Source organism: Marinobacter lipolyticus SM19, from assembly GCF_000397065.2.
In the GTDB taxonomy this organism is placed as follows: domain Bacteria; phylum Pseudomonadota; class Gammaproteobacteria; order Pseudomonadales; family Oleiphilaceae; genus Marinobacter; species Marinobacter lipolyticus.
In genome coordinates this window covers 62,269-119,939 of record NZ_KE007317.1, presented here as the reverse complement: position 1 = coordinate 119,939, position 57,671 = coordinate 62,269, and the positions used below count along the sequence as shown (strand labels likewise).

48 protein-coding genes and 3 tRNA genes (2 of these 51 only partly in view) are annotated in these 57,671 nt (G+C 55.6%); 16 read left to right on the top strand and 35 right to left on the bottom strand.

The features are described from left to right. Positions 1-88, bottom strand: the start of a protein-coding gene (locus MARLIPOL_RS06965) for a hypothetical protein (RefSeq protein ID WP_012137342.1). 194 nt of this gene lie to the left of the window's left edge; the window shows 88 of its 282 coding nt (coding positions 1-88); its start codon is at positions 86-88; the stop codon falls past the left edge of the window. A 228-nt stretch (positions 89-316) separates the two neighbouring features. Then, positions 317-407 (bottom strand) — tRNA-Ser (locus MARLIPOL_RS06960). Positions 408-627: 220 nt separating this feature from the next. Here MARLIPOL_RS06960 and MARLIPOL_RS06955 point away from each other — a divergent pair. After that, positions 628-1,158 (top strand): isochorismatase family protein, encoded by a 531-nt coding sequence (locus MARLIPOL_RS06955; RefSeq protein ID WP_012137341.1) that lies wholly within the window; start codon positions 628-630, stop codon positions 1,156-1,158. 65 nt (positions 1,159-1,223) lie between these two features. Here the strand turns inward: MARLIPOL_RS06955 and MARLIPOL_RS06950 are convergent, their stop codons facing one another. From MARLIPOL_RS06950 to MARLIPOL_RS06940, 3 genes are read right to left on the bottom strand one after another with little or no spacing between them, the layout of a single operon-like run. Next, positions 1,224-2,420 (bottom strand): MFS transporter, encoded by a 1,197-nt coding sequence (locus MARLIPOL_RS06950; protein ID WP_012137340.1) that lies wholly within the window; start codon positions 2,418-2,420, stop codon positions 1,224-1,226. A 7-nt stretch (positions 2,421-2,427) separates the two neighbouring features. Further along, the gene (locus MARLIPOL_RS06945) at positions 2,428-3,255 is read right to left on the bottom strand and encodes a CheR family methyltransferase (RefSeq protein WP_012137339.1); all 828 of its coding nucleotides are present in this window, start codon (positions 3,253-3,255) and stop codon (positions 2,428-2,430) included. Positions 3,256-3,295: 40 nt separating this feature from the next. Next, positions 3,296-4,225 (bottom strand): chemotaxis protein CheV, encoded by a 930-nt coding sequence (locus MARLIPOL_RS06940; RefSeq protein ID WP_012137338.1) that lies wholly within the window; start codon positions 4,223-4,225, stop codon positions 3,296-3,298. Positions 4,226-4,419: 194 nt separating this feature from the next. Between MARLIPOL_RS06940 and flgA the strand changes: the two genes are divergently transcribed. From flgA to MARLIPOL_RS06925, 3 genes are all read left to right on the top strand, one after another. Then, the gene (gene flgA / locus MARLIPOL_RS06935; protein ID WP_012137337.1) at positions 4,420-5,121 is read left to right on the top strand and encodes a flagellar basal body P-ring formation chaperone FlgA; all 702 of its coding nucleotides are present in this window, start codon (positions 4,420-4,422) and stop codon (positions 5,119-5,121) included. Positions 5,122-5,315: 194 nt separating this feature from the next. Next, on the top strand, positions 5,316-5,642 hold the full coding sequence (gene flgM / locus MARLIPOL_RS06930) for a flagellar biosynthesis anti-sigma factor FlgM (RefSeq protein ID WP_012137336.1): 327 nt from the start codon (positions 5,316-5,318) through the stop codon (positions 5,640-5,642). 7 nt (positions 5,643-5,649) lie between these two features. Then, positions 5,650-6,120 carry a flagella synthesis protein FlgN gene (locus tag MARLIPOL_RS06925; protein WP_012137335.1) on the top strand — a complete coding sequence of 157 codons (471 nt, stop codon included), beginning with the start codon at positions 5,650-5,652 and terminating at the stop codon, positions 6,118-6,120. A 39-nt stretch (positions 6,121-6,159) separates the two neighbouring features. Here the strand turns inward: MARLIPOL_RS06925 and MARLIPOL_RS06920 are convergent, their stop codons facing one another. Continuing rightward, positions 6,160-6,897, bottom strand: a complete 738-nt coding sequence (locus MARLIPOL_RS06920) for a hypothetical protein (protein WP_012137334.1) — start codon at positions 6,895-6,897, stop codon at positions 6,160-6,162. A gap of 258 nt (positions 6,898-7,155) precedes the next feature. On the opposite strand from MARLIPOL_RS06920, the gene MARLIPOL_RS06915 reads away from it, so the two are divergent. The 3 genes from MARLIPOL_RS06915 (at position 7,156) to MARLIPOL_RS06905 (ending at position 10,359) form a co-directional block, all read left to right on the top strand. Next, positions 7,156-7,746: a peptidylprolyl isomerase gene (locus MARLIPOL_RS06915; RefSeq protein ID WP_456085430.1), complete on the top strand. Its 591-nt coding sequence runs from the start codon at positions 7,156-7,158 to the stop codon at positions 7,744-7,746. Beyond that, the gene (gene mnmC / locus MARLIPOL_RS06910; RefSeq protein ID WP_012137332.1) at positions 7,746-9,653 is read left to right on the top strand and encodes a bifunctional tRNA (5-methylaminomethyl-2-thiouridine)(34)-methyltransferase MnmD/FAD-dependent 5-carboxymethylaminomethyl-2-thiouridine(34) oxidoreductase MnmC; all 1,908 of its coding nucleotides are present in this window, start codon (positions 7,746-7,748) and stop codon (positions 9,651-9,653) included. Before MARLIPOL_RS06915 ends, mnmC begins: the two co-directional genes overlap by 1 nt. 70 nt (positions 9,654-9,723) lie before the next feature. Next, the gene (locus MARLIPOL_RS06905) at positions 9,724-10,359 is read left to right on the top strand and encodes a CBS domain-containing protein (protein WP_012137331.1); all 636 of its coding nucleotides are present in this window, start codon (positions 9,724-9,726) and stop codon (positions 10,357-10,359) included. On the opposite strand, the gene MARLIPOL_RS06900 is transcribed toward MARLIPOL_RS06905, so the two are convergent. The 5 genes from MARLIPOL_RS06900 to MARLIPOL_RS06880 all read right to left on the bottom strand — a co-directional run bounded on the left by MARLIPOL_RS06900 (position 10,356) and on the right by MARLIPOL_RS06880 (position 20,724). Next, a complete protein-coding gene (locus MARLIPOL_RS06900; protein WP_012137330.1) occupies positions 10,356-13,100 on the bottom strand; it encodes a hypothetical protein in 2,745 nt (914 codons plus the stop codon). The two genes, MARLIPOL_RS06905 and MARLIPOL_RS06900, sit on opposite strands and share 4 nt — an antisense overlap. A gap of 172 nt (positions 13,101-13,272) precedes the next feature. Next, a complete protein-coding gene (gene ligA, locus MARLIPOL_RS06895) occupies positions 13,273-15,300 on the bottom strand; it encodes an NAD-dependent DNA ligase LigA (protein ID WP_012137329.1) in 2,028 nt (675 codons plus the stop codon). Positions 15,301-15,376: 76 nt separating this feature from the next. Then, the gene (zipA, locus tag MARLIPOL_RS06890; RefSeq protein ID WP_012137328.1) at positions 15,377-16,408 is read right to left on the bottom strand and encodes a cell division protein ZipA; all 1,032 of its coding nucleotides are present in this window, start codon (positions 16,406-16,408) and stop codon (positions 15,377-15,379) included. 136 nt (positions 16,409-16,544) lie between these two features. Next, positions 16,545-20,039, bottom strand: a complete 3,495-nt coding sequence (gene smc / locus MARLIPOL_RS06885) for a chromosome segregation protein SMC (RefSeq protein WP_012137327.1) — start codon at positions 20,037-20,039, stop codon at positions 16,545-16,547. Between the two features lies 1 nt (position 20,040). Further along, positions 20,041-20,724 (bottom strand): GntR family transcriptional regulator, encoded by a 684-nt coding sequence (locus MARLIPOL_RS06880; protein ID WP_012137326.1) that lies wholly within the window; start codon positions 20,722-20,724, stop codon positions 20,041-20,043. A gap of 273 nt (positions 20,725-20,997) precedes the next feature. Between MARLIPOL_RS06880 and MARLIPOL_RS06875 the strand changes: the two genes are divergently transcribed. Beyond that, positions 20,998-21,924, top strand: a complete 927-nt coding sequence (locus MARLIPOL_RS06875; RefSeq protein WP_036190930.1) for a GGDEF domain-containing protein — start codon at positions 20,998-21,000, stop codon at positions 21,922-21,924. On the opposite strand, the gene rluB is transcribed toward MARLIPOL_RS06875, so the two are convergent. From rluB to sdhC, 13 genes are all read right to left on the bottom strand, one after another. Then, positions 21,921-22,913 (bottom strand): 23S rRNA pseudouridine(2605) synthase RluB, encoded by a 993-nt coding sequence (gene rluB / locus MARLIPOL_RS06870; protein ID WP_012137324.1) that lies wholly within the window; start codon positions 22,911-22,913, stop codon positions 21,921-21,923. The genes MARLIPOL_RS06875 and rluB overlap by 4 nt on opposite strands. Positions 22,914-22,948: 35 nt before the next feature. Beyond that, the gene (gene scpB, locus MARLIPOL_RS06865; protein ID WP_012137323.1) at positions 22,949-23,617 is read right to left on the bottom strand and encodes an SMC-Scp complex subunit ScpB; all 669 of its coding nucleotides are present in this window, start codon (positions 23,615-23,617) and stop codon (positions 22,949-22,951) included. Positions 23,618-23,634: 17 nt separating this feature from the next. Then, entirely contained in the window at positions 23,635-24,480 is an 846-nt protein-coding gene (locus tag MARLIPOL_RS06860) for a segregation and condensation protein A (protein WP_012137322.1), read from the bottom strand. 35 nt (positions 24,481-24,515) lie between these two features. Continuing rightward, positions 24,516-25,730, bottom strand: coding sequence for a tryptophan--tRNA ligase (locus MARLIPOL_RS06855; RefSeq protein WP_012137321.1), 1,215 nt, complete (start codon positions 25,728-25,730; stop codon positions 24,516-24,518). A gap of 187 nt (positions 25,731-25,917) precedes the next feature. After that, positions 25,918-26,790, bottom strand: coding sequence for a succinate--CoA ligase subunit alpha (gene sucD / locus MARLIPOL_RS06850; RefSeq protein WP_012137320.1), 873 nt, complete (start codon positions 26,788-26,790; stop codon positions 25,918-25,920). Further along, positions 26,790-27,956: an ADP-forming succinate--CoA ligase subunit beta gene (gene sucC, locus MARLIPOL_RS06845; RefSeq protein WP_012137319.1), complete on the bottom strand. Its 1,167-nt coding sequence runs from the start codon at positions 27,954-27,956 to the stop codon at positions 26,790-26,792. Before sucC ends, sucD begins: the two co-directional genes overlap by 1 nt. Positions 27,957-28,168: 212 nt before the next feature. After that, a complete protein-coding gene (gene lpdA, locus MARLIPOL_RS06840; protein WP_012137318.1) occupies positions 28,169-29,611 on the bottom strand; it encodes a dihydrolipoyl dehydrogenase in 1,443 nt (480 codons plus the stop codon). A gap of 35 nt (positions 29,612-29,646) precedes the next feature. After that, the gene (odhB, locus tag MARLIPOL_RS06835; RefSeq protein ID WP_012137317.1) at positions 29,647-30,864 is read right to left on the bottom strand and encodes a 2-oxoglutarate dehydrogenase complex dihydrolipoyllysine-residue succinyltransferase; all 1,218 of its coding nucleotides are present in this window, start codon (positions 30,862-30,864) and stop codon (positions 29,647-29,649) included. Between the two features lie 25 nt (positions 30,865-30,889). Next, complete coding sequence (locus MARLIPOL_RS06830) at positions 30,890-33,724, bottom strand: 2-oxoglutarate dehydrogenase E1 component (protein ID WP_012137316.1); 2,835 nt, start codon at positions 33,722-33,724, stop codon at positions 30,890-30,892. Between the two features lie 310 nt (positions 33,725-34,034). Continuing rightward, the gene (locus tag MARLIPOL_RS06825; RefSeq protein WP_012137315.1) at positions 34,035-34,739 is read right to left on the bottom strand and encodes a succinate dehydrogenase iron-sulfur subunit; all 705 of its coding nucleotides are present in this window, start codon (positions 34,737-34,739) and stop codon (positions 34,035-34,037) included. Positions 34,740-34,753: 14 nt separating this feature from the next. Continuing rightward, positions 34,754-36,526 (bottom strand): succinate dehydrogenase flavoprotein subunit, encoded by a 1,773-nt coding sequence (sdhA, locus tag MARLIPOL_RS06820; RefSeq protein ID WP_012137314.1) that lies wholly within the window; start codon positions 36,524-36,526, stop codon positions 34,754-34,756. A 3-nt stretch (positions 36,527-36,529) separates the two neighbouring features. Next, complete coding sequence (sdhD, locus tag MARLIPOL_RS06815; RefSeq protein ID WP_012137313.1) at positions 36,530-36,880, bottom strand: succinate dehydrogenase, hydrophobic membrane anchor protein; 351 nt, start codon at positions 36,878-36,880, stop codon at positions 36,530-36,532. Then, the gene (gene sdhC / locus MARLIPOL_RS06810; RefSeq protein ID WP_012137312.1) at positions 36,868-37,248 is read right to left on the bottom strand and encodes a succinate dehydrogenase, cytochrome b556 subunit; all 381 of its coding nucleotides are present in this window, start codon (positions 37,246-37,248) and stop codon (positions 36,868-36,870) included. The genes sdhD and sdhC overlap by 13 nt, the downstream gene beginning before the upstream one ends. A 484-nt stretch (positions 37,249-37,732) precedes the next feature. Here sdhC and gltA point away from each other — a divergent pair, with 484 nt between their 5' ends. Together gltA and MARLIPOL_RS06800 are read left to right on the top strand one after the other, a co-directional pair. After that, positions 37,733-39,007, top strand: a complete 1,275-nt coding sequence (gltA, locus tag MARLIPOL_RS06805; RefSeq protein WP_012137311.1) for a citrate synthase — start codon at positions 37,733-37,735, stop codon at positions 39,005-39,007. 117 nt (positions 39,008-39,124) lie between these two features. Further along, on the top strand, positions 39,125-40,000 hold the full coding sequence (locus MARLIPOL_RS06800; protein WP_012137310.1) for an NAD(P)-dependent oxidoreductase: 876 nt from the start codon (positions 39,125-39,127) through the stop codon (positions 39,998-40,000). A gap of 48 nt (positions 40,001-40,048) precedes the next feature. Here MARLIPOL_RS06800 and topA read toward each other — a convergent pair whose 3' ends face one another. The 3 genes from topA to fadB form a co-directional block, all read right to left on the bottom strand. After that, a complete protein-coding gene (topA, locus tag MARLIPOL_RS06795; protein WP_012137309.1) occupies positions 40,049-42,688 on the bottom strand; it encodes a type I DNA topoisomerase in 2,640 nt (879 codons plus the stop codon). 247 nt (positions 42,689-42,935) lie between these two features. Next, complete coding sequence (gene fadA, locus MARLIPOL_RS06790) at positions 42,936-44,111, bottom strand: acetyl-CoA C-acyltransferase FadA (RefSeq protein ID WP_012137308.1); 1,176 nt, start codon at positions 44,109-44,111, stop codon at positions 42,936-42,938. A 33-nt stretch (positions 44,112-44,144) separates the two neighbouring features. Continuing rightward, entirely contained in the window at positions 44,145-46,292 is a 2,148-nt protein-coding gene (gene fadB / locus MARLIPOL_RS06785) for a fatty acid oxidation complex subunit alpha FadB (protein ID WP_012137307.1), read from the bottom strand. Positions 46,293-46,729: 437 nt separating this feature from the next. Here fadB and MARLIPOL_RS06780 point away from each other — a divergent pair, with 437 nt between their 5' ends. Both MARLIPOL_RS06780 and MARLIPOL_RS06775 read left to right on the top strand, forming a co-directional pair. Further along, entirely contained in the window at positions 46,730-47,545 is an 816-nt protein-coding gene (locus MARLIPOL_RS06780) for a hypothetical protein (RefSeq protein WP_012137306.1), read from the top strand. A gap of 162 nt (positions 47,546-47,707) precedes the next feature. Then, positions 47,708-48,139, top strand: coding sequence for a universal stress protein (locus tag MARLIPOL_RS06775; protein ID WP_012137305.1), 432 nt, complete (start codon positions 47,708-47,710; stop codon positions 48,137-48,139). A gap of 62 nt (positions 48,140-48,201) precedes the next feature. On the opposite strand, the gene MARLIPOL_RS06770 is transcribed toward MARLIPOL_RS06775, so the two are convergent. From MARLIPOL_RS06770 to MARLIPOL_RS06740, 7 genes are all read right to left on the bottom strand, one after another. After that, positions 48,202-48,867 carry a DUF6901 family protein gene (locus tag MARLIPOL_RS06770; RefSeq protein WP_012137304.1) on the bottom strand — a complete coding sequence of 222 codons (666 nt, stop codon included), beginning with the start codon at positions 48,865-48,867 and terminating at the stop codon, positions 48,202-48,204. Then, positions 48,864-50,792 carry an ATP-binding cassette domain-containing protein gene (locus MARLIPOL_RS06765; RefSeq protein WP_012137303.1) on the bottom strand — a complete coding sequence of 643 codons (1,929 nt, stop codon included), beginning with the start codon at positions 50,790-50,792 and terminating at the stop codon, positions 48,864-48,866. Before MARLIPOL_RS06765 ends, MARLIPOL_RS06770 begins: the two co-directional genes overlap by 4 nt. A 29-nt stretch (positions 50,793-50,821) precedes the next feature. Next, positions 50,822-51,616 carry an MOSC domain-containing protein gene (locus tag MARLIPOL_RS06760; protein ID WP_012137302.1) on the bottom strand — a complete coding sequence of 265 codons (795 nt, stop codon included), beginning with the start codon at positions 51,614-51,616 and terminating at the stop codon, positions 50,822-50,824. A gap of 131 nt (positions 51,617-51,747) precedes the next feature. After that, a tRNA-Gly gene (locus MARLIPOL_RS06755) sits at positions 51,748-51,823 on the bottom strand. 105 nt (positions 51,824-51,928) lie between these two features. After that, complete coding sequence (locus MARLIPOL_RS06750) at positions 51,929-52,651, bottom strand: murein L,D-transpeptidase catalytic domain family protein (protein ID WP_012137301.1); 723 nt, start codon at positions 52,649-52,651, stop codon at positions 51,929-51,931. Positions 52,652-52,806: 155 nt separating this feature from the next. Next, positions 52,807-53,532: a TetR/AcrR family transcriptional regulator gene (locus MARLIPOL_RS06745; protein WP_012137300.1), complete on the bottom strand. Its 726-nt coding sequence runs from the start codon at positions 53,530-53,532 to the stop codon at positions 52,807-52,809. 173 nt (positions 53,533-53,705) lie between these two features. Beyond that, complete coding sequence (locus MARLIPOL_RS06740; protein ID WP_012137299.1) at positions 53,706-54,308, bottom strand: DUF924 family protein; 603 nt, start codon at positions 54,306-54,308, stop codon at positions 53,706-53,708. 85 nt (positions 54,309-54,393) lie between these two features. On the opposite strand from MARLIPOL_RS06740, the gene MARLIPOL_RS06735 reads away from it, so the two are divergent. The 3 genes from MARLIPOL_RS06735 (at position 54,394) to MARLIPOL_RS06725 (ending at position 55,897) form a co-directional block, all read left to right on the top strand. Then, positions 54,394-54,762, top strand: coding sequence for a sirohydrochlorin chelatase (locus tag MARLIPOL_RS06735; RefSeq protein WP_012137298.1), 369 nt, complete (start codon positions 54,394-54,396; stop codon positions 54,760-54,762). Positions 54,763-54,803: 41 nt separating this feature from the next. Beyond that, the gene (locus MARLIPOL_RS06730) at positions 54,804-55,706 is read left to right on the top strand and encodes a TIGR01777 family oxidoreductase (protein WP_012137297.1); all 903 of its coding nucleotides are present in this window, start codon (positions 54,804-54,806) and stop codon (positions 55,704-55,706) included. A 115-nt stretch (positions 55,707-55,821) separates the two neighbouring features. Beyond that, a tRNA-Glu gene (locus tag MARLIPOL_RS06725) sits at positions 55,822-55,897 on the top strand. A gap of 13 nt (positions 55,898-55,910) precedes the next feature. On the opposite strand, the gene ccoM is transcribed toward MARLIPOL_RS06725, so the two are convergent. Further along, a complete protein-coding gene (gene ccoM, locus MARLIPOL_RS18905; protein ID WP_407638056.1) occupies positions 55,911-56,060 on the bottom strand; it encodes a cytochrome c oxidase subunit CcoM in 150 nt (49 codons plus the stop codon). A 247-nt stretch (positions 56,061-56,307) separates the two neighbouring features. On the opposite strand from ccoM, the gene MARLIPOL_RS06720 reads away from it, so the two are divergent. Further along, on the top strand, positions 56,308-57,671 hold the 5' portion of the coding sequence (locus MARLIPOL_RS06720; RefSeq protein ID WP_012137295.1) for a bifunctional diguanylate cyclase/phosphodiesterase. 1,054 nt of this gene lie beyond the right edge of the window; the window shows 1,364 of its 2,418 coding nt (coding positions 1-1,364); it begins with the start codon at positions 56,308-56,310; its stop codon lies beyond the right edge, outside the window.

The window sequence follows — 57,671 nt, the reverse complement described above, 5'->3', positions numbered from 1 at the left end:
TGGCCAGCTGATTCTCAGTTCCAAAAGCAGCCCCACTAAACGCAAGCGAAAAACCAACTGCCAGAAATATGAAAGGTTTAGTATTCATTGCGAGTCTCCATACTGTTGAAGTGAACCTCCGATCACTTCCACAACGACCGAATACGCATCGCAAAGTGGATAATTCAGATCGCAGATCTGACAGCCAATTACCGGCTGTTGAGGGAATACGCACGAAAAGCGGGGTTGGTTGCATTAAATCCAGATTTTTTCGGGTAACCCGGGGCCGCCCTCACGCCCAATAAAAAACCCCAGCATTGCTGCTGGGGTTTTGTATTGGCGGAGAGGGAGGGATTCGAACCCTCGATACGCTATTAACGTATACACACTTTCCAGGCGTGCGCCTTCAGCCACTCGGCCACCTCTCCAATAAACTGTTCCAAATCAGTGAGGTCGTCACTCATTTGAGGGCGCAAACTCTAATGAATTTTCAGGCGTTTGGCAACTCTCTTTGGAAAAATCGCAGAAAAAATTACACTGAAGGGCGACATCGGTTAACGAATGAGCGCTTTCCGGGCTATCGTTAATGCATTAACCGTGGCGAGAGACAGCAGAGCCTTACTTCAGCCTCGAACAAGGAGAACAACAATGCTGATGAAAGCCGACCAGAGCATTCTGATACTTATCGATCTACAGGAAAAACTGATGCCGTCGATAACCTATGGTGGAGACGTCATAAGCCAGTGTTTGACACTCGCCACCATCGCCGGCTTACTGGAGGTTCCTGTTATGGGGACAGAGCAGCTACCGGAAAAGCTGGGGACTACCGTCCCGGACGTTCGCGAGCTGTGTGACCAGGTCATTGAGAAATACCATTTCGACGCCTGTCCTGACGGGCTCATTGATAAATTACCCGAAGGGCGCCAACAGATCGTTATAGGTGGCTGTGAAACCCATGTCTGCATGATGCAGACTGCGCTAAGCCTGGTGGACGCGGGGTACAAGGTCTGGGCTGTTGCAGACGCTACGGGTTCCCGAAATGATCTGGACCGGGACATCGCCCTCGATCGCCTGCACCAGAGTGGCGCCAGGGTTGTGACGGTCGAAATGGTGGCCTTCGAATGGCTGCGCCATTGCAAACACCCACGCTTCCGGGACATTCAGAAGTTAATCAAATAAGTCTGCCAAAGGGGTGATGCCGCCAGCCGCCGTATCCGGAGCGTATCAGTGGCCCACTGGTCAGATTAGTCGGTTGACGATTCAGACGTGCTCAGTGCCCTGGAATGGATAAGCCAGACGCCCATCAATACCGCGTGCAGTATCAACAATGGAATCGCAACCAGCAGCAACCCGGCCCAGCCAACAACCGTCAGGACCGCTCCAGCCGTGAGGGCGGCGGTCGCCTGGGCACTGAAAACCATCAGATCGTTCAGACCCTGAACGCGAAACCGCTCCTCATCCCGATACCCTCTGGGTAACAAGGTGGTACCGCCAACAAACAGGAAGTTCCAACCGATTCCCAATAAGATCAACGCGAACAGATAATGGTGGAAGGTAATGCCACTGAACGCCAGAAGTATGCACCCCAGGTAGGCAAGCAAGCCACCGGCCATCATCAGGGGGATTCCCACTCGGCTTGTCAGCCAGCCACTGATCAATGAAGGCAGGTACATGGCTACGATATGGATCTGTATTATACGCTTGGCATCATCCAGTTCATGGCCTGCCATCTCGGTCATACTGAGCGGAGTTGCCGTCATGATAAAGCTCATCACGGCGTAACCTATAGCCGCACCGCTGATTGCAGCCCATACCACCGGCGCGCGCAGGATCTCCCTCAACGGCCGCCCTCCGCCGATTGGTGATTCCCCAGTCAGCTCTGCATTCGCCCGGTAACCAAGGGCCAGTACAACCATAGCCAGAAGCTGAACAACTCCGAGGCTCAGCCAGCCCGCAAGAAAGGGATACGCCCCCTGCCCTGCACTCCCGACCAACGCAATTTCAGGGCCCAGCCAGGCTGCAATCAATCCGCCCAGCAACACCCTGGCTGCTGCCGACCCGGCTAACGCCGGCTTGACGGACTCCATTGCCGCAAATCGGTACTGATGAACGACGGCCAATCCCGAGCCACCGATCATGGCGGCGAGACACAAGAGTGAAAAGCTGGACAACCAGGAGGAGGCGCCACCAATCAAGCCAGCCAGCCCCCCCATCAGCGCGCCCAGAAGCATGACCGGCTTGCGACCAATGCGCTCCATCAGCCACGTGGCAGGTTTGATCGCGAGTACCGTGCCGACCACCACGAGCCCAACCGGCAAGGTAGCCAGCTCAGGAGATGGCGCCAGGATCCTGCCATGAATGCTGCCAATGAAAACAATAAAGGGCGCCGTGCACATGGCCAGCGCCTGGGCGGCAACCAGTATCCAGACATTGAGAGGCATGGGCGGGTTATTTCTTCCTGTAAATAATGCCCGGGTGGCACTGCACCATTTCGTACAGGTGGGGCAATCCATTGAGTGATTCCGACGCGCCCAGAATAAGATAGCCGCCCGGATTCAGGGTGGCGTGGATGCGTGTCAGAATGTCCTTTTTAAGCTCGGCGGAAAAATAGATCAACACGTTACGGCACATGACAATATCGAATTTGCCGAACATGTAACGTTCCAACAGGTTCAGCTCCTTGAACTCGACCATGCTTTTGATCTGCGGCCGTATCTGCCAACCACCGTTCAGGGACGGCGTGAAAAACTGTTTCTGGCGCTCAGGCGACAGGCCGCGCCCAATGGCGATCATCTCGTATTCACCCTTACGGGCCACTTCGAGTACGCTTTTCGAGATATCGGTCGCGGTCAACTTAACGTCCCGCAGCTTACCCGGACGTTGGCGACGGAATTCCTCAATAATCATCGAAACCGAATAGGGTTCCTGCCCGGTGGAGCAGGCGGCAGACCAGATCCGCAAAGGTTGCATCGAATTTCGATCAGCGAACTCCGGTAACAGCTTCTCCTGAAGAATACGAAACGGGTGATTGTCGCGAAACCACAGCGTCTCGTTGGTCGTCATCGCATCAATGACCACTTCCTTGAGATTGCTGTGACCGGCACGATTAAGCCGGCCCAGAAGCTCACCGAGAGTCGTAAGCTGGTGTTCCTCGAGAATGCGACGCAGACGGCTTTTCACCAGATACTGCTTGTTGTCACCGAGCAGAATGCCACACGCATCCTGCAGGAACGTCTTAAAAGCCTCGTATTCCTGTGGCGTAATATCCGCTTTCATTGAATCTCTGCGTCAGGTGAATCCGGACTGATCGCCGGCACTAGGCCCGATCAATTATCTCCATAACCTTTTCAGCCAGCTCGTCTGCGCTGAACTTGGCCATAAACTCGTCGGCGCCCACCTTTTTCACCATCGCAGTGTTAAACACGCCGCTCAGTGAGGTGTGGAGCATGATGAATACATCCCGCAACGCCGGGTCGTTCTTGCACCGGGTAACCAGAGTGTAGCCGTCCATTTCAGGCATTTCGACATCGGAAATAATCATAGACAGATGATCACTGGCATTTGAACCATCCTCCGTGATCTTCTTCAGGTAGTCCAAAGCCTGCTTGCCGTCGTCCTGAGTGATAACGTCCATGCCGATAGCTCTCAGGCATCGCTCCACTTGCCGCCTCGCGACGCTGGAATCGTCCACCACAAGCACTGGAAGGTGCGCCTGCACACGTGCGGCACCTCGGGTCACCAACTCTTCGTTAACATCTTCCCTGAGCGGAGAAACTTCTGCAAGAATCTTTTCTACATCTATGATTTCCACCAACTTGTCGTCAATTCTGGTTACAGCTGTCAGGTAAACATCGTCTCCGGCTCCCTTTGGTGGTGGCAGGATGTCCTCCCAGTTCATATTCACGATCTGGTCCACGCCAGTTACCATGAATCCCTGGGTCTTCCGATTGTACTCAGTAATGATGACAAAACTATTGGCCAACTCTTCCTTCGGTATACCGGGGAGCCCGATGGACATGGCCAGGTCGATTACCGGAATGGTTTCACCACGAATGTGGGCAACACCCCGGACGACATTGCGGCTGCGAGGAATGGACGACAACTTCGGGCATTGCAGGACTTCCTTGACCTTGAAAACATTAATGCCGTACATCTGCCTGCCCCGCAGGCGGAATAGCAGGAGCTCCAGGCGATTCTGCCCTACCAGCTGCGTTCGCTGATTCACACTGTCGAGTACCCCTGCCATGACTTTATCTCCCGGACCCTGCCCGCCACCATGTGCCGGCATGTATTTTGCTGTTTGACTATGGAGAGTCAATAAAACTGGGTATGTCGCCAGTATTTTGACTCATTGTTTGAGCTTAACGGCTGAGATCCCGATTCCTGAAGTATTCAGGGAGCTTTACCTGAGTACTGACAGCATAGGACAAACCGCTGCGTATGCGCACCACCATTTTTGTCATCACACTGTTAATGTCTGCAGCTGGCCTTGCCCAGGCGGCAAACACCACAGCGGAGCAGATCCAGCGCGCCGCGGCCTCGTTTCTGAAGACCTTCGCCGAACAACAGGCGGAGAACGGTTTTAACGTGACACATAAAACCGGTCGACTGGACAGTCGGCTGGCTCTGGCAACCTGTGAACGTCCCCTGGCAGTCAGTTTCAGTGGTGACCCCTGGCAAACCACCCAGCCAACACTTCAGGTCGCCTGCCAGGGCGATCGCCCGTGGCGGATGTTTCTGAATGCCTCTGTATCCATTCGTGGCGAAGGACTTGTGGCTGCGCGCCCCCTGGCTCGTGGCGAACGCGTCATGGCCAGTATGATTGCAGCGGAATCAGTCGTGGTGAACGCAACCCGCAAGGGTGTGATCACGGACGTCGATCAACTGGTGGGAATGGAGATGCGTCGCGGCGTCAATGCTGGCACGCTGATGACCCCTGACCTGCTTTCTGCTCCAGCTGCGGTCACCAGGGGGGACCATGTTATTATTACCGCCCGCAAAGGGAGCTTTTCTGTGAACTCCCGCGGCAAGGCCATGGCCGACGCAAGTGTGGGTGATCAGGTACTGGTTGAAAATCTGTCCTCGTCCCGTACGGTTAAAGCACTGGTCACCGCCCCCGGACAGGTAGAGATTCCCATGTAGGCTATCGAAACCGGGTGAACGGCATGCTTTTTCCGCCGGCGGCAATTTTTTGCCAACCCCTGACCAGTAAATGACAGATGTGTAATCTTTTGTAGCTAAAAACTCCTAAAGCTTTCGAATCAACCGCCGATAAGCAAGTATAAAATTCGCGAACACTGCCCCCGGGCAGTCTATACAGGTAAGCAGGTACCGATATGTCAGTTGACTTTAATGGAATTGGTCCCGGCCAGGTCAACACCCACAGAACCACGGCCGACAAGTCTGGCTCCACGCAGAGTACCCAGCAACAGGCGCCAGAGCAGGCAAAAAGCCAGGTTCAGGGTGCCCGTGGGGAGAATGTTAATCTCAGCAACCAGGCCAAGAACCTGAAACAGCTTGAACAGAAGCTGGGTGATTATCCGGAGATGGATGATGGTCGCATCGAAGAGATTCGCGCGGCCCTGGCCGATGGTTCCTACAAGATTGATGCTGAGAAACTGGCCCAGAAAATGCTTGAGATGGATGAAAGCATTTTCGGGTGAGTAAATCATGTCCGCAATCGATGAACTGAAAGACCTTCTTTCTCAGGATATCTGCCAGCTGGAGTCGCTCGCGGACATCCTCGAGCAAGAAAAAGCCTGCCTCTCCTCTTCGGACACGCAGGCACTGCAATCGATAACGACCGAGAAGAATACGGTTCTCGATCAGATTCGAGCACGCGCCAAACAAAAAATCCATGCCTTGGTTGCTCTGGGCTACCGACCCGAGGGTGGTGCTCCTTCCAGCTTTATTCGAAGCGCCGGGTTATCCGATCTGGCGGAGTTGTGGTCGCAAGCCAATGAACGATTGGCCTTTTGCCAGGAAATTAACCGCAACAACGGTCGCGTTATCAGTCATATGCAGAAACGATTATCACGCCTGACCGATATCTTCCGCGGTGCAAGCGGCCAGCAGAAACTTTATGGCGCCCACGGGGAGCAGACCGGCGATTCCCAGAGAACCATTCTCGCCAGCGCCTGATTTGCTACCAGGCGCCGTTCTGGCGCCTGCCCCCCCCCCTCACCTTGTGTAAATGGTCATCCGTGAATCCGGATCAAAGCGGATATTGTTGATACTGACATTACCGAAAGGCGGCGTGTGCCCCCCGCTGACCCGGATATTATCCATGCGGATCTCCTCTATTCGCTCGGGAAACGACAACGTAAGCCGGCCATTGCTATCAATCTGTTGGCGTGCCCCCTCATCACGGTAGTGAACCCCTGTGATCGTCAGATCGGAATCCAGAAAGTTCACTATCGGCACAAAGATATGAGCCGTCAGCTTGATTCCATCAAGCACATCCGGCTCCTGACTGGCACTACCGTCCGTAACCATCGCGCCGACAGCAGCTATTCGCTCCGCAAGTATCTGATCCCCCTGCCCTGAGATCTCGGCCATATCCTCATCACTCAGGGCTGACATTCTCTGACCCTGGCGCATTATTTCCCCACTCACCAAGGGGACAGTATGGGAAGCATTTGCCACGGGATTTGCCGCAAAACTCACCAGAGGCTGCAAGGGCAAGGTGACCATGGTAAACACCGCGGCAGCCTTGCGATAACGGGCCTGCTGCTTTAATACCCTTAACAGCTCGCGTTCGGTGATCCACCCGGCCTGAATCAGCACCTCCCCGAGACGCTGCCCGGTTTCCCTCTGTAATCTCAGCCCCTCGTCCAGTTGCAGGGAAGACAAATATCCCCGATTAACAAGCAGTCGACCAAGCCGTGACTTCTCTTCAAACCCCTGACGTATATCCACTGGCGCCCTCCTTCCATGAATACTGCAGCCGTACAACTCAGCTCGCCGCACACCTTCTTGTTAAACAATCTTATGACAGGTTAGACGATCACCGCTCAACCTGCATGGGAATACCCGTTAGCTGAGCAGTTTCTGTTAATATTCCGATTGACTTGTATCTTTCACCACACAATTGCCAATGCCGTCCACGGAGCAACCAAAGTGAACCCGAACCAGCCGACATTCACGGTAACCCCATCACTGACAGCCTCGCACCTCTTGCTGGTTTTATTGGCCACACTATTCATCAGCTTTCCGGTTATCGCGAAAAATAATGCCGCAGAGCAACCACTGCCCCAAGTGCGCATGGAAACCAGCGAAGGTGTGATTGAAATCATGTTGAGGCCGGACGTCGCCCCGGAAACCGTGGAGAACTTTCTCAACTATGTGGAAAGCGGCTTCTATCAGGGTACGGTTTTCCATCGGGTGATTCCCGGGTTTATGATTCAGGGCGGCGGCTTTGACCCTAACCTGAGCCGCAAGGACGTCAACAGCCCGATTCAGAACGAAGCCAGCCCCACACTCAAAAATCTGCGGGGCACCGTAGCCATGGCGCGGACCAGTCAGCCCCACTCGGCCACATCCCAATTCTTTATCAACGTGGTCGACAACCCTTATCTGAATGCATCCGATAATCCCAAAAAATGGGGCTACGCGGTCTTTGGCAAAGTGACTGAAGGTATGGGAGTGGTGGATGCCATTGCTCGCAAGCAGACCGGCTATTCCGGCGGCATGGCAGATGTTCCTAATGACCCCATAATCATCCGCAGCATCACTGTCATTAATAACGGCGACACATCCGGGAAGTAATGGCAGAAGTGACTGCGCCCGCCATAGAGCCGGCTGATATCCTCTGGCAGGATGGCGTGCCGGAATCGAGACTGTTCGGTGATGTTTACTTCAACCGTGATAACGGGCTGGAAGAAACCCGGCATGTCTTTATCCGGCCCAATCGGTTATCGGAACGCTTTGCCGGGCTACCGGACAATGCAGCCTTTGTGATCGCGGAATTTGGCTTTGGTACCGGTCTGAATTTTCTTGCAGCCTGGCAGGCGTGGCGCAACAGCCCCGTCAATCAGCGCACCACCCTGCACTTCGTCTCCGCCGAACGATACCCCCTGACCAGAGAGGATCTGACACGCGCACTGGCGCTTTGGCCAGAGTTGCAAGATCTCGGCAATGAGCTGATCCGGCACTATCCACCCCTGGTACGAGGCGTTCACCGTGTGCTCCTCGACGGCGGGCGGGTCCGCCTCACTTTGTATTTCGGTGACGTGCTCGACGCGATGCGGGAGCTGGAATTTACTGCCGACGCCTGGTTTCTGGACGGTTTCACCCCCTCCCTGAACCCGAGTATGTGGCTGGACGATGCCATTCTCCAGATCCGCCACCACAGCAAACCCGGGACCACCCTGGCGACTTTTACCGCCGTGGGGCGCATCCGTCGAGCCCTGACCGACGGGGGCTTTACCATGACCAAGGTGGAGGGGTTCGGGCGTAAGCGGGAGATGCTCACCGGCGTTATTCCAGAATCCGCCTTCGAGCCGCCAGAAGCAGATGCCAGAAAGCCTGCGTCCATCGCCATTATCGGTGCAGGCATCGCCGGCAGTTTGCTGGCTCGCAACCTTGCGGAGCGCGGTGTCAAGGTCTTACTGGTTGACGGCGCCAATAACGCGGGTAACGCAGCTTCCGGCAATTTGCAGGGCGCGCTTTATGTGAAGCTCGGGGTCGAGTTCAACGCCCAGACCCAACTGGCGCTGTCCGCCCTGCTGTTCAGCCACCGTTACTATGCGCCATACCGGAACAATGGCTGGTATCCAACCGGACTGCTGCAAATGGCCTGGGGCGAAAACGAGCAACAACGTCAGGAGCGCTTCCTCGACCGAAACCACTACCCACCAGAGGTTCTGGCCCCTGTGAATGCGGCAGAGGCCAGCAATCGGACAGGCATTCCTGTTGAATCCGGCGGCCTCTGGTACGCCCACAGTGGTTGGCTTGAGCCTGCCGCCCTGTGCAAGACCCTGGCAGACCACCCGAATATCCAGCACTGCTTTGGCATGGAGGTTCAGGGCCTTGCCAAATGCGATGATCAATGGGTGATCACAGGCTCCGGGCATGATATACGTACTGACAGGATTGCTCTCTGTTCCGGACACCAGACACCCGAGCTTGCCTCCCTCACGGGCATGGACGGCTATTTCCGTTTCAAGCCCATTCGGGGCCAGGTCAGCCACCTGCCTGAAGAGCGCATCCACAGCCCCAAAGCTGTAATTTGCGGGCCCAGGTACCTGAACCCCAGTAATAAGGGGGTTTGCGTTACTGGTGCCACCTTTGATCTCCATGAGCTATCGCCAAGGGAAAGCGTTGACAGTCATAGAGAGAATCTTACCGAGCTGACAACCATGCTCCCCGAGCTCTGGAAAAACGAGCCACCGAGCGAGACAGAAACGGAAGCACTGGAAGGCCGAGTCGGATTTCGTTGTACGACCCATGACTATCAACCCGTAGCGGGAAGTCTGGACAACCTGGAAGGTCATAAGCTCGACGGGCTCTATCTGTTTACCGGACTGGGCAGCAAGGGTCTGACGTACGCCCCGTTACTGGCTGAATTTCTGGCGGATAAGCTTACTGGCCAGCCAGCCTGCCTGCCTCGCTCTCTGGAAAAACGGGTGAACCCGCATCGATGCTATAAAATGGCAAAGACCGAAATTACATGAAAATTGCTCTGAAGATTTCTGGACGCCGGTCGATAACTGATTAAAGGGCGTTGTATACCCGGAGATATCCATGGCCATATTTGTCAGTGAACCCGGCAGACCTGTCGGAACCCGATTGCCGGAAATATTCCGGGGGCGGCGCGTGGGTGACGTCACCGAAATGACCGAATCCCATGCGATCAATACCGGTCATAGTGAAGTCACGGACGCTGAGTTCCAACAAGCCCAATACGCGTCCGGCCTTCACCGGGCGATGGAAGAGTACGGCTCTGCGGCATACGACGAACCCAGGCAACAGCGTAGCTATCTTCCGGTCGCAACCATCTGTACACCCGCGCTCTATTCACTGCCAGCCAGTGCAACCCTGTCTGAAGCACTGACAATGATGGATGACAACGGGATTCACCATCTGGTCATCACCGCCCAGGATAATGTAGCCGGACTCATTGACCTGCGCTGGCTGCTGGCCTGGCTGCATGAGCACAATGCCAATGCCATGAGCCACAGTATGGTTCACATTGAGCTACCGGCGTTTCTGACAGCCTCACCGGAAACCGACGCCCACCAACTGGCCCGGCTGATGCTGGCCCATCAGCTGAATGCTGCGCTGGTGGTCGATAAAAATGGCGCACCCGACGGCATCGTCACCAGCACAGACTATCTAAAACTGTATGCCAGTGCCGGTCGCCAAGAGGGCACGGTTTAGTTCAGTCTCAAGCCTTCTCCCGAGAACAGGACAACCTTCCATTCATTCCCGGCCCCCACCGTCTCCCTGACCAGGGTCACGATTTCATCATCACGGTAGTTGGCCAGTGCAGTGATGTTGGCGCCATTAATGGCCGGCTGAACCCGCCAGCTATCCCACGAGCCCGGGTTGTCATTATTGTTGGCATCGAAATCCGCCGGGGATATCCGGGCAATAATGGGTTGTTCAACGCCACTGTCCGCAGCCCCCTCGGCAAAGGCGCCGGTTGAGGACCCCGCTGCAATCAAGTCTTCATCAAATGCCAGCAATGCGGCAAAGTTTTCCTTACCTGTCCGGGAGCTATCAGCGTAGGAGAACGCAACATTCACATCACCGGCGGACGAATAACCAAATACAAACCCTGTGGAGCCAGCCACCGGCTCGCTGTTAAGACGTTTCGATTCATCGGTCTCTTCAATGGTGTACAAGCGATCACTGTTTCCCAGCAACCAGAGGTTGTTGAGGTTATTGATACCGTCTACTAGCGCCTCACTACCATCGGTTCCACGCTGATACACATTGATGGTGCCATCCGTGTTGGTGGCATTATAGAAAAACAGGTCCTGGGAACCGGCACTGATCTGAGTTGCTACCGCCCCCTCCGTTGAGCCAAACAGGTAGGGGCTGGCGTTCACGCTGCTGCCGGACACCACGGCCTCATCCTGGCTGGAACCGACCTGCCGGGTCCAGGCAAGTCTGGGGACCAGATTATCTCCGTCAGTTACGGTATCTATCCGTTGCAGGAAACTGTCTATACCGCCAGCACGGGGCTCACCCGCCCACCGGCCGCTGGTCTCCCCGGCAATTGCCACAAAGCCATTATCCTTGTTAATGCCAACCCATCGGGGCACGTCATCCGCCGACGTACCCGAGCGAAAGGTCCATACGTTCGAGTACTCACTGCCTGCGGCTGCCGCCGAGTCATACCAGTAAAGACTTGCAACAACATCCATTCCACCGCGGGAGGTGTGGCCTGGCATGTCGACGTCAGTGGCAAAAGCCACAGCAAACTCAAAGCGATCCACCCGAGTGCTGCCCTGGGTCACCTGACGCTGGGCAAAGTGAATGACAGGGTCAGGTTTGTCCAGAGCGGTTGCACCGTCGGATACCGCCACTTCCTGCAACAAGGCTCCCTTCTGATCGAAAATACGCACTAACACCTGGTCGTTGTTAAGATCGTCGTACCCGGCCACATACAACCGTCCCTGATGCCCGACAGCGATGTCGGTGGGGATGAATTCATCAACGCCGTTAAGAATGAGAGGCGTAACCAGTTCATTGATGTTGATCCGCAGCTCACCGGCATCGGCGGCCCCGGCAAACCCTTCGCGCCCGGCCTGATAATCCTGATCCACACCTAACAACAGGAATCGGTCATCCATACCCGCATTACTGTATTCCTCTTCTCCGGGAATCTTCACCCGGAAGCGGACCCTTCCCACACCCATTGGAAACCGGAGAATGTCGTTATCTACCCATTCGCCTTCATTGTTGCGGACCTGGATGACATAATCTCCGGCCTTGGCGAGGGAGTCCTCGGTCGCTCCGAGTTTGACACGAATCGTTCCGGAGCGATCGCCAGAAAGAACAGCCACGTACTGGCGCTGAGCTCCGACACTGAGAGCGTCTCGCTGCCGTCCGCCAACGGTCTCAAGGCGAACCAGTGGTTCATTGTCATCGATAATCAGCGAGGCTTTCACTCCGCTGTCAGACGGCCCCAGGGCTGCCAGGCCACTGCGCACTTCGGTCAGAATTAATTGGGACGATTCACTGGGTTCCGGCAGGGTGTCATCCACCACTTCCAGGCGGATGTAGCATTCAGTTATGCCTGGTTCCAGTGTAATGACACCTTTTGAGTAGATACCATTTTCATCCTGCTGGTAATTCAGATAATCGGGTGCTGGCAAGGCCCCTTCACTGCCGCTGCCAAGAGCCACGATATCCTTGCCAATAATCGCCTCGTCACGGTTGGCGTCACCTTCTTCACAGCGCTGATGCTCCGGTTCAACCCCCTGGTCACAGACGCCGGGATCAAACGCTGAGGAAAGCTCGAAGGCCACGTCAATACGGGTGACTGAAGGCTGATCCAGCAGGACGCTGACCAGCACCGGCCGGGTTTCTGTAGTGCGGGCCTCAGTATCGGTTACCACGCCTTCACTGTCGTAAAGATTAACGCTGTAGCTGTGCGAACCGGTTTCACCCAGCTCCGGAGCCTCACACCGGTTATCCCGGGCTTCCGGAGCATCGGTGGTTTGACCTTCCGTGAAGGTGTCTGCATCCAGAGATAACGGGTTCCGCTTCACTTCGATATCAAACGGCTGAACTCCGGCCCGTTCGCCGTCGGTGGTAATGAGGTTGATATTTGTGATCTTGCCGAGATCCTCGTCACCACGGTTACCTCCACTCAGGCCTGGCACTCCACGCATGATAATGCCCGGGCGAGCCTTGTTACTGGTCTCCTCCAGCGCTAGCCAGGACGGCGCATTGGTCAGGGAAAAGTCCAGTATCCGCTCACCACCATAAGCGCCGAAATTATAGTAGTACTCGACCCCAAGGTAGGCTTCCGTTGGTGGAACACCCAGGACGGTAGGGTCATCGGAACTCTTTTCGGTTTTGCATCCTGTAGTGATCATGGCCAGTAACAGCAATAGACCGTAGCATCTGGCCAGGGAAGTAATAGAGGGTAGCGAATCGGCGCGCATGAAAAAGTCCGTTTCAAAACGTTGTTATTATGGGTGCTAAGGCAGGACGACCGGTCCGCTTTACACACCGTTACAGAACAACGCCATGGTAATCAATTTGTACGCGGGGGGATCTGCGCGAGTTCTCAGATTCGCAGGCCGGGCCCCCTGCTGAGGATCCCGGCCTGATTGGCTATGCGCCGAGGGACTCCAGTAGGGTGCGAAATCCGTCCTCATCCAGTACCTTGACCCCAAGGGACTCGGCTTTGGTCAGCTTGGAACCAGCGGCCTCTCCGGCGACCACACACGATGTTTTTTTGGAAACGCTGCCCGCAACCTTGGCACCCAGTTTTTCCAGGCGCTCTTTCGCCTCATCCCGAGTCATTTCCGTCAGCGTTCCCGTTAATACCCAGGTTTCTCCAAGTAATGGCTTTGGCTCAGCCGTAATTTCCTCCGTTTGCCACTGAACGCCTGCGCTCTTCAGCGAAGCAATCGTCTCCTGGTTATGGGGCTGGTCGAAGAAACTTCGAATATGGCCGGCGACGATAGGTCCAACGTCCGGCACTTGCTGGAGCGCCTCTTCGTCGGCTTCAGCAATCGCCTCCAGAGTACCAAAGTAACTGGCGAGGGATTTTGCCGTTGCCTCCCCGACTTCGCGTATCCCCAGCGCGTAGACAAAGCGCCAAAGCACCGGATGCCGAGATTTATCAATAGCTGCCAGCAGGTTGGTAGCGGACTTGTCACCCATTCGCTCCAGCCCGGTGAGGTCTTCCTTGGTCAATCCGTAGAGGTCCGCCACGGTCTTCACCATGTCCCTGTCTACCAGGATATCGATCCATTTGTCTCCCAGACCTTCAATATCCAGGGCCTTGCGGGACGCGTAATGCCGGATTGCTTCCTTGCGCTGGGCGGGACAATACAAGCCACCGGAGCAACGAGCCACGGCCTCGCCTTCAATCTGGATAACGTCTGAATCGCAAACCGGGCAGGTTTTCGGAAGCTCTACCTCACGGGCGTTGTCTGGCCGCTTTTCCAGCACCACCTTGACGACCTGGGGAATCACATCACCTGCGCGCCTTATAAATACCGTATCTCCGATACGGGCGTCCAGGCGACGAATCTCATCCATGTTGTGCAGGGTGGCGTTGCTGACGGTTACACCACCCACAAACACCGGCTTGAGACGGGCAACTGGCGTTACCGCCCCGGTGCGACCAACCTGAAATTCCACGTCTTCAATAACGGTAAGCTCTTCCTGAGCGGGAAATTTATGGGCAATCGCCCAGCGCGGCGCCCGGGACACGAACCCCAACGCCTGCTGTAATGCCAGGCTGTTCACCTTGAAGACGATTCCATCGATCTCGTATGGCAGTTCACCTCGTTTGTCCATCATCGCCTGGTAGGCCGCCAGGCATTCGTCCGCGCCTGTAGCCTTGCTCATTTCCGGGTTTATGCGGAAGCCCCATTGCCCGACCTGTTGCAGGCAGTCCCAATGGGTGTCAGGCAGTATCGAGTCGTCGGTCACGGCAACGCTGTAGGCGCACATTTCCAGAGGCCGACGCGAGGTCACCGACGGTTTTTTCTGTCTGAGGCTGCCAGCCGCGGCGTTGCGTGGGTTAACAAAGGTTTTATCACCCTTGTTGGCCAACGTCTGATTCAACTTCTCGAACCCGGCTTTGGGCATATACACCTCACCCCTGACTTCCACCGTTTCCGGAACGTCACTTCCCCGGAGTTTCAGGGGCACGGACGGGATGGTGCGGATGTTGGCAGTGATATCCTCGCCGGCGTAACCATCGCCCCGAGTGGCGGCGCGAATGAGAACTCCGTGCTCGTAATGCAGACTGACGGCGAGGCCGTCGAGCTTGGGTTCACAGACGTATTCAATGTCATCACCGGTTTTCAAGCGATCCCTTACCCGACGGTCAAAGTCCCTCAGTTCATCCTCGTTAAAGGCGTTGTCCAGCGACAACATGGGCACCCGGTGTACTACTTCTTCAAAACTGGTCTCCGCATTGGCGCCGACCCGACGTGTGGGCGAGTCATCGGTAACCAGCTCGGGATGTTTGGCCTCCAGATCCTGAAGCTCCCGGAACAGGCGATCGTATTCGGCATCCGGCACCTGGGGATCGTCCAGCACGTAATAACGATAGTTGTGCTCGTCTATGATGTTCCGCAGTTCCTGTACCCGGCTTACCGTCTCCGGAGTCGCTGTACTCATACCTGTAATCCCTTGGATCTACAAAAAAATACCCGGATTCTACCGGGTATTTTACTCTCAACGATAGCGGCAGGCGTTAGTGCCGGGGCGACCGTTGCTTGCGTTCAAATTCGCGGATGCGCTGACGACAATGCTCAATGGTTTGTGGCGTCATCACACTGCGACGTTCGTCTTTAAGTTCTCCGCCCATATTGCGAACCACGCACTGAGCAGTTTCGAGCATGAAGTCAAAGGCCTGGAGAGCATTGGATGGTCCTGGCATGCTCATGAAGAAGCTGATTCCCGGAGTCGACAGGGTCGGCATGTCCTGCGGCCGGAAGGTTCCGGGCTCAACAGCGCTGGCCACGCTGAACTGTACCGGACTGGTGGTGTCTGACGCCTCATGGCGGTGGTAGATATCCATATCGCCGTATTCCAGACCACAGGCCTCAAACAGCTCCTTCAGCACACTGCCCTTGAAATCCTTTCCGTTACGAGCCAACACATTAATAACGACAACTTCTCTCGCCTCCGGGCGATTGGCGCCGGCCAGTGGTTGATCCGAACGCTTCGGGGAATGATCCCGCCGCGCGGTATCCTCCTGAACTTCGCTGGTCACCGTGGGAGGAGGATTTGAAACCGTCTGTTCCGGTTGCTCTTCGGGCGGCGGTTCACTGACAATTCCCTCACCAAGGTCCGGCTCATCGTCATTCGCTCCCCAACCAGTATCGGGAGCTTCAACCATTTCCCGACGATCAGCCTGGAAGCCAATTTCGTTTTCACCATCTGCCTGTTGCAGCAACTCTTCTTCAGCCGCAGCCTTTTTGGCTTCATCACTGATGATCGGGCGCGTCGGTTTTTGCACCGGATTGCCAAAGCGGCTGGGTCGCTCCCGCTTCAGGTAACCCCGTTCTTCGAGTGTGTCCCGGGAGATAGTCCGGGCGCCACCGTTCGGTAGCTCCGGGTTGTAATCCTGGTCCAGCGGTGATTCGTCCAGGTCATTGGCCCCCATACCTGACGAAATCGCGATGGATTCCTTACGTGCCCGGCGCATGCGACGAAAACCGTCGATGACAATGCCGATGATAACCAGGGTACCTATGGCAATTAACCATTCCCTTAGTGACATAGTGATGCTGTCCTGTTTGCAGATCGGATATCGTTGCTACTCTAAGAAAAGCCTGTAATGAATACAACGCACAGGCGGGCCATATGGCCTTTTTGTCATCTTTGGCGGACTTCCGGGCACCCTGACAAAAGATGCCTTACGCCTCCGCCAGGGCGGCTGCCTCTTCCACATCCACAGACACCAGCCGCGAACACCCGGGTTCGTGCATGGTGACCCCCATCAACTGATCCCCCATTTCCATCGCGATCTTGTTATGGGTAATGTAGATGAACTGCACCTGCTTTGACATCTCCTTGACCATATTGGCATAACGGCCAACGTTGGCGTCATCCAGCGGTGCATCCACCTCATCCAGCATACAGAACGGTGCCGGGTTGAGCTGGAAAATGGAGAACACCAGCGCGATGGCCGTCAGTGCCTTTTCACCACCGGAAAGCAGGTGAATGGTACTGTTCTTCTTGCCCGGCGGCCGTGCCATGATGGTAACTCCAGTTTCCAGCAAATCCTCGCCGGTGAGCTCAAGCGAAGCGCTCCCACCCCCGAAGACTTTGGGAAACAGCGCCTGCAAGCCACCATTCACCTGATCGAATGTCTCTTTGAAGCGCTGGCGCGTCTCCCGGTCAATCCGGCGAATCGCATTATCCAGAGTTTCCAGAGCCTCCATCAGGTCTTCATGCTGACTATCCAGATAGGTCTTGCGCTCACTCTGGACCTGGTATTCCTCTATAGCCGCCAGGTTGATGGCTCCCAGACGCTGGATCCGGTTACCAATTTTCTCCAGCTCGTCCGCCCACTCCTGCTCCGTGGCATCCTCAGGTAGCTGCTCCAGCACCTCCTGTAACTTCACATCCAGTTCCGTAAGCTGTTCAATGTGGTTACCGGAGCGGATTTCCAGAGCCTGAGACTCCATCTTCAGCTTTTCAAGCCGGGCACGGATATCCTGAACTTCATGCTCCGTGCGGCTTCGGCCCTGCTCCTTTTCCCGAACCTCACGATCGATTTCTTCCAGCGCGTCCCTGGCAATACCCAGTTTCTCTTCTTCCGCCAGGCGGCGATCCAGCAACCCTTCCAGCTGCATCTGCAGATCTTCCACCGGCTCCTCCACGCTTTCGCGGGATTCCCGAAGGATCTCCAGCCGCTCTTCCAGCCGCTCCTTCTGCATTTGCATGCGATCGATGGTCTGCCGCAAGCCGTCCCTCTGGCTGTTCAGGGACTGTAATTGTAATTGCAGCTGATGGGCCCGGTCCCGGTCATGGCGGGCCTCCTGGCGAAGATGATCGAGATTTTCCCGAAGCGAGTCGCGGCGTTCCAGCAGCTGCTCTTTCTCTTCATCATTGTCTTCGGTGGACGCCAGTGCTTCCTGCCATTCTTCCCGGACTTCCTGCAATTGTTCGAGCTGCTCTTCCAGGTTCAGAGCCACATCCTCGGCATCTTCACGAATCCTCTGGAGACGCGCGTCGATCTGTTCCGCCCTGGCTTTCAGACCGCTGATCTTCGAGGACAGTCCACCAAGCTCGCGCTCCGCATCGTTGAGTCGGCCCTGGGCCTCATCCCGGTTGGCTTCTGCCCTTTCAGATTTCTCCTGCAAGCCCTCCAGTTCTTCATTGGCCTCCTGCAACAACGCCTCAGCCTCATCCAGCTCTTCAGATAACTGGCTGACCTTCTTCTGGCGCTCTATCACCCCCACGTGGGCAGCGTCGGAGTCCGGCATCAGAATCCAGTCCCGCGATATCCAGACCCCTTCCCGGGTAATGACGCTTTCCCCGGCATTCAGACTGGCCTGCCTGGCGAGCGCGTCGTCCAGATCATCCGCAGTGTCTATTCCGGCTAACAGTCCAGTGACAGCGCCAGCCCCTGATACCCGGGAGGCAAGTCCCGAAGAGCGCTCCACACCCTGACTCTCGGCATTGACCAGCGCCAGTCCTTTGGGCGCGCCCGACATGGCATGATGGAGCGAATCCATGCCCGCGACACTCACCCCCTGACTGAAACGACTGATCACCTGCTCAACAGCAAACTCCCAACCGTTATCGATGCTGAGCTGCTGGGCTACCCTGGGCGCGGATTCCAATCCGAACTCATGAAGCCAGGACTGCAGTGCATCGTCCTGCCCTCCCATCTGCTCATCCAGCATCGCTTGCTGGGATTCCAGCGAAGCGCGAAGACTCTGTACCTTCTGGCGATAATCAGACGCCTTCTGCTCGGCATCCTTCTGCTGCTGACGGGCGTCAAACAGCTCGTCCTGAATCCCTGAGATCCGGTCAGCCGCGTCCTCGCGCTGCAGTTCGAGGGTTTCCTGCTGCTCCAACAACTCGTCCAGTTCAGCACGATCCAACTGTCCCTCAAGCAAGTCCTGCTCGTCCTTAAGGCGCTGTTGGCGGTTCTTGAGTTCAGTAATGGCGTTTTCGAGTGAGTGTATTCTTGACTGGGCCAGTTCAGCCTGGCGACGTGCATCCGAAGAACGGGAACTGAATTGTTCCCATGTGTGCTGCCAGTCGCTCATGGCATCCTCTGCAAGCTGAAGCTTCTCCCCGGATTCCTCTGCCCGGATCGCCAGGGCCTCCTGCTCCGGTTCGATCATGTCCAGCTCTTCCTGGATACCGGAGAGCTTCTCTTCATCCTGCTCCAGTTCCCGCGCCAGTTCCCGCTGGTTCGCCATGGCCTGGTCCAGCTCGGTGGCAATCTGACGGCCGCGCTCGCGCTGATGCTCAAGACTCTGCTCAATACGGGCGATATCGGCACCGGCCTCATAGAATCGTGCCTGTGCCCGGTTAAAATGCTCGGTCCGCTCCTGGTGGCTGTCCCGCAGGGTTTCCAGTGAGGTTTCTAGGTTGACGCGATCGGTCAGGTACTTTTCCAGCTCCAGCTCAGTGTCCCGAATTTTTGAACGCCAGGTCTGCAAATCGTTATCCAGCGACTTCCAGCGCAGAACTGTCAGTTCTGCCTTTTTCCGTCGCTCTTCCTGCTTGTAGGCTTTGTACTTCTCTGCTGCAGCAGCCTGGCGTTCAAGGTGCTGCAACTGGCGACCGAGCTCGTCCCGGAGGTCTGTGAGTCGCTCCAGGTTTTCCTGGGTACGGCGAATGCGGTTTTCGGTTTCCCGGCGTCGTTCCTTATACTTGGAAATACCGGCGGCTTCCTCAATGTATACCCGCAACTCCTCCGGTTTGGCCTCAATCAGCCGGGATATCATCCCCTGCTCAATGATCGCGTAGCTTCGTGGCCCCAGGCCGGTTCCCAGGAACAGATCGGTTATGTCGCGACGGCGACACTTCGATCCATTCAGGAAGTATTCAGACTGGCCTTCGCGAGAGACTCGACGGCGGACGGAAATCTCATTGAATTTTACAAACTCCCCGGGCGCGGAGCCGTCGCTGTTATCAAACACCAGTTCAATCGAAGCCTGTCCCACGGGTTTGCGAGCGCTGGACCCATTGAAAATAACGTCGGTCATGGATTCGCCACGCAGATACTTGGCGGAACTTTCCCCCATGACCCAGCGCACCGCATCGATGATGTTGGATTTGCCGCATCCGTTAGGACCAACCACGGCCGTCATATTGGTGGGAAAAGGCACCGTGGTCGGATCAACGAAGGATTTGAAACCGGACAGTTTGATGGACTTCAGGCGCATATCAGGCCTTTGCCTCCTCCGTAAGTATCCTTAGCACCTGGCTACGCTGGTGTTCACCGAACCTGATGATGGCGGCTTCGACCCTTTCAGCATCCCCGCAGGCCGCTGCATCCGCAACCTCAGAGAAGAAACGACCGGTTTCCACCTGTTCCTCGCGAAAATTCTCGAGCGCAACGAAGTAGGTGCGACTGATAGCCGGACGGAAGTTTTCCAGCGTTTCCTCAAGAAACGGATTCTCAACAAGGGTGTAGGCATAACGCAAGACACCGAAGCCGGCTTCAATCACTTCCTCAGCGGCCTCACTGCCAGAGGCATTCAAGGCATCGGTAACAGCCTTCAGCTCCCGGGCATGCCCCACGATCCCGGCCAATTCCTGTTGTGACCATCGCTGCATGATCTTGCGACCCAGCATGCACAGGAGATCGATGTAGATATCGTACAGGCTGTTCACCAGTTCAGGTGTCAGTCTGGATACTACGGCGCCCCGGCGTGGGAATATCTCGATCAGGTGGCGACGCTGGAGAATCAACAATGCCTCGCGGACGGAACCACGACTGACATTCAATTCGCCTGCCACTTTGAGTTCCTGCACTCGTTCCCCGGGCTTGAGATCACTGGTCATGATCCGCTGCCCCAGGTGCTGGGCTATTTGCTCGGAAAGACTTTCGGGAGCCTGAAACCTCATAAAGTTGGTCGCTCGCTTGCTGCAGACGGCACAATAATAAGCGCAAAAGTTTACCACAGGGATTGGCAGACCCCATCCCCTTGTCTGACATTTCGACCACCCCTTGCAGAAGAGGAAAAAAATCGCCGAAAAACTGACGCTCCGAGAAAATTGAAAGACAGCATTTATAATCAATCTCAGGACATCATTGCATATTCTTGTTTTCTCAATTGTTTATTCTAGAGGCACAATTCGTGCTTATCAAAAGGAAATATTTGAACAGGGTCATTCCCAGTGAAACATAAACCGTCAATCGCGAATTCCGGCCCTCAGCCACAGAAACTTGCGGCCCTGCGACAGGCTCATCGGGACTGGAATGAATCTACCGACCCTATGACGCGCCTGACCAGGCGGCTTTCTACCACGCTATCCCTGGAGGATCAGTTGGCGATTCTGGCTGGTGAGATCAGCGAGATAGTCCCGATCGACACACTGAACTACCGTCATCAGATTGGCGGAACAGATTTCGTGTTCTCTTCGGGTATGGGTGGCCCCCATCGCTGTGAATACCGCCTGAACCTGGAGGGAGAGTTTTACGGAACACTGTCACTGAAACGCCGGCAGAAGTTTACAGAGCAGGAACTGGAGGCGATTGAAATGATGCTGGGAGCCGCAATTTGCCCAATAAGAAATGCCTGCCGGTTTCATGCCATTGAACACGCCGCGCTAACAGATTCGCTGACGGGCACACCCAACAAGCGCGCCATGGATACTGCTCTCCAGCAAGCCTGCCGGCTATCCGATCGCCATGGTGATCAGTATTCACTGATTCTCTGTGATCTGGACCACTTCAAGGCGATCAATGACAACTACGGTCATATTGTGGGTGATCACTTGCTAAAACTGGCCGCCTGCGAGCTTGAAAAATCCGTCCGCAGTTCTGACTCCGTGTATCGCTTCGGTGGCGAGGAATTTGCGATACTCCTGCCACACACAGGAGAACTGGAAGCACGCAACGTGGCAGACAGGGTACGCGAGTACATAGGCAACATTGCTATTAATTGCGGAGACATCAACGTCTCCGTGACTGCCAGCTGTGGCGTCGCCACGCATCTGACCGGTGAAGCTTCGGATCAATGGCTCGCACGAGCTGATGAGGCCCTGTACCGCGCAAAAGACCACGGTCGCAACTGCACCCGGGTCTTTGCCAGTATCAGTTAGCTCTTCTTAATGCTTTTCGCCGGCTTCCTTGCAGGCTTCTTGGCCTGGCTTGCTGGCTTGGTTGAACTCACATCCCATTTACGCCCTGCGGATTTACGTCCCGGCCGACCGGGTTGCTTATTACGCTTACGATCCAGCGCCGCCTGCTCGTTCGGGGTCTTGGCGGGTATGGCAACGGACTCCAGACCAACGGTCTTGCTGAGCATATCGACCGCCTTCTGATCCAGTTCTTCCCATTTGCCAACCGTCAAGCGGCTCGGAAGAAACACTGGCCCGTAGCGAACCCGTTTTAACCGGCTGACTCGTACCCCCTGGGACTCCCACAAACGACGCACTTCACGATTCCGCCCTTCCAGCAGTGTGACATGAAACCAACGGTTGATCCCGCTGCCACCGGCCGGCGTGATATCGGTGAACTTGGCCATGCCATCTTCCAGTAGTACGCCGTCCATCAGGCGCTGCAGCATCGCATCGTCCACTTCGCCGAAGACGCGGACAGCGTATTCCCGGTCAATTTCACTGGATGGATGCATCAGCCGGTTGGCCAGCTCTCCATCGGTGGTGAACAGAACCAGACCGGTGGTGTTGATATCCAGACGACCGATGGAGATCCAGCGGTGATCCTTGAGCCTGGGCAAACTATCGAATACCGTCGGCCGGCCTTCCGGATCACGGCGGGTGGTGACTTCCCCTTCGGGCTTGTTATAGATCAGCACGCGGCGGACGACTTCTGAACCAGAGGCCAGATCAAGGCGCTTGCCATCCAGCTCTATCCGGTCGCTGATGGTCACCTTCTGGCCAGGTTCCGGCAGTTGTCCGTTGACCGTCAAACGGCCGGCTTCCACCCAACCTTCCACCTCACGGCGGGAACCAACACCCGCACGGGACAGGAGCTTCTGAATTCTTTCCGGACCACTGGCAGCGGTCGTCGGTGTTTTACGGGGAGCGGAGGGTTTTCCTCCAGACCTACCGGGGCGCTCTGACGCCATGAACTTATCCTTTCAGTGGGCTGATGCCCGCGGCATCAGTGAAGTGTCTGATTCGATGGGGCATCCTGATCCGGTTCACCGGAATCTCCTTCCCCATCACTGGCTGAAGATCCTGATTCAAACTCGATCTCCGCCTGCATGTTCTTTTCAATTTCCCGACCAATTTCTTCCAGATCCCGCACTTCCGACAAGGGCGGTAGCTGATCCAGCCCCTGCAAATTGAAGTAGTCCAGAAACTGGCGCGTCGTGGCGTACATGGCTGGCCTGCCGGGTACATCCCGATGGCCAACTACCCTCACCCACTCGCGCTCCAACAGGGTTCGCACGATGTTACTGCTGACAGTAACCCCGCGAATATCCTCGATTTCACCCCGGGTGATCGGCTGGCGATACGCAATCAACGCCAGGGTTTCCAGCAATGCCCGGGAGTACCGCTGGGGCTTCTCTTCAAACAATCGCGCGACCCAGGAAGCGTATTCCTCACGCACCTGAAGCCGATAACCACTGGCAACCTTCTTCAATTCAAACCCGCGACCTTCACAAGCACTCTCGAGCAACACCAGAGCGTGTTCCATGATCTGCCGGGCTGGCCGTTCATCTTCCGGGAAAAGCTCCCTCAGCTGATCAAATGACAAAGGCCTTCCTGCCGCCAGCAGTGCGGCTTCAATAATCGCCTGGATCTTTTTCAGGTTCTCTTCGTTCATGGAACTCGTGCTTTCGCTTAACTGGACGCTCTGGCCCTGACATGAATGGGCCCAAGGACTTCTCCCTGGACTACCTCTATCAGCTGCTCCTTCACCAACTCAAGCGTCGCCAGGAATGTCACAACCACGCCCAAACGACCTTCCTCCGGCGTGAACAGACTTTCAAAGTTCACAAAGCGATCCCCCTGAAGCACCGAGAGAATAGCCGACATACGTTCCCGGGTGGACAGTTTCTCCCGTTCGACATGGTGGCTGGTGAACAGGTCAGCCCGCTTGAGCACCCCCTGAAGCGCAAACAGTAGCTCGGTCAGCTCCACATCCGGATGTGGCTGGCTGGATGGTAATGTCGGTATCGCAGCCGACCCGGCAAAGGTATCCCGCTCCTGACGCGGAAGCTGATCCAGGTCCTCGGCCGCTTTCTTGAAGCGCTCGTACTGTTGCAGACGGCGTATCAGTTCTGCTCGCGGATCCACCTCTTCGTCGTCATCACTTTCCTGCCTGGGCAGCAGCATTCGGGATTTTATTTCCGCCAGGGTGGCAGCCATAACCAGATACTCTGCCGCCAACTCAAATCGCATCGCTTCCACGGCACCGATATAGTCCATGTACTGACGGGTAATTTCGCTGACATCGATATCCAGAATATCCATGTTCTGGCGGCGGATCAGGTACAACAACAGATCAAGGGGCCCCTCGAAGGCTTCCAGGAACACCGCCAGGGCGTCGGGCGGAATGTACAGATCCCGCGGCAGGTCCACCACGGGCTTACCGGACACCAGAGCCAGGGGCACCTGCTCGGGAGTGGACGGTGACGCCTCCTCTCCCGTATCGGCCTGCGAATTGCTCACAGTGTCATCGGTCATACATTCTCCAACGTGCAGAAGCACAGACTCCGCAATTAACGGTAATTCAACCCCATCGCGGCGCGAACTTCTTCCAGGGTATCCCTGGCAGCATCGCGAGCCTGTTCGCATCCCTCGTCAATGATGGACCGCACCAGATCCGGGTTGCCTTCATACTCCCGGGCGCGTTCGTGGAGTGGCCGCTGCTCCTCAATAATCGCATCGATAAGCGGCTTCTTGCATTCCAGGCAACCAATTCCGGCACTTCGGCACCCTGCTTGCACCCATTCCTGGGTGTCCGCATCGGAATAGATCTTGTGCATGCCCCACACCGGACACTTCTCGGGTTCTCCCGGATCCGTCCGACGGACCCGCTGAGGGTCGGTCTGCATGGTGCGAATTTTCTGGGCAACCGAGTCCTGGTCCTCACGAAGACCAATGTAGTTGTTGTAGGACTTGGACATCTTCTGTCCATCCAGCCCCGGCATTTTCGATTCCGGTGTCAGTAGCGGCTGGGGCTCCGGCAGAATCACCTTGCCGCCACCTTCGATGTAACCGTACAGCCGTTCGCGATCGCCCAGGGAAATGTTCTGCTGCTCTTTCAATAACGCCCTGGCTGTTTCAAGAGCCTCCAGGTCGCCCGCTTCCTGATAACGCTTCTTGAGATTGCGATACAGCTTGGCGTTCTTCTTGCCCATTTTGACGATTGCGCCTTCCGCCTGCTCCTCGAAGCCTGGCTCGCGACCGTAGATATGGTTGAAGCGACGGGCAACTTCACGGGTAATCTCCACATGGGAGACCTGATCAGCGCCAACCGGGACTTTACCGGCACGGTACATCAGGATGTCGGCGCTTTGCAGCAGCGGGTAACCCAGGAATCCATAGGTCGCCAGGTCCTTCTCCCGCAGCTTTTCCTGCTGGTCCTTGTAGGTGGGGATGCGCTCCAGCCAACCCAGCGGGGTAATCATGGAGAGCAGCAAATGCAGTTCCGCGTGCTCTGGCACCCGGGACTGGATAAACATTGTGGAAGAACCAGGATTAACGCCGGCTGCCAGCCAGTCGATGACCATGTCCCAGACACTCTGCTCGATGCCCGAAGTGTCTTCGTAATCGGTCGTTAACGCATGCCAGTCAGCGACGAAGAAGAAGCACTCATACTCATGCTGGAGTTTCACCCAGTTTTTCAAAACACCGTGGTAGTGACCAAGATGAAGCTTGCCGGTCGGACGCATCCCGGACAAAACCCGTTGCTGGGAATCTACAGAACTCAAAGCACGAACTCCTTCTGATGATGTTAAACCAGCCCATCTTAGAGCAGGCTGACCGGGCATTATAGTCTTATGTAGGGCCCGCGTTAAGAAGCCTTTGAAAAACAGCCATCAAGCACCAGTTGCAAAACGAAAAAGCCCCCGGCGCCTGACGGCAGACCCGGGGGCTTTTCTTACCAGCGGTAATGACTTACCAGCCAGTTGCTTCCTTCAGCGCCTTGCCGATTTCGGCCAGGCTACGCACGGTTTTGACACCGGCGTCATTCAAGGCAGCAAACTTCTCGTCTGCGGTACCCTTGCCACCGGAGATAATCGCACCGGCATGGCCCATACGTTTGCCAGGAGGCGCAGTCACACCAGCGATGTAGGAAACTACAGGCTTGGTGACGTTGTCCTTGATAAACGCAGCGGCTTCTTCCTCGGCGGTACCGCCGATTTCGCCGATCATCACGATGGCTTCAGTCTGCGGATCGTCCTGCAGCAGCTGCAGGATATCGATGAAGTTGGAGCCCGGAATCGGGTCACCACCAATACCGATACAGGTAGACTGACCGTAGCCAAAGTCCGTGGTCTGCTTGACCGCTTCATACGTCAGGGTGCCTGAACGGGATACGATACCGACCTTACCCGGCTTGTGGATGTGGCCGGGCATGATGCCGATCTTGCACTCACCCGGAGTGATCACACCCGGGCAGTTCGGACCAATCATGCGCACGCCCTTACGATCCACGTACTCTTTGGCGTAGAGCATGTCGATGGTCGGGATACCCTCAGTGATGCACACAATCAGCTGGATGCCAGCGTCTGCGGCTTCAATGATGGCGTCCTTACAGAACGGAGCGGGTACGTAGATAACCGTTGCTTCCGCACCGGTTTTCTCGACGGCTTCACGTACGGTGTTGAACACCGGCAGGCCCAGGTGCTCGGTTCCGCCCTTGCCCGGGCTTACGCCACCAACCATCTTGGTACCATACTCAATCGCCTGCTCAGAGTGGAAAGTACCCTGTGCGCCGGTAAAGCCCTGGCAGATAACCTTGGTGTCTTTGTTGATCAGGATGCTCATTATTTACCCCCTGCGGCTTTAACGACTTGCTCTGCGGCATCCGCCAGACTGGTGGCGGCAATGATGTTCAGGCCACTCTCACCCAGGACCTTGGTGCCGAGTTCGGCGTTGTTACCTTCCAGGCGAACAACCACAGGAACCTTGACGCCCACTTCCTTCACGGCGCCAATGATGCCCTCTGCGATCATGTCGCAACGTACGATGCCGCCGAAGATGTTAACCAGAACCGCCTGCACATTGTCGTCGGACAGGATAATCTTGAACGCTTCGGAAACACGCTCTTTGGTCGCGCCGCCGCCTACATCCAGGAAGTTGGCAGGCTGGCCACCGGACAGTTTGATGATGTCCATGGTACCCATGGCCAGACCAGCGCCGTTAACCATGCAGCCGATGTTACCTTCCAGGGCTACGTAGTTGAGTTCCCACTTGGCCGCTTCTGCTTCACGGGCATCTTCCTGTGAAGGATCATGCATCTCGTGAACCTGCTTCTGACGGTAAAGTGCGTTGCCGTCAACGCCGATCTTGGCGTCCAGGCAGTGCAGGTCACCGGCCGGAGTGATAACCAGCGGGTTGATTTCCAGCAGCGCCAGATCACGGTCTTCAAACAGTTTGGCCAGGCCGAGGAAAATCTTGGTGAACTGACCGATCTGCTTGCCTTCCAGACCCAGTTTGAAAGCCAGTTCGCGACCCTGGTACGGCTGTGCGCCAACCAGCGGATCAATTTCAGCTTTCAGGATCTTTTCCGGAGTTTCTTCGGCAACCTGCTCGATCTCAACACCGCCTTCGGTGGAGGCCATGAACACGATCCGACGGGTACCACGGTCAACAACCGCACCCAGGTACAGCTCCTGATCGATATCAGTGAGGGATTCAACCAGAATCTTGCTGACCGGCTGACCATTTTCGTCGGTCTGGTAGGTCACCAGGTTCTTGCCCAGCCAATGCTCGGCGAACGCGCGAATCTCGTCTTTGCTCTTGACCAGCTTTACACCGCCGGCCTTACCACGGCCACCTGCGTGCACCTGTGCCTTGACAACCCAGGCGTCACCACCGATTTCATCGGCAGCAGCGACTGCTTCTTTCGGGGTATCGCAGGCAATGCCCTTGGATACTGGCAGGCCATATTCAGCGAACAGCTGCTTGCCCTGATATTCATGCAAATTCATAGTTAATGTCCCGCTTTTTGATGGAGGATAACCACGTACGGAAATGAACCCGCCGGATCCTGTCGGATTTAGGCCATAAACCCGACAACAACCTGGTGCGAATTCGGCTAGGCATGCCGGGGATCACCTCAGCACACCACGGACGCAGTCGGAAACCAACCGTTTTATGGCAGCGGGGCGCCGTCATTGGCGCCCCTGTTTCCTGTTCTGCGTTACTTCTTTTTGCGGCGGTTGGCGATATGAATCGCGCCGCCATCGACAGCCAGGGCTGCTTCATGCACAGACTCAGACAGAGTCGGATGCGCAAAGCAGGTCAGAGCCAGATCTTCTGCACTGGAGCCAAACTCCATGGCGATCACGCCCTGAGCCACAATCTCGGATGCCTGTGGTCCCACAACGTGGAAACCAAGGATTCGATCCGTCTTCTCGTCGGCAATGATCTTAACCAGTCCGGACGCTGCGTTGGCGGCCATGGCACGACCGTTGGCTGCAAATGGGAAAGTACCCACCTTGTAAGCCTCGCCTTCGGCCTTGAGCTCTTCTTCGGACTTGCCAACCCAGGCCACTTCCGGTGCCGTGTAGATGACGTTTGGAATGCAATCGTAGTTAACCTGCGGCTTATGGCCGGCGATCCGCTCGGCAACCATGACCCCCTCTTCGGATGCCTTGTGTGCCAGCATGGGACCACGAACCACGTCACCAATCGCCCAGACACCCGGAGCTTCAGTCTTGCAGTTATCGTCCACGAAGATGAAACCACGCTCATCCATCTTCACGCCGGAGTCTTCTGACAGCAGATTATCGGTGTAGGGGCGACGGCCAACGGCCACGATCAGCTTGTCGAATTTCTTCTCTTGCTTGCCGCTCGCGTCTTCATAGGTCACGTTAACCAGCTTGCGCTTGACTTCAGCACCGGTCATACGTGCGCCCATGACAATGTCCAGTCCCTGTTTCTTGAACTGCTTCTGCGCATCCTTGGCAACCTGCTGATCAACCACTGGCAGGAACGTATCCTGAGCTTCGATCACCGTCACTTCCGATCCCAGACGGGACCATACGCTGCCCAGCTCAAGACCAATAACACCGGCACCAATGACGCCAAGACGCTTGGGCACTTCGGTGAACTCCAACGCACCCTCGGAATCCACGATGTAATCACCGTCAAACGGCGCAGGCGGAATCTCGATCGGCTTGGAGCCGGTCGCCAGGATGACGTTTTCTGCCTCGTACGTGGTGGTCTTGCCATCCTTGTCGGTGACTTCAACCTGGCGATTGGCCAGCAACTTACCGTGGCCATGAATGGGTGTAACACCATTGGCTTTGAACAGACCGGCGATACCGCCGGTCAGCTGCTTCACGATACCGCTCTTGCGCTCCATCATCTTGGCGATGTCGATTCTGACATCCTTGGCGATGATACCCTGCGTCTCGTAATCGTGGCTGGCTTCCTCAAACTTGTGGGAAATTTCCAACAGAGCCTTGGAAGGAATACAACCCACGTTCAGACAGGTACCACCAAGTACCTGCGCTTTACCATCTTCAGCAGTCCAGGATTCCACACACGCAGTCTTCAGACCGAGCTGTGCGGCTTTGATCGAAGCTACATAGCCACCAGGGCCTGCACCAATGACGATGACGTCGTACTTATCAGACATATTTGATCCCGTTTTCCAATTCGTTAAGTGTCAGCTCAGACGTCCAGCAGAATACGTGCCGGATCCTCAAGCATTTCCTTGATAGCCACCAGGAATTGCACCGCTTCCTTGCCATCAATCATGCGATGGTCATAGGACAGCGCCAGGTACATCATCGGCAGGACTTCGACCTTACCGTTGACCGCCATCGGACGCTCCTGAATCTTGTGCATGCCCAGGATAGCGGTCTGCGGCGGATTCAGGATCGGCGTGGAAAGCAGGGAGCCAAAGATACCGCCATTGGTAATGGTGAAGGTTCCGCCGGTCATCTCGTCAATGCCCAGCTTGCCATCTTTGGCCTTGGTGCCATATTCGACGATTTTCTTCTCGATATCCGCCAGGCCCAGAGCATCGGAATCGCGAATCACCGGAACCACCAGACCACGGTCCGTGGATACGGCCACACCAATGTCCTGGTAACCGTGGTAAACCATGTCGTTACCATCAATCGAAGCATTCACAGCGGGGAAGCGCTTCAGGGCTTCGGTGGCTGCTTTGGTGAAGAACGACATGAAACCAAGCTTGATGCCATGACGCTTCACAAAGCTGTCCTGGTACTGTTTGCGCAGCTCCATGATCGGAGCCATGTTCACCTCGTTGAAGGTGGTGAGCATCGCAGCATTCTGCTGGGCACTGACCAGACGCTTGGCAATGCTGGCACGCAGACGGGTCATCGGAACGCGCTTTTCAGGGCGCTCGCCGGCAGCCAACTCTACCTGAGGCATGTCATCGGCCGGTTTCGGACTTGCGGCAGCGCCAGAAGACTTGGAGCTATCCACATGATTCTGGACGTCTTCCTTGGTGACCCTTCCGTCTTTTCCAGTACCCTTAACGGCATTCGGATCAACGTCATTTTCTTCAGCCAGCTTGCGGGCCGCAGGGCTTAGAATTGCGTCGCCCGACGGAGTCTCACTCTTGGCCTCCTCCTTTGGAGCTTCTTCTTTTTTGCTCTCAGCCGGCTTTGATGCACCCGCTGCACCTTCTTTGAATCTGCCGATCACTTCACCGCTTTCCACGGTGTCGCCTTCGCCTTTCACAATGTCTTCGATCACACCATCTGCCGGTGCAACGACTTCAAGAACAACCTTGTCGGTTTCGATATCGACAATCAGTTCATCACGGGAGCAGGCTTCACCCGGCTGCTTGTGCCAGGTCGCGACGGTACCCTCTGCGACCGACTCTGGAAAAACGGGGGCTTTAATCTCAGTTGACATCTCGGATCCTTAGTTCGGTAGCTCGTCAGATTTCAAACGCGTCGTTAACCAGTTTCTTCTGCTCTTCGATGTGAACGGACATGTGTCCACATGCAGGAGCAGCCGAAGCATCACGACCGGCATACTGAAGATACAATTTCGGGTTCTTGCGGTGCAGTGCATTACGCATATGGTGCTGACTGCAATACCAGGCACCCTGGTTCATCGGTTCTTCCTGACACCAGACTACATGCTTGAGTTTGGGGTACAGGGCCAGAACCTCATCCATGTCATCACCCGGGAACGGATACAGTTGCTCGATACGAACAATCGCAACATCTTCCCGCTCATCCGCCTTTTTCTTTTCAAGCAGATCGAAGTAAACCTTGCCGCTGCACATGATCAGGCGGGTGATCTTCTTCGGATCGGACGGCTCTTTCTCCTGCAATACAGTCTGGAACGTGCCGGAGGTCAGGTCGTCCAGATCGGAGGTAGCCTCCTTATGACGCAGCAGACTCTTCGGGGTAATCGCTACCAGCGGCTTGCGCAGCGGGCGCTTCACCTGACGGCGAAGCATATGGAAAACCTGAGACGGAGTCGTCGGCACACACACTTGTATATTGTGTTCGGCACACAGCTGCAGGAAACGCTCAAGGCGCGCAGAACTGTGCTCCGGCCCCTGCCCTTCGTAACCGTGAGGCAGAAGCAACGTCAGGCCGCACAGACGGCCCCACTTGTGCTCCCCACTGGTCAGGAACTGGTCAATAACCACCTGGGCGCCGTTGGCAAAGTCACCAAACTGGGCTTCCCAGACAACCAGCCCATTGGGAGCCGTTGTGGAGTAGCCATATTCAAAGGCCATGACGGCTTCTTCAGACAACAGCGAGTCATAGATTTCGAACTTAGGCTGATCCTCGGACAAGTGCTCCAGGGCGGTGTAGGTGGATCCGCCTTTCTGATTGTGCAGTACCGCGTGACGGTGGGAGAAAGTGCCGCGCCCAACGTCCTGACCGGTCAGGCGAATGGGATGCCCCTCTTCCAACAACGTTGCGTAGGCCATGACCTCGCCATAACCCCAGTTGATGCCCAGGGCACCGGCGGTCATTTTCTCGCGGTCACTGATGATTTTCGACACCTGGCGCTGAACACTGAAGCCTTCCGGAACATGAGTGAGCTTCTTGCCCAGTTTCTGGATGGTTTTCAGTGACACACTGGACTTACACTTGGCAGTCCATTCGTGGCCAAGGAATGGCGTCCAGTCAACGTAGAGTTCCTTGTTAGGCTCCTTGACCAGAGACTTGACCACGTGATCACCTTCATCAAGCGCATCACGATAGTCCAGATCCATCTGCTTGGACTCATCTTCGGAGATAATACCGTCAGCAATCAACGCGTCCGCGTATAGCGCACGGGTGGTTTTCAGCTTACGGATCTTTTCATACATGACCGGCTGGGTGGCCGCCGGCTCATCCGCCTCGTTATGGCCACGACGGCGATAGCAGACCAGATCAATCACCACGTCCCGCTTGAACTCGTTGCGGTAGTCCATGGCCATCTGGGTAACAAACATCACCGCTTCCGGGTCATCCGCATTCACGTGCAGGATGGGCGCCTGAACCATCTTGGCGACATCTGTGCAGTATTCCGTCGAGCGCGCGTCTTCCTGTTTGCTGGTGGTGAAACCAACCTGGTTGTTGATCACGATATGGATCGTACCGCCGATGCCATAGCCCCGGGTCTGGGACATCTGGAAGGTTTCCATCACCACGCCCTGGCCGGCGAACGCCGCATCGCCGTGCATGATGATCGGAACGACCTGGGTACCATCGTTGTCGTTACGACGAGTCTGACGAGCTCGAACCGAGCCCTCAACAACCGGAGAAACGATTTCTAGGTGGGAAGGGTTGAAGGCCATCGCCAGGTGAACTTCGCCGCCCGGCGTCATCACGTTGGATGAGAAGCCCTGATGGTATTTCACATCGCCGGAGCCAGAATCGGCCAGCTTCTTACCCTCAAACTCGTCAAAGAGCTCTTTCGGGTTCTTGCCCAGGGTATTCACCAGCACGTTCAGGCGGCCACGGTGTGCCATGCCGAGAACAATTTCCTTGGCGCCATATGAGCCGGCACGCTGGATCAGTTCATCAAGACAGGGAATCAGGCTTTCGCCACCTTCAAGGCCAAAACGTTTAACACCGGGATAACGAGAGCCCAGATACTTCTCCAGACCTTCCGCGGCTGTCAGACGCTCAAGAATATGTTTACGGGTTTTCGCTTCGTACTCGGGCCGTGAACGGACCGGCTCCATGCGTTGCTGGAACCAACGCTTGATTCGGGTGTCGACCACGTGCATGTACTCGGCACCAACACTTTCACAATACGTCTGACGCAGACCTTTGATGATATCGCCGAGCTTCATGGTTTCAGAACCAAAGCTCAGGGAACCGGTCTGGAACTCCAGGTCGTTGTCGGCTTCAGAGAGTTCGTGAAAGGTCGGATCGAGATCTTCTACCGTGGGACGCTGCCAGACTCCCAGCGGATCCAGCTTTGATTCCTGGTGACCACGGAAACGAAAGGCATTGATCAGCTGTAGAACACGAATCTGCTTTTTATCAGCATCGGAGGTTGCACTGGCCGGGACACCATTGGCCAGGAAACGCTGATTGCGGGAGATGTGTTCGAATTGTTCGCGGATGGAAGAGTGGACAATATCACGACCTTTATAGCCGTCAACGCTGGGAAGCTTGTCAAAGTAGCTGCGCCACTCTTCGGGAACGGCATTGGGGTCTGTCAGGTAGGTTTCAAAAAGCTGTTCAACATAGGCCAGATTTCCCCCCTGCAAGTGGGAAGTCTGCCATAACTGCTCCATTATGCTTTCGTGCATTTTGAATAGCTCACCTTGGGCTGGTGCGGGGGAGCTCAGTATGGTCGGCCAGGGGTAAATCTCAGTCAATACGGGTTTTTACGGGATCGACTTTGGCCACCACACCCAGCAAGGATGTTTTCCGTTCCCCGGTGGTTTTGTACTCAGCGAAACCGCGAGACAACCTTTTAAGTTCCCGTCACGGCCCGCGTAGTGTGCACCCTGTTAAGACTTTTGACTATAAGCCTTTGGTTGAAGGCCCCGCGCCGTTGCAGGGCCTTCCGGATGCTAGCTGATCAGAACAGTATAGCGTTAGTTTTATTTTCTGCTTTTAAGTCGCCCGCTGGAGCAGAAGATTCCGAATATGGCCGATTGCCCTTGTGGGGTTCAGGCCTTTCGGACAAACGCTGACACAGTTCATGATGCCCCGGCAGCGGAAAACGCTGAACGGGTCATCCAGATTGGCAAGACGCTCGGCTTGAGCGGTATCGCGGCTGTCCGCCAGGAAGCGGTAGGCCTGAAGCAGACCGGCCGGTCCAACGAACTTGTCCGGATTCCACCAGAACGATGGACAGGACGTGGAGCAGCAGGCACAGAGAATACACTCGTACAGGCCGTCCAGCTTCTCGCGGTCCTCGGGAGACTGCAGGCGCTCAATCGCAGGCGCAGGCTGGTCGTTCACAAGGTACGGCATAACCTTTTCGTACTGCTTGTAGAACAGGCCCATATCCACCACCAGGTCACGAATAACCGGCAGCCCTGGCAGGGGGCGAAGAACAAGCTTGTTGTTCTTGAGCACCTGGGACATGGGCGTGATGCACGCCAGACCATTCTTGCCATTCATGTTCATGCCGTCAGAGCCACAAACACCCTCACGACAGGAGCGACGATAGGCGATAGACGGATCCTTCTCCTTCAGCAAGTTCAGGACATCCAGGACCATCAGATCCTTGCCTTCCGGAAGCTCCAGCTCCACGTCCTGCATATAGGGCGCGTTGTCAGTTTCCGGGTTATAACGGTAAAGGCTTACCAACATTTTGTGCGTCCCCCTTAGTAAGTCCGGATCTTCGGCTGGAAGGTGTCGACGGTCTTCGGTGAGAAGTTCACGTCACGCTTGCCAACACGCTTCTCGAGCGGGAAGTATACGGAGTGCTTCAGCCAGTTCTCGTCATCACGCTCGGTGAAGTCGTTACGGGCATGGGCACCGCGGCTTTCCTTACGCTCAAAGGCAGAGATAGCCGTGGCCAGGGCAACTTCGTACAGGTTATCCAGTTCCAGCGCTTCAATCCGCGCAGTGTTGAACGCGCTGCTGGTATCAGCCAGCTTGGTCTTGCGAACACGTTCACCGATGGATTCAAGCTTCTTCAAGCCCTCTTCCATGCTACTACCGTCACGGAACACACCGAAATACAATTGCATGCAGTTCTGCAGATCCTTACGGACCTCAGCAACACTTTCACCTTCAGAGGCACTGTTCAGGCGATCAAGGCGGGCCATGGCACGCTTGATATCTTCCTCGCTGGCACCATCGACCTCAAAGCCACCACGAAGCTGCTCTTCGATATGAAGACCCGCCGCACGACCGAAGACCACCAAGTCCAGCAGGGAGTTACCGCCCAGACGGTTGGCACCGTGTACAGACACACAAGCCGCTTCACCACAGGCAAACAGGCCGGGAATCGGCTTGTCGTTGCCATTTTCGTCCTGGGTCAGGGCCTGACCACCCACGTTGGTCGGAATACCACCCATCATGTAGTGACAGGTCGGAACAACCGGGATTGGCTCTTTCACAGGATCCACGTGAGCGAAGGTGCGGGACAGCTCACAGATACCCGGCAGACGCAGGTTCAGGGTTTCTTCACCCAAATGGTCCAGCTTCAGCAGGACGTGATCCTTGTCAGGACCACAGCCGCGACCTTCAAGGATTTCGATAACCATTGAGCGCGCGACCACATCACGACCCGCCAGATCTTTCGCGTTCGGAGCGTAACGCTCCATAAACCGCTCGCCTTCGGCGTTGATGAGATAACCGCCCTCACCCCGGCAGCCTTCTGTTACCAGTGTGCCGGCACCGTGGATACCGGTCGGATGGAACTGCCACATTTCCATGTCCTGCACCGGATAGCCTGCGCGCAGGGCCATACCAATACCGTCACCGGTGTTGATCAGGGCGTTAGTGGTGGAGGCGTAGATACGGCCGGCACCGCCAGTGGCGAGAACCGTTGCCTTACACTTGATGTAGGCCACTTCGCCGGTTTCGATTTCAATGGCAACAACACCAACGACTTCGTCCTTGCTGTTCTTGACCAGATCGACCGCGTACCACTCGTTGAGGAACGTCGTGCCACCTTTCAGGTTGGCCTGGTAAAGGGTGTGCAGCAGCGCATGACCGGTACGGTCGGCAGCGGCACAGGTACGGGCAGCCTGGCCACCTTTACCGTAGTCCTTGGACTGACCACCAAACGGACGCTGGTAAATACGGCCCTGCTCGGTGCGGGAAAACGGCAGCCCCATGTGCTCCAGCTCGAAAACGGCCTGAGGACCTACCGAGCACATGTACTCAATGGCGTCCTGGTCACCGATATAGTCTGACCCCTTGACGGTGTCATACATATGCCAGCGCCAGTCATCGTTGGGATCAGCACTGGCGATAGCGCAGGTGATACCACCCTGGGCAGACACCGTGTGGGAACGGGTCGGAAATACTTTTGTGATACACGCAGTGTTGACGCCTGACTCGGTCAGCTGCAGGGCCGCTCGCATACCGGCACCGCCACCACCGATAACAATCGCGTCGTAAGACATGGTCTTGATATTAGCCATTGATTAAAGCCCCCAAAGAATCTGAATGCCCCAGACCACATAGACGAACATGGTCAGACCACAAGCCGCCTGAACCAGGAAGCGCGGTGCCATGGCCTTGATGTAATCGGTTGTGACGGTCCAGAGCCCTACCCAGGCGTGGGCACCGATAGAAAGCAGCGCCAGCAGGGTAAAGATGCGGAACCAGGTCTGCCCGAACAGTGCTGACCACGTTTCATAATTTACGTCGCTGAACACCATAAAGCCCAGCAGGAACAGTGTGTAGAGTGCCAGAACATAGGCGGTAACACGCTGAATCAACCAGTCATAAACGCCACTGCGGCCCAGATTCGTTACGCTGTTTACGCTGCCCATACCCAGACTCCTGCCAGAACGATGAGAATGACGGAAACCACAATCGTGATCTTCGCGGCGAGGCGGCCACTTTCTAGCTCTTCACCAATGCCCATATCCATCAACAGGTGTTTGATACCTGCCACCAGGTGGTAAAGCAGAGCAGACAAAATGCCCCAGATGATCAGCTTTGCAAGGAAGCTGTCCAGCAAATCATTGACGCGACTGAAGCCTTCTTCCCCGGACAGGGAAAGCTGAAGCCCGTAAAGCAGGAACGCAACACCAACAAAAATGATGATGCCGCTGATACGGTGCAATATGGACGTAATGGCTGGCAGCGGAAAATGAAACTTGCCGAGATCGAGATTAACTGGTCGTTTGCTATTCACAGCGCTCTCACACTCTCTCTTGGTTCCACAATCGGTCGAAGTGACCGGTGCAGATAGTTGGTATGTAAGGATCGGTGTGCTGATACGAAACCGGCACACGATTGGCTCAGGAGGAAGAATACACCCTGCCCACCCGGCGCTACCGACGTTGGAAAGCGCCCAGGCAGAATCTATCCTCGATTCCGGGCTAGGGATTATAAGGAGTACCCCTGTTAATTACAAACGCGCAACTCGCCTAAGCGCCTGTAATCAGCGGCCTCGCACCGGCTATAAGAATTATTGACAAATTTAATTTTGCCGTGAAAAGGGCCTTGTTCGTGTATTCCCTCATTTACACGGAATGTCAAATAATGGTTTTTCCGCCCTCTTCCATTGACAAAAAAAGCCAACGCCCTATATTTTGCCGCCAGTTTTGCGATAATACGCGCCTTCTAGCGCATCCAAATACTGAAAAGCTGTCAAAGCTGATATATAGGAGAGCACCATGACCGACAGGAAAGCCACGCTCTCGGTGGGTGACAAGTCCATTGAGCTACCGGTTTACTCAGGCACCGTCGGCCCCGACGTTATCGACGTACGGAGTCTGGTCCAGGAAGGCGTATTTACCTACGATCCGGGTTTTGTATCCACCGCAGCCTGCGAATCCAAGATTACCTACATCGATGGCGCCAACGGCGTGCTGCTTCACCGCGGCTACCCCATCGAACAGCTGGCGGAAAATTCCGATTACCTGGAAGTCTGCTACCTCCTGCTGAAAGGCGAACTGCCGACCGCAGACGAAAACAGGAAGTTCCACGACACCATCAAAAACCACACCATGCTGCACGACCAGATGCGCAATTTCTTCCAGGGTTTCCGCCGGGATGCGCATCCGATGGCAATCATGTGTGGTGTCGTAGGCGCCCTGTCCGCGTTCTATCACGACCAGATGGACGTCACTGACGCACATCAGCGTGAGATTACTGCGCACCGCCTGATTGCCAAAATGCCGACCATCGCGGCATGGTGCTACAAGTACAGCATCGGTCAGCCGTTCATGTATCCGCGCAACGACCTCTCCTATTCCGAGAACTTCCTGCAGATGATGTTTGGCGTACCCTGTGAAGAGTACAAGCCGAACCCGATCCTGGCGAAAGCCATGGACAAGATCTTCATCCTGCACGCCGATCACGAGCAGAATGCCTCTACCTCTACCGTGCGCCTGGCCGGCTCCACCGGCGCCAACCCCTACGCCTGTATTGCGTCCGGTATTGCCGCCCTGTGGGGCCCGGCTCACGGCGGCGCCAACGAGGCCGTCCTGGACATGCTGGCAGAAATCGGTGACGAGAAGAACATCGAGAAGTTCATCGCCAAGGCCAAGGACAAAGACGATCCGTTCCGCCTGATGGGCTTTGGCCACCGGGTTTACAAGAACTTCGACCCGCGCGCCAAGGTGATGGCCGAAACCGCTCACGAAGTACTGAGCGAGCTGGGCCTGGAAAACGATCCTCTGCTGAAGATCGCCCAGCGCCTGGAGAAGATCGCGCTGGAAGACGAATACTTCGTCAAGCGCAAGCTGTACCCGAACGTGGACTTCTACTCTGGCCTGATCCTCAAGGCCATCGGTATCCCCACGTCCATGTTCACAGTGATCTTTGCCATGTCACGCACCATCGGCTGGTTCTCCCACTGGAACGAGATGGTATCCGGGGACTACCGCATTGGCCGTCCGCGCCAGCTGTATACCGGTCCCGAAAGCCGCGATTACGACAAAAAGTAATCCTCCGGAAAACCGGAACCCCGAAAAGGCCGCTGACTCAGCGGCCTTTTTTTTGTGCGCGGGATAAGTGGCCTATGATAAGTTAACCCAATTACAACCACGCTCAGGAGAGGATGAATGACCACCACAGCTGCCTTTATCGGACTGGGTGTCATGGGCTATCCCATGGCAGGTCATCTGGCAAATGCCGGTTATGACGTCAGGGTTTGGAACCGAACTTTTTCCAAGGCTGAGGCCTGGACAAAAGATTATTCGGGAACCGCCTGCCAATCTATCGCCGAAGCCGTCCGGAATGCCGACATCGTGCTGACATGCGTGGGGGCCGACAAGGATCTTTTAGCCGTCTATGAGGGCAGCGAAGGCATCATTTCAAACGCCCCCGAAGGTGCCATTCTGGTTGACCATACCACCGCATCCGCAGGCATCGCCGAGCAACTCGCGCAATCAGCGAAAGCAAGGAGCCAGGGCTTTATCGATGCCCCGGTTTCCGGCGGCCAACAAGGCGCCGAGAATGGTCAGCTCACCATCATGTGCGGTGGCGAACCGCCGATATTCGAGCGCGCAAAGCCCATTCTTGAATGCTACTCAAGAGCCCTTAACCTGATGGGGCCAGCCGGCAGTGGCCAGAAAACCAAAATGGTCAATCAGATTGCTATTGCCGGCCTGGTACAGGGCCTTTCTGAAGCCCTGCACTTCGCCGAACAGGCCGAGCTTGATGTGCGCAAGGTAGTGGATGTGATTTCAAAGGGGGCTGCCCAATCCTGGCAGATGGAAAACCGCTCCGGAACGATGATCGACGGCAAATTCGATTATGGCTTTGCCGTCGACTGGATGCGCAAGGATCTTGGGATATGCCTTGAGGAGGCCCGCCAGAACGGCGCCAAGTTGCCTGTAACGGCCTTGGTGGACCAGTTCTATGGGGATGTCCAGGATATGGGAGGGCGCCGCTGGGACACCTCCTCGCTGATTCAGCGCTTACGGAAGTCTCGATAACCCCCGCTCCTCAAACCCCTCTCCCGCGAGGGGAGAGGGGGAGAACTTCTATTTCTTCTCCTTCGGCTGCCACTTCCCGTTCACATACCACGCCGACCAGCCCGTCGCCTTGCCCTCTTTCTCAGACATGACGTACTGCTCCTTGCTCTTGCGGCTGTAGCGAATCACCGTCGGATTACCTTCCGGATCACGCTCAGGCGCATCCATCAGGAAATCGTACTTCGGATCAATTTCCTTACGGTGCGGTTTGATCTCCATCACCAGCGGTGGCCGGGTTTCCCGATTCTTCGGGAATTTGCTGGCCGCCAGGAACAGGCCGGAAGCGCCGTCCCGCAGCACGTAGGTGTCGTCCACCTTCTGGCACTGGAGTTCGGGCATCGGCACCGGATCCATCTTGGGCGGAGCGGGCTCGCCACTCTTGAGTAGCTTACGGGTATTCTTGCATTCCGTGTTGGTGCAGCCGAAATACTTGCCGAATCGGCCGGTTTTCAACTGCATCTCGGAACCACACTTGTCGCATTCCAGTGTCGGCCCTTCGTAACCCTTGATGCGGAAGGTACCCTTCTCCACCTCAAAACCGGAACAGTCAGGGTTATTACCACACACATGCAGTTTGCGGCCTTCGTCCACCAGGTAGCTGTCCATGGCGGTTCCACATTTCGGACAACGGCGCTTCTTGCGAAGCAATCGGGTTTCGCCCTCGCCTTCCACATCATCATCAGCGCTGACCACTTCATCCCCGGAAACCAGGTTGATGGTGGTTTTGCAGCGCTCCTTGGGTGGCAAGGAATAGCCGGAACATCCGAGGAACACGCCGGTACTGGCTACGCGAATCTGCATCGGGCGGCTGCAGGTCGGGCACGGAATGTCCGTTTCCGTCGGTGTATTGGCCCGCATGCTCCCGTCTTCACTGCCTTCAGCGGTTTCCAGTTGTTTGCGGAAACGGCTGTAGAAGTCGTTCAGAACCTTTTTCCAGTCCACCTCACCTTCAGCGATATCATCCAGCTCACCTTCCATCTTGGCGGTGAAATCAAAATCCATCAGGTTCGGGAAGGACTCGGACAGCCGTTCAGTGACAATCTCGCCCATTTTCTCGGCGTAGAAACGGCGGTTTTGCAACCTGACGTAGCCCCGGTCCTGAATGGTGGAAATAATAGAGGCGTATGTGGATGGACGCCCGATACCCTGCTTCTCCAACTCCTTGACCAGGCTCGCTTCCGTATATCGGGGTGCCGGTTTGGTAAAGTGCTGGCTCGGGTCCAGTTTGGCCAGATCCAGGGTTTCATCAACCTTGATGTCCGGCAACGCCACATCTTCATCTTTCTTTGCAGACTGAGGCGCAGCCTTGAGGAAACCGTCAAACTTGATGATGCGGCCACGGGTACGCAGCTCGTAGTCTCCATTAGCCACGACAATGGACGTGCTCAGAAATTCGGCGTCGGCCATCTGGCATGCCATGAACTGGCGCCAGATCAGGTCGTAGAGCTTCTCAGCATCCTTTTCCAGGCCGCTGATGTCTGATGGCCGGCGACTGACCTCCGTCGGGCGAATCGCCTCGTGGGCCTCCTGAGCGCCCTCCTTGCTGCCATATACCCTGGGCTTCTCTGGTAAGTACCGATCACCGAACTGCTTCGCGATAAAATCGCGGCAACCGGCTACCGCGTCCTGACTCAGGTTGGTTGAGTCCGTCCGCATGTAGGTGATGTACCCCGCCTCATACAAGCGTTGCGCCAGCATCATGGTCTTCTTGACGCTGAACCCCATACGATTACTGGCCGCTTGTTGCAGCGTGGAGGTGATAAACGGCGCCGAAGGCCGGGATCTTGTCGGCTTGTCTTCCCGCTTGGCAACACGGAACGAGCCGCCTTTCAGGCGATCAACATGCTCGCTGCTTTGTTGCTCGTTAACAGGTCGGTAGGGTTTGTCCTGGTAACGGGTGACTTCGAAGCGCACCGGCTCTTTGGCCTGCTCGGCACCAAGATCCGCATGCAATTGCCAGAATTCTTCCGGAATGAACTTGCGGATTTCGCGCTCACGCTCGACGATCAGGCGTACTGCTACAGACTGGACACGCCCCGCCGACAACCCCCGGGCAATCTTGGCCCACAGCAGCGGCGACACCATGTAACCCACGACCCGGTCGAGGAAACGCCGCGCCTGCTGAGCATTCACACGGTTATTGTCCAGAGCACCCGGATCGTCAAAGGCCGCCTGGATCGCGCGCTTGGTAATCTCGTTGAAGACAACACGGCGGTACTTGTCAGACTCGCCACCGATGGTTTGCTGAAGATGCCAGGCAATCGCCTCCCCTTCGCGGTCCAAATCCGTTGCCAGATAGATATGGTCGGCGGACTTCGCCAGCCGCTTGAGTTCGCTGACAACCTTTTCCTTGCCGGGCAGGATCTCGTACCGGGCGCTCCAGTCCTGATCCGGGTCCACACCCATCCGGGCGACCAGCTGCTCGCGGGCCTTGCGCTTCTTGTGCGCCGCCTTCTCTTCCGGGCTCATCTTGCGCGTTGCCGCTGCCTGTTTCGCACGTTCTTTTGGATCTGACTGAGAGCCACTGCCGCTGACGGGAAGATCACGAATATGCCCGACGCTCGACTTCACGATGAAGTCCGAGCCCAGATATTTGTTGATGGTCTTCGCTTTCGCTGGCGACTCGACAATAACGAGACTTTTACCCATATCGGAGATCTGTATCCTTGGCGATAATCGGTTAAAAAATCAGCAAACCGTAAACTCGCTGTAAAATCAGTCGGCTAGAAAACACTAAATAGCCGTCACATTGTATAGGTGCATTGTTTTACAGGGTCAAGAAAAGCAAGACAACCCATTCTTTAGTTTCCGCCCTGCTTTTTTAAAGGAAGCATAAACAGGAAGGCCCGGCAATTGCCGGGCCTTCAGGACAGCGTTACCGATTCGGCCTACCGAATCAGAGACGCTCCCATACCGTTGCAATGCCCTGACCCAGGCCGATACACATGGTGGATACACCAAGCTTACCGCCTTTGGCCTGCATAACGTTCAGCAGGGTTGTGGAGATACGTGCACCAGAGCAGCCCAGCGGATGACCCAGGGCAATCGCGCCGCCGTTCAGGTTCACTTTCTCTTCCATCACGCCCAGCAGCTTCAGATCCTTCAGGACCGGCAGGGACTGACCCGCGAAGGCTTCGTTTAGTTCCCAGAAGTCGATATCCTCGACTTTCAGGCCAGCACGCTTCAGTGCCTTCTTGGTGGCCGGGACCGGACCGTAACCCATAATTGCGGGATCACAACCGGCAACCGCCATGCCGCGAATCCGGGCAATCGGCTTCAGACCCAACGCTTCAGCACGTTCCGCAGACATCAGCACCATAGCCGCTGCGCCATCGGTCAGCTGAGAAGAGGTGCCAGCAGTCACGGTACCGTTCTTCGGATCAAACGCTGGCTTCAGCTGGCCCAGGGACTCAGCAGTGGTCTCCGGACGAATGGTTTCGTCGTTCTCGATCAGTACCTTGAAGCCATTCTCATCGTGACCCTCGATGGGTACGATTTCGTTCTTGAAGCGGCCTTCTACTGTCGCTTCGTGGGCCAGGCGATGAGAACGCGCACCAAACTCATCCTGCTGCTCACGGGTGATACCGTGCATCTTCGCCAGCATTTCCGCAGTCAGGCCCATCATGTTGGAAGCCTTGGCGGAATACTTGGAAGCAGCCGGGTTGTGATCAAAACCGGCGGTCATGGGTACGTGGCCCATGTGCTCAACACCGCCAACCACGAACACATCACCGTTACCGGTCTGGATCGCCTGGGCGGCGGTGTGGATCGCGCTCATGGCAGAACCACACAGACGGTTGACGGTCTGTGCCGCTGACTCGTGCGGGATGCGGGTCAGCAATGAAATCTGACGCGCCACGTTAAAGCCCTGTTCTTTGGTCTGGTTCACACAGCCCCAAATCACGTCTTCAACTTCTTTCGCGTCGAGCTTCGGGTTGCGCTCAAACAGTGCTTCGATCAGCGCGGCAGACAGTGTTTCGGCACGCACGTTGCGGAAGCAGCCATTTTTGGCACGCCCCATCGGAGTCCGCACGCAATCGACGACGACAACGTCTCTCGGATTAAGGCTCATAGATCTTTCTCCGTTCGGAAATCTCGTTCAGGGTTAGCCAAAGAACTTTTTGCCAGTCTTGGCCATTTCACGCAGCTTCTCGGTCGGCTGATACAGAGGACCGAGATCTGCAAACTTGTCTGCCAGTTCGACGAATTTGTCTACACCCATATCGTCGATATAGCGCAGGGCACCACCACGGAACGGCGGGAAGCCGATACCGAAGATCAGACCCATATCAGCATCTGCCGGATCTTCGACGATGCCGTCTTCCAGGCAGCGAACGGTTTCCAGACACAGAGGAATCATCATACGGGCGATGATGTCTTCGTCGCTGAAATCGTTCTTACCCTGAACAACCGGCTCGAGCAGCTTGTAGACTTCTTCGTCGACAACCTTCTTCTGTTTGCCCTTGCGGTCCAGTTCGTACTTGTAGAAGCCCTTGTCGTTCTTCTGTCCGTAACGGTTGTTCTCGAACATCACTTCGACACCGGACTTGAAGTCGGACTTCATGCGATCCGGGAAGCCTTCCGCCATCACCTCGTCGGCGTGCTTGGCGGTATCCATGCCAACAACGTCCAGCAGGTATGCGGGGCCCATCGGCCAACCGAACTTTTCCATGACCTTGTCGACTTTCTGGAAATCGGCGCCGTCACGCAGCAGGCCGGCAAAGCCGCCAAAGTAAGGGAACAGAACACGGTTAACCAGGAAGCCCGGGCAGTCGTTAACCACGATCGGCGTCTTGCCCATGGCCTTCGCGTAAGCCACGGTGGTCGCGATAGCACGGTCGCTGGTCTTCGAGCCACGGATAACCTCAACCAGCGGCATCATGTGCACCGGGTTGAAGAAGTGCATGCCACAGAAGTTTTCCGGACGCTTCAGGTTCTTGGCCAGAAGGTCGATGGAAATGGTAGAGGTGTTGGAGGTCAGGATGGCGTCATCACGAACCATCTCTTCGGTTTCACGCAGAACCGCATCTTTCACCTTCGGGTTTTCAACAACTGCCTCAACAACCAGGTCTACGTTCTTGAAATCACCGTAGTTCAGGGTCGGAGTGATGCTGTTGAGCACGTCGGCCATCTTGCCGGCGTCCATCTTGCCCTTGTCAACACGCTTGGACAGAAGCTTCTTGGCTTCCTTCAATCCCAGGGCGATACCGTCCTGGTTGATGTCCTTCATGATGATCGGTGTACCCTTCAGTGCGGACTGGTAGGCCACACCACCGCCCATGATTCCGGCACCCAGTACGGCCGCCAGTTTCACGTCAGCGGCTTCCTTCTCCCAGGCGCTGGCTTTCTTCTTGAGGGCCTGATCGTTCAGGAACAGACCTACCAGGCAGGCCGCCACGTTGGTCTTGGCCATCTTGGCAAAGCCTTTGGCTTCTACCTCGATTGCCTTGTCGCGGGTCATGCCGGCGTGCTTCTGCATCACCTTGATGGCTTCGACAGGCGCCGGATAGTTCTTGCCTGCTTTACCAGCGACGAACGCCTTGGAAATCTCGAACGCCATCATGCTTTCCATGGCGTTAAGCTTGATTTTGCCTTTCTTCTCTTCGCGACGCGCTTCGTTGTCCAGCTTGCCTTCGTTGCACTGATTGATAATGGCAACAGCCGCCTCAACCAACTTGTCGGCTTCTACAACAGCATCCACAGCGCCTACTTTCAGAGCGGCGTCAGCCCGATTTTCAGTACCACCACTGATCCACTCGATGGCATTATCCACGCCCACCAAACGGGACAGGCGCACAGTGCCGCCAAAGCCCGGGAAAATGCCCAGCTTGACCTCTGGCAGACCTACCTTGGCCTTGGGAGCCATAACGCGGTAGTCGGTCGCCAGGCACATTTCGAAACCACCGCCCAGTGCGATACCGTTGATGGCGGTAACCGTCGGGAACGGCAGATCTTCAATAGCGTTGAAAACTTCGTTGGCCTTGAGATTATTCGCAACGAGGTCTTCTTCGGAACCGGCAAACAGCTCGGTAAACTCGGTGATATCAGCACCGACAATGAAGCTGTCCTTGGAGCTGGTTACGACCAACCCTTTCAGGTTCTTCTGGGATTTGAGTGCTTCCGCTGCGGCGCCCAGTTCTTCGATGGTGAGACGGTTGAACTTGTTGACTGACTCGCCCTGCAAGTCAAAGTTCAACTGAGCGATCCCGCCTTCGATCTCTTTAACCGTGATGGCTTTACCTTCGTAAATCATCAACTGATCTCCAGTCTGTGTTTGGAACTGCTTGCAGACCCCTCGCCTTTTCAGATGTTGGCAAGTGCCTGCGGATGCAGCGAGATTTCGGTCACTGCCCGATAATTCGATTCAAAATTCATACAGTCGTTTGAATCGTGAGGGCACACGATGAAAAAAAACAGCTCATTTGTCAATTTGTTTCTGGAAGAATCGGTGCAAAAGTCTTCAGCGGAGGCGAAGGCACCGGGGAAACTGGTGATTCGAATTTATTGTTTTTCAGTGTGGTATATCCGCGTCTTAACAAAAACCGGAACTGCGTCACACAAATTTGGCAGCACTTTACATTTGCCCGTGTTACAGGCTGTAAAACCGCTTGATCGGCTGGCTGAGTTACTTTACCTTCGGACCGAGACTTTAGTCCACAATAATAAAACACACGTACGGAGATCTATCCGATGACCGACGCTCGCCTTCGGGTACGCTCACTCGTTGCAGCCCTGGTACTGCTCGCCCTTACTTCTTTTGCAGCACGAGCAGAAACCGGAGACGGATTTCTTTCCGACCTGCACAAGTTCCGTGTCAGCAACTACCTTGCCCTGGATGCTTACTATCGATTCAGCGCCAACGGTGACACCAACACCCTCAATGAAATTGTGGGCAACATTAATAACGCCAATACATCCATGAACAATCTCGCAGAAAGCACAGCGGGCATTCTCAGCAATGAAGATGTCGAAAAGCTCAACGGCGAATTCGATTCCTTCAAGAGCCTGATGCGGGACAATATTAACGATGTACGTAACACCGGCTACCCGGATCTTCGACTGGTTTCCGATATGGCCAACCAAGCACTGACGATGAGCCAGATGGCCACCGAGTTATACGACGTTTCCCGGGAAAGCAGCGAAACCTCCACCAGCTCCCGCGTGGAAGCGGCCAGATCCGCGGCCATCACCCTCGCCCAGATGATGGCCAAATATTCCGCCCGGACATACTCAACGGTCTCGCAGACATTCCAGGGCTCTTCAATAGAGGAGTCGCTGGATCAGCAAGCTCTCAGATTCGACATCTTGCTGGCCGAAATCAACAGGGGTGGCAAAAAGGGTGATCTCAAGAACACACTGGAGGATATCACCTCCAAGTGGCAGTTCATTCGTGGCTCCTACATCAATTACAACGAGAACAATGTGGCATTCGTGATTGATCGATACTCCAAAGGCATTCTCCGGGGCCTGGACACCACCATCACACTGCTCCAGAGCAACACCTGAGAACCACGGGGGCGGACTCCTCACTACCCTGCCCCCGTCAACTTTCCCCACACCCCGGTATCAGTGTTTTTTTGATACCTGTCAGTTCCGAACATTCGTTTTTCGACTATCCTGAAATCATGGTTATTCTGCAGAACCACTTGTTCGCTAAGGAGCAACGCAATGTCGAGCTATAAAAAGATGCTGGTGGCCATAGATCTGACCGAGGAGGCCCCCCAGGTTCTTAACAAGGCACAGGAAATCAGCAAAGCCCATGGCGCTGAATTGCTGCTGGTACATGTCGTGGAGCCCGTCGGGTATGCCTACGGCGGCGACATTCCGATGGATCTGACGGAATTGCAGGATCAACTGGACAAGGCTGCCAAGGAGCAACTCGCAGCCTATGGCAAGCAGTACGGCGTTACCGACAACAATCAGGTCATAACGGTGGGCAGGCCGGAGTCGGAAATACACAGACTGGCCAAAGAACAGGACGTTGACCTCATTATCGTTGGCAGTCATGGTCGTAAGGGCTTTCAGCTGTTGCTGGGATCAACCGCCAACGGCGTGCTTCACGGCACAGAGTGTGATGTCCTGGCAGTCCGGATTCACTAACTCCCCTCCGCTCACCGGCCCCTGGACTCTCCAGGTGGCCAGGTGGGTCAGGGTCAGGAAAATTACCCGCCGCCTTCCATCTTGCTTTCAAGCTTCCGTAATTGGCTCTCCAGCGAAAAGCTGACGCTAGATGCCATGGAAAAGAAATTCAGCAACGCTTTGAGGTTGCTGTCTCCCTCGCATACCGAATGGATTCTTTGCCACAACGCCTGGTTTACCAGCTGTAGGCGCTGGTTTCTCTCCACAAGGCCCTGTAGTTCCCAGTCGGGCTCCTTATGATTGCGTTTGGCGAAATATTGCTGGAGCAGGTAATGGGAAACACTTCTCATGATGAATTCATCGGTGCTGGCAAACGGCAGGTGATGAACGGCCATTGACCTGAGCTCGCCCAAAACCGGGCAGCCACTGGTCGCCATCTTCAATCCGAGCAACGACCGCAAGGCCTCCTCAAGTGAGGTGGACTTGGAGTACGTACGACGCTCATCAGTGACGCTTACATCCACTTTCTGATACGCCTCATCTGCCTTGAACGCAGTCACCACCGGCAGGATCTCTGTCGCGGCAGGACAATGAGGAGATTCCTCTGGTTTCAGTGGGCAATTTGAACACTGGCAATGCTCAAGCCGAGCCCAGGATGGCAAGGGTGAATCAACCTCCGAGGGCTGGCTTGTCACCTTAAAGTCAACCTGACGCCCATCCTGGAACCGAAAACTGTAATTAACATTCATTGATTGGCCTGTTCTTCCAACTCCATCCACCGCTCGATGACTTTTTCCAACCGGGCTTCCGTGTCCGCCAGCTCAGCCAGCGTCTTCGATACGCCTTCCGGTGGGCCTGAGTAAAATTCCGGGTCCGAGATTCGGTCCTGAAGCGCCGCAACCTCCGTTTCCAGCGACTCAATTTTGCCCGGCAATTCGTCCAGCTCAAGTTTAAGCTTATAACTCAGCTTTATGGGTTTCGATTTTGTGGATTCCGCCACAGCTGTGACATTTTGCTGCGGTGACGCCACCGGCTTTAAAGGCTTCGCCGGCTTTTCCCGACGGGCTGCCTTACGCTCTGCCGGAAAAAAACCACCTTGACGGCGCCAGTCACTGTAACCACCCACGTATTCCCTGACAGCTCCGGAACCATCCAGGAAAATGGTGTCTGTTACCACATTATCGAGGAATTCCCGATCGTGACTGATGACAATAACAGTGCCCTTGAACTCCACTAACTGTGCTTCAAGTAACTCCAGCGTTTCCACGTCCAGATCGTTGGTTGGCTCATCAAGCACCAGTATATTGGCCGGCTTGCTAAACAGCTTGGCCAGTAACAAACGCGCCCTCTCCCCTCCGGAGAACACGCTGACAGGCGATCGGGCCCGCTGGGGACTGAACAGAAACTCCTGGAGATAACCAAGAACGTGCTTGCTCTGACCGTTAATCTCGATGAATTCCCGCCCCTCAGAGAGGTTATCAAGGGCATTGCGCTCCAGATCCAACTCCCCCCGAAGCTGATCAAAGTAAGCCACTTCAAGGTTCGTGCCCAGTCGAATCGAACCTTCCGTAGGCTTCAGGTTTCCAAGCAGCAACCTCACCAGCGTGGTCTTTCCCGTGCCGTTTTCCCCCACCAGGCCGATCTTGTCGCCACGAAGGACCGTCAGGTTCATATCCTCAATCACCGGACTTCCATCCGGATAATGGAATCCAGCCTCTTTCGCTTCGACAACCAGCTTGCCCGACCGATCCGCATCTTCCACAACGAAGCTTGCGGTGCCACCCCGGACCCGGCGTTGGCGGTGCTCTTCACGCATCGCCTTCAGCGCCCTGACCCGCCCCATGTTGCGGGTTCTCCGCGCCTTGATCCCCTGTCTGATCCAGGCTTCTTCCTGTTTCAGACGCTTATCAAACAACGCGTTCTGTCGCTCCTCTTCCTCAAGCGCCTTCTCTTTCAACTCCAGGTACTTGTCATAAGTCGCCGAAAAACTGACCAGCTTCCCCCGATCCAGTTCCACAATCCGGGTCGCCATCTTGCGAATGAACGCCCGGTCGTGACTGACAAACAGGATGGCTCCACGGAACTGCCCAAGCGCCTCTTCCAGCCAGGCAATTGCAGGCACGTCCAGGTGGTTGGTCGGCTCGTCAAGCAACAGGATATCCGGTTCTGCAACCAGCGCTTTCGCCAACAGTACCCGCCGCTGCCAGCCCCCGGAGAGGGTGTTCAGAGTCTGCTCAGGATCAATACTGTACTGCTCGAGAATGGCGCCAACTTTTTGATCCAGCCGCCACCCGTCCAGTGCCTCCAGACGCTCCTGAACCTTCATCATCTGATCCAGGCTGGCCTCATCCGCCTGCTGCGACAACGAGTGAAAACGCGCCAGTAACTCGCCAGTTTCAGGGAAAGCGCTGGCGACCACCTCATAAGCCGTACGACGGTCTTCTGCAGGCAGATTCTGCGGTAGTACCGCCAGCCTCGCCCCTTCTTCCAGACGCACGACGCCGCCCTCTGGCGTGACTTCACCACTGACAATCCTGAGCAGCGTGGATTTACCTTCTCCGTTACGACCCAGCAGACACACCCGCTCCCCCGCTTCCATATTCAGCGAGGCTTTATCCAGCAGCGGCTGCATACCAAAAGCCAGGGAAATGGCATCCAGCGATAACAATGGCACCGTGTTATTACTCCTTATTACTCGTGTTACTAACCTGTCGTTCTATTGATCACGGGGTCACCGACACGAACAGTGCCTGGCGCCTCGTGAATGGCATTCATTCCAAAAATGACTCCATCGACCGTCCGGCGATACTGCCCGAGGGTCCGCAACGGCTGAAGATCCGATCCCTTTACACCGGTATCCGGATCAACTGTGGTCATCACGCAGCGGGAACAGGGTTTAACAAGACTGAATGCCTGCTCACCGATCATTAACTGCCGCCAATCATCCTCGCTCCACGCCGTAGCCCCTTCAACCACGATATTGGGGCGAAAGCGACGTATCTCTACTGGCGTCTCGAGTCTGCTGTTCAACTCATCCAGAGAGGCAAGGTTGGTGACCAGGAACGGAAATCCATCCGCAAAACTCACTCTGCGCTCTTCGGTAACCCGGCCAGCATCCACTCGCCGAAAAGCCGTGTCCGGCATGTAGACAAAACGGAAGTCTACGCCGCAGAATCGGCTCAAGGCTTCAGACGCTTCTGCCGCGCTGTAAACGGCCTTGACCCAGTCACGCCAGACCAGCACCCGCGCCTCTTCTTCACCCGGTTGTAGCAGGTAGTCACCCTCACCCGGGATGCTCACCCTAACACAATCCCCCTCAAGCGCCGTATGGACCCTGGCCAGCATCGGGTAGTCGCGTTGAGTGACGAACCGCCGGTCGGAATCAACAATCATCCAGCGACGGTCGCCCGCCGGACCGAAGTCGTCCATATCAAAAAAAGGCACCGGAATACCGGCCAGGGATTTCACCGGATAGATATACAGGGAATGGACTCTCACACTTCCTCCCACCGTCGCTAAAAACTGAAAGGTTGGGCGAAGAGTATAACCGAGTTGGATCAGGAAACGCGGGAATGCAGCGCTTAAAAACGAAGAAACCCGGCCTTTTCAGGGGCCGGGTTTCCGGAATCTGGAGCGGGAAACGAGATTCGAACTCGCGACCCCAACCTTGGCAAGGTTGTGCTCTACCAACTGAGCTATTCCCGCTTATAGTTGCTGACTTGATGCCGACAACGGAGGCGTATTCTACGGATTCGTTCGCGGGCGTCAACCACTTTTTGGCAAGTTTTTAACCCTGCCAACGCCTGGTGATCAACTGTTATCCAATCCACTCTTATCGACACCCGCAATCTGACCTGTCTCGCAGTTCAGATACCCGGACGACTGCAGCCATTTCTGGTCCGGATAGTATTTGAACACCAACTGACCACCTTTCAGGTTATCCACCACCTGCTGGATCACTTGCTGGTCAACCGCGGGGCAACCGTGACTGCGGCCGATACGGCCATAATCACGGACCCAGCTGTCATTCACGTAATCCGCCCCATGAATTACGATGGCACGCTGTCGAGCCAGATCATTGATGCCGGGCTCCAGCCCATCGAGTCGCAGGGAATAGCCGTGCTTGCCCCGGTAGGATTCACTGGCTTTGAACAGACCAATGCTGGACTGGTGACTCCCTTCAATATTGGAGAATGCCGTGGACTCCAGGTTTCCGGAGTTCTTGCCATGGGCAACCAGATCCCTGAGTACCAGCTTCCCGCTGGCCAGATCGAAAATCCAAAGGCGCTCTTCACTGGATGGCAGGGAAAAATCGATCACCGCCAGTCGCTCCGGCATCTCAACACCGTTCGACACCGCGCAGGATGATGCTTTCAATGCCTGCTGCAGGACTTCAACATTCAGCTTCGGGGCTGCACCGGAAAGTCGTGCCAGGAGTGTATTGTCAAAAGACGTCGCGGAACCCTGAGTGGGGAGAAAAAGTGCGGCTATCAGCACAAGACCAAAACGGCCAGCGATTGTATTTTTCAGCATTCTGTAAACCCTGTCAGATCAGCTCAACAATTAGCACTGCGGGTAAAATGCCCGCGCCAGAGCCCAAGTGTCGGCTATTCTAACAGGGAAAATCGGGACGCCCGTCAGTATGTACGAATTTTATACAAAACACCACAATCAGCGACGTTTGCCTTCTATAATCCGAGAATCATGCATATGATTCTGTGTACCGACTGTTCCAGGGTTTTCGCATCCGCCACTCTCTGATTGAGCATGGTGTCGTACCCCAGGCCGAGCACGACATTGACCAACAACGAAGCGTCCCTGGCCGGCGCCGGTGAATCAAGTCTTTGGAGAATCTGCTCCAGACCGGCAATCCATGCACTGCGGTAACTCCTCGCCAGGTCCGCCAACCTTTCGTCCCTCAGCGACTCCATCAGGAATACCTGTTCCGCCAGCACCTGCTCCCGACGTTCGGAGAACTGTTCTGCCAGATACGCCGTAGTGATGGCCGTCAGGCGTGTCGCCAATTCACTGCGCCCCTCGCCACCACGGCGTCGGGTCTCGTCCGGGATGCTGTCGAGTACCAGGTTAATGGTGTCGTAGAAATGACTCAGTTCCTCCCGTGCCTTTTCCGCAAACAGCATGAAAGAATCACTGATCAGCTCGTTGATATCGCGAAAATAGTAGGTCGTCGACGCCAGTGGGACTTTCGCTTCACGGGCAACGGCCCGATGCTTGATGCCCCGTAAACCATCCCGGGCAGCGATGCGCAAGGTCGCCTCAAGAATCTGCAGGCGCCGGTATTCGCTTTTCGCCCGTGCGGTCTTACGCCCGCTGTAATGGATCGATTCCCGGAAGGACCGGTCCTCGGGAAGTTCACTAGACTGCCATAGCCTCAGTGCCTGTACATGCCCCATGATTGCCACCTTGTGTCGTCATCCTGACGCCCGGCACGAAGCCAGTCGCATGGCGAGATTGCTTCGGACCTATTGTTACTTTTTGTAAATGGTGACGGAATTCAGAGGCACAAACGTTGACGCAGTCGACATTTTTTAAGAGCTAATTGTGTTTAGGGCCGCTATCGAGAATATTATTGACCGAAGCGACGCCCCTTCTTCAGATATTCTTCTTCTCCGGGCGTGGAAAGACGCTTGAGTACCGCATTGCGATGGGGAAAACGACCAAACTCAGCAATGATTTCCCGATGATCATGGGCCGACTGCACAAAGCTCGTCATGAAATCACCCAGGATGCCATCCGCCGAGGCGGCCAACTGCTCATAACACTCAACGGACAGATCTTGATCCTCAAGGCGTTCGGAGTGCTGCAAAGGCATATACAGGAAGGCTCTGTGCACCGCTGGCAGCATCATATCCTGACCTTTGTTCATGGCCTGCCTGGCCAGCGTTCTTGCAACCTTATCATGCTCGTAGGCGAGAGCATTGCCACGGTAAATATTCCGGGAAAACTGATCCAAAAGGATAATCTCTGCCAACGCACCGCCGGCCTGCGCCCGCCAGTGGGCAAGGCCGCTCTCCGATGCAAACAGCACAACGGACAGAAAGCGGTGGCGGATTTCCTGATCAAACCTGCGGTCAGAGTGAAACCAGCGATTCCGATGAAAGCGGTCAGGCAACCCTTCCTCGTCAAGATCCCCGAACCAGAAATCCAGAATGTCATTCCAATCGAACATAAGAAGCTACACCCACACACCAGACAAAAGCCCTATCCTGCTACACTTTACGACATTGGGGCCAGCATTGTTCACAGGAGAGATCATGCCCGAAGACCACCGTATTATTCTTCTTGCACACGGCAGCAGCGACAAACGTTGGTGCGACACATTCGAACAATTGGCCGCACCGACCGTCAATTCCGTCCCTGGGTCCCATATCGCCTACATGGAGTTGGCCACGCCCTCGTTGGAGCAGGTGGTCGAACAGGGTGTGCTTGAGGGCGTCCGCAGCTTTACCGTCGTTCCTTTGTTTCTGGCCGCCGGGCGTCACCTCCGCAAGGATGTACCGGCTATGATCCGGTCGCTGGAGGAAATCCACGGCATTTCCATCCATCTCGCACCACCGATTGGAGAAAATCCCCAACTTGGTGAAGCCATTCGCGACGTGGTTACTCAGGGATTGGCACAATAAACGGGTCCGGCACTCAGGGACCGCGATAAGGGAGTTATCCAATGAGTCAACGCATTCTAGTCACCGGAGGTACCGGATTCATCGGCCAGGTACTGTGCCCGAAGCTGGTCGCCAAAGGTTACAGCCTGACGGTACTCAGCCGGCAGAGCGAAACAGACGTTCGGGCAGCCTGCGGTCGGGTGGAAGCGATTTCGAACCTGGAACTTCTGCGGGAACACCCGGGCTTCGATGGCATTATCAACCTCGCCGGCGAGGGCATAGCTGACAAGCGCTGGAGCCAACAGCGCAAACAGGTACTGCGGGATAGCCGTATTGGCCTCACCTGTCAGCTGGTTTCCGTGGTCAAAAGCTGGGACAACAAACCGGGGGTACTCGTTTCAGGCTCGGCAGTTGGATATTACGGCAACCAGGATAGCACCCTGGTTAATGAGGAAACACCGCCAAACGACGAGTTTACCCACCGTCTCTGCAGGGACTGGGAAGCAGAAGCCGTTAAGCTCGAGGCGGAAGGAGTCCGTGTCTGCCTGTCGCGAACCGGTGTCGTCGCGGGCCCTGGTGGAGGTTTTCTCCAGCGCATGCTGTTACCGTTCCGCCTCGGTCTTGGTGGTCGCCTGGGTAGCGGAGATCAGTACATGCCGTGGGTGCATCGTGACGATGTCGTTGCGGCACTGATTTTCATGCTGGAATCCGGGAATGCAACGGGTCCTTATAACGTGGTCAGCCCCAATCCAGTGACCAACCGGGAATTCACCCGCTGCCTGGCTGCCACCCTCAAAAGGCCAGCCATTTTTCCGGCGCCTGCTCCCGTGCTGAAACTGGCACTCGGTGAAATGTCCCGCCTCCTGCTGACTGGGCAACAAGCTACTCCACAACGGTTATTACAGCAGGACTTCCGGTTTACCTACCCCGACCTGGCAGAAACCCTGGAGAATTGCATCCGGTGAATGAATGGCCGGAACAAGCCAAAATCGCATTTTTTTAGAAAAACTGTTTGACAGCGAATTAAGCCTTACTTAATATACGCGCCACCTCGACGAGGCAAGTCAGTAAGAACGTTGCGTCCCCTTCGTCTAGTGGCCTAGGACTCCGCCCTTTCACGGCGGCAACAGGGGTTCGAACCCCCTAGGGGACGCCAATTTTTACCGACTCTAAACAGTCTTTCCGGACTGGTGAGTACTCCCCTTTATACCCTCTCCCCTGTGGCGCTTGGAATCTTTCATAATGAAGATCCCAACACCAACAAAGAAAGCCAGTATCAGCAATACTGTTAAAATTCCGGCAATCACCACCGCGTCCATATACATAATCCAATCTCCACTGATCATTTCATCTGATTAGCCCCAGATTACGCTCTACACGCGGATCTCTTATTGACCTGAATCAAACCAGCGAATGCAACGCGGCTTTTTTTGAAAGTTGGAACCACGCCACATTTCTCCCGGATTTCCCTTTATCCACAAGGCACTTGAGGACAACTGCTGCTATAGTCCTTACGATAAGGAACCGTTCGTCTCACGAACACTTGGTCAGGGTGGCTGTAACGACATGCAGAAACTGTCGACTCGTCTCCAACGTTTTCGAACGGGCTCTCCCCTGTCGTTCCGGTTACTCGCCTGGATACTTCTCTTCAGTTCCGCGTTCACACTGATTGCCTCTGCCATACAACTGTATTCTGACTACAGCAAGGATCTTCTGCGAATCGACAACCGCATGCTTGTGGTAGAAACCGGTTACGCCTCCAGCCTTGCCCGCAGCCTTTGGGCCCTGGACCAGAAACTGCTACAAACCCAAATGGAAGGTATTCTCAGCCTTCCGGACATTGTCCACCTGAGACTCCGCATTGAGCCCGACTCAGAACTGGTCATGGGGGAAGTTCCGCCGGAAGCACAAACCACTTCCCACAGCTTTGACCTCATCCACCAGGGGGATGAAATGTTCAAGCTCGGAGAACTGACAGTGACCGCGGACCTTGACCGCGTGTACAGCGAAATGGAACGGAAGGTCGGGGTTATCCTCGTAACCCAGTTCTTCAAGACATTTCTGGTTTCCATTCTGATCATCTGGATTTTCCAGTACTTTGTGGCTCGCCACCTGTCCACCATGGCGAACTATGCCCGTCATTTTTCCCTGAGCAATCTTGCCGAACCACTCAAGCTCGATCGGCCGGATACCCCGTTGAACCGCCGGGACGAGTTGGCTCAGGTCACCGATGCCTTCAACCAGATGCGTGACCGATTGAACGAAGATGTCGCCCGTCAGGAACGGGATGCAGCACAAATCCGCAAGTTCTCCAAGGCCATTGAACAGAGCCCGTCGTCGGTGCTGATCTGTGACCGCCAGTGGCGGATTGAATTTGCCAACCAGAAATTCACCCAGCTGACCGGCCATGACGCCCAGGACATCATCGGCAAACACCCCGGAGCCATTTCCGAGACCTCGATGGACCACCGGGAAAACCGGCACTTGTGGCAGTCCATTCGTCTGCAGGTTCAGCGCGTCGGCGTCTGGCAAGGGGAAGTCAACAGCGTACGTCGCAATGGCGAGCGCTTCTGGGAACAGTTGATCGTAACGCCCATCAAGGATTCCAAAGGCGAAGCAACGGGTTATCTTATCCTTGGCGAGGACATCAGCATCCGTAAACGGTACGAGCAGCAACTGCTACGCCAGGCCAACTATGACATTCTGACCGGTTTGCCGAACCGCATGCTTGCCCTTGATCGCCTGAAACTGGCCCTGGCCCAGGCCAGACGGGAGAACTCACTGGTCGGGGTTATGTTTCTGGACCTGGATAACTTCAAGCACATCAATGACACCATGGGTCACGATGCCGGCGACAACCTGTTGATTGAGGCAGCGCGCCGGATTTCCAGCTGCCTCCGTGGTACCAGTACCGTTGCCCGGCTTGGCGG

Coding starts and splice junctions, on each gene's coding strand:
- MARLIPOL_RS06955 (WP_012137341.1), top strand. CDS start 628: ATGCTGATGAAAGCCGACCAGAGCATTCTGATACTTATCGATCTACAG.
- MARLIPOL_RS06950 (WP_012137340.1), bottom strand. CDS start 2,420: ATGCCTCTCAATGTCTGGATACTGGTTGCCGCCCAGGCGCTGGCCATG.
- MARLIPOL_RS06945 (WP_012137339.1), bottom strand. CDS start 3,255: ATGAAAGCGGATATTACGCCACAGGAATACGAGGCTTTTAAGACGTTC.
- MARLIPOL_RS06940 (WP_012137338.1), bottom strand. CDS start 4,225: ATGGCAGGGGTACTCGACAGTGTGAATCAGCGAACGCAGCTGGTAGGG.
- flgA (WP_012137337.1), top strand. CDS start 4,420: ATGCGCACCACCATTTTTGTCATCACACTGTTAATGTCTGCAGCTGGC.
- flgM (WP_012137336.1), top strand. CDS start 5,316: ATGTCAGTTGACTTTAATGGAATTGGTCCCGGCCAGGTCAACACCCAC.
- MARLIPOL_RS06925 (WP_012137335.1), top strand. CDS start 5,650: ATGTCCGCAATCGATGAACTGAAAGACCTTCTTTCTCAGGATATCTGC.
- mnmC (WP_012137332.1), top strand. CDS start 7,746: ATGGCAGAAGTGACTGCGCCCGCCATAGAGCCGGCTGATATCCTCTGG.
- MARLIPOL_RS06905 (WP_012137331.1), top strand. CDS start 9,724: ATGGCCATATTTGTCAGTGAACCCGGCAGACCTGTCGGAACCCGATTG.
- MARLIPOL_RS06900 (WP_012137330.1), bottom strand. CDS start 13,100: ATGCGCGCCGATTCGCTACCCTCTATTACTTCCCTGGCCAGATGCTAC.
- ligA (WP_012137329.1), bottom strand. CDS start 15,300: ATGAGTACAGCGACTCCGGAGACGGTAAGCCGGGTACAGGAACTGCGG.
- zipA (WP_012137328.1), bottom strand. CDS start 16,408: ATGTCACTAAGGGAATGGTTAATTGCCATAGGTACCCTGGTTATCATC.
- smc (WP_012137327.1), bottom strand. CDS start 20,039: ATGCGCCTGAAGTCCATCAAACTGTCCGGTTTCAAATCCTTCGTTGAT.
- MARLIPOL_RS06880 (WP_012137326.1), bottom strand. CDS start 20,724: ATGAGGTTTCAGGCTCCCGAAAGTCTTTCCGAGCAAATAGCCCAGCAC.
- rluB (WP_012137324.1), bottom strand. CDS start 22,913: ATGGCGTCAGAGCGCCCCGGTAGGTCTGGAGGAAAACCCTCCGCTCCC.
- scpB (WP_012137323.1), bottom strand. CDS start 23,617: ATGAACGAAGAGAACCTGAAAAAGATCCAGGCGATTATTGAAGCCGCA.
- MARLIPOL_RS06860 (WP_012137322.1), bottom strand. CDS start 24,480: ATGACCGATGACACTGTGAGCAATTCGCAGGCCGATACGGGAGAGGAG.
- sucD (WP_012137320.1), bottom strand. CDS start 26,790: ATGAGCATCCTGATCAACAAAGACACCAAGGTTATCTGCCAGGGCTTT.
- sucC (WP_012137319.1), bottom strand. CDS start 27,956: ATGAATTTGCATGAATATCAGGGCAAGCAGCTGTTCGCTGAATATGGC.
- lpdA (WP_012137318.1), bottom strand. CDS start 29,611: ATGTCTGATAAGTACGACGTCATCGTCATTGGTGCAGGCCCTGGTGGC.
- odhB (WP_012137317.1), bottom strand. CDS start 30,864: ATGTCAACTGAGATTAAAGCCCCCGTTTTTCCAGAGTCGGTCGCAGAG.
- MARLIPOL_RS06830 (WP_012137316.1), bottom strand. CDS start 33,724: ATGCACGAAAGCATAATGGAGCAGTTATGGCAGACTTCCCACTTGCAG.
- MARLIPOL_RS06825 (WP_012137315.1), bottom strand. CDS start 34,739: ATGTTGGTAAGCCTTTACCGTTATAACCCGGAAACTGACAACGCGCCC.
- sdhA (WP_012137314.1), bottom strand. CDS start 36,526: ATGGCTAATATCAAGACCATGTCTTACGACGCGATTGTTATCGGTGGT.
- sdhD (WP_012137313.1), bottom strand. CDS start 36,880: ATGGGCAGCGTAAACAGCGTAACGAATCTGGGCCGCAGTGGCGTTTAT.
- gltA (WP_012137311.1), top strand. CDS start 37,733: ATGACCGACAGGAAAGCCACGCTCTCGGTGGGTGACAAGTCCATTGAG.
- MARLIPOL_RS06800 (WP_012137310.1), top strand. CDS start 39,125: ATGACCACCACAGCTGCCTTTATCGGACTGGGTGTCATGGGCTATCCC.
- topA (WP_012137309.1), bottom strand. CDS start 42,688: ATGGGTAAAAGTCTCGTTATTGTCGAGTCGCCAGCGAAAGCGAAGACC.
- fadA (WP_012137308.1), bottom strand. CDS start 44,111: ATGAGCCTTAATCCGAGAGACGTTGTCGTCGTCGATTGCGTGCGGACT.
- fadB (WP_012137307.1), bottom strand. CDS start 46,292: ATGATTTACGAAGGTAAAGCCATCACGGTTAAAGAGATCGAAGGCGGG.
- MARLIPOL_RS06780 (WP_012137306.1), top strand. CDS start 46,730: ATGACCGACGCTCGCCTTCGGGTACGCTCACTCGTTGCAGCCCTGGTA.
- MARLIPOL_RS06775 (WP_012137305.1), top strand. CDS start 47,708: ATGTCGAGCTATAAAAAGATGCTGGTGGCCATAGATCTGACCGAGGAG.
- MARLIPOL_RS06770 (WP_012137304.1), bottom strand. CDS start 48,867: ATGAATGTTAATTACAGTTTTCGGTTCCAGGATGGGCGTCAGGTTGAC.
- MARLIPOL_RS06750 (WP_012137301.1), bottom strand. CDS start 52,651: ATGCTGAAAAATACAATCGCTGGCCGTTTTGGTCTTGTGCTGATAGCC.
- MARLIPOL_RS06745 (WP_012137300.1), bottom strand. CDS start 53,532: ATGGGGCATGTACAGGCACTGAGGCTATGGCAGTCTAGTGAACTTCCC.
- MARLIPOL_RS06740 (WP_012137299.1), bottom strand. CDS start 54,308: ATGTTCGATTGGAATGACATTCTGGATTTCTGGTTCGGGGATCTTGAC.
- MARLIPOL_RS06735 (WP_012137298.1), top strand. CDS start 54,394: ATGCCCGAAGACCACCGTATTATTCTTCTTGCACACGGCAGCAGCGAC.
- MARLIPOL_RS06730 (WP_012137297.1), top strand. CDS start 54,804: ATGAGTCAACGCATTCTAGTCACCGGAGGTACCGGATTCATCGGCCAG.
- ccoM (WP_407638056.1), bottom strand. CDS start 56,060: ATGGACGCGGTGGTGATTGCCGGAATTTTAACAGTATTGCTGATACTG.